We start from the raw sequence: 57,067 nt of genomic DNA on the forward strand, positions 1-57,067 counted from the left end.
GCGGGGACCGCAGCGTGCGCAGCACCGATTGGCGTTGGAGGGGGGTGGATGCGTCGGCCGCGGGCGCAGGCATGGGTGTCCTCGGAAAAGTTGGGCGGGGCGGAAAGATTGGGCGGGGCGGAAAGGCTGGGTGGCGCGGCCGGTCCCTGGCCGCCCCCACCATTTTAGGCCCCCGCGCTATGCCGCCGTGCCGGCCACCGTGCAGGCCTCCCGCTCGTGCCCGCCGGCCGCTAGTGCCGGCCGCGCCGCTTCAGATAGAGGTCGAACGCGGCCGCGAGCGGGCGGTTGAGCGGGTAGTCCCACTCGCCCAGGGTCTGCACCACGTCGCAGCCGAGCGTGGTCTTGAACAGCGTCAGCCCGGCGAGGTGGTGGCCGAGGTCGAGCGTCGCCGACAGTCCTCCGAGGTCGTACCAGTCGCAGCCGGCGGCGATCGCCTCGGTCATCTGCCGGTACTGCAGCGCGCGGGAGGCGTAGAGCTTGCGCTCCTCGGAGGAGCTGGCCCCGTAGACGTACCAGGCGACGCGGCCCCTGCGCACGTAGATCGCCGCGGCCAGGAGCCGGCCCTCGTGCCGCGCGAGGTAAAGCACGCAACTGCCCGGCTCCGCGGCGTTCAGCGCCCGGAACATCGTCTCGAAGTAGGCCGCGGGCCTGCCGGTGAAGCCGTCGCGTTCGGCGGTCTCGCGGTAGAGGGCATGCCAGGCGGCGAAGTCCGCCTCCGTGCCTTCGGTGATCTGCAGCCCCGCCCCGGCGGACTTGCGGGTCTGGCGGCGCGAGCTCTGGTCCATGTGGGCCAGCACGACGCCGGCGTCCAGCCGCCGCCCCTCCGCTCCGGCCAGCGGGAGGCGGGCCTGGAACTCGGGCTGCCCGGCGGCAAAGTCCTCCGTGGTGGCGTTCCGCTTCCATCCCAAGGCGGACAGCGCGGAGCCGACGGAGGCCGCCACCGCCCCGGTGTGTTCGGGCTCCAGTTCGGTCATGAGGCGGTGGCCGCCGGCGGAGAGAGCATGGCGGACCTCCTCGGCTGCCCAGGTCCTGAGCACCAGCGGCGGGCCCATGCGGACCAGGAACGCACCCCCGGCCAACAGGTAAGCCAGCAGGGGGTCCAGGTAGGCCGCGAGGTCGACGGTGTCCCACTCGAGCACCGGCCCCTCGGGAACGTAGGCGAGCGTCTTCTTCAGCAGCGGCGCCGGGCGGTGCAGCACCAGCGCGGATCCCCGCAGCGTGCCCCCGGCGTCGAACCAGCCCAGGGTTTCGGGCCTCCAGTCCGGCTTGACGTTAGCCCACTCCGGAAACTGCAGGAACGAGGCGTGGGGGTGCGACCGGAGGTTCCCGGCGTGTAGCGAGGCCTCGATCGGACGGACAGCGAGCTGGCTTGCTCCCACGCCTGCAACACTACGCGCCCGGGGGCTCCGGAGGCAGGGTTGGCGGAGCCCGGCGAACGGGCGAAACGGGCTACTTGGACTGGCTGCGGCGCTTCATGTAGAAGTCGAACGCGGCCGCGAACAGGCGGTGGATCGGGTAGTCCCATTCGCCGAGGGTCTGCACCACGTCGCAGCCCAGCGTGGTCTTGAACAGCGTCAGGCCGGCCAGCGGGTGGTCCTTGGAGAGGGTCGCGGAAACCCCGCCCTGGTCCAGGAACACGCAGCCCTCCGCGAGCGAGTCCTCGATCATGCGGTGCATCAGGGCCTTGGGGGCGAAGAGCTTGCGTTCGACCGCCGAGGACGCCCCGTAGACGTACCAGGCGTTGCGGCCGCTGCGAACCCGGATGGCCGCGGCCAGGTCCTGCCCCTCGTGGGAGGCGAGGTAGAGGGTGAAGGTGCCGGGGGCGTGCGCGTTCAGTGCGGCGGCCATGGTGGTGAAGTACGACGCCGGCCGGCCGGTGAAGCCGTCGCGCTCGGCGGTTTCCCGGTACAGCGCGTGGAAGCGCCCGATGTCCCCGATCCCGCCGACCTGGACCTCAAGGGGCCCCGCGGCGGCCTTGCGCGTTTCGCGGCGCGCGTTCTGGTTCATCTGCCCCAGCACCCCGTCGAGGTCCAGCGGTTTCCCGTCGTCGTTCACGAGCGGGATGCGGGCCTGGAACTCGGGCTGCCCGGCGGCGAAGTCCTCGCTGACCTCCGGCTTGGTCCATCCGAGGGCGGCCAGCCGGGTGGCGACGGATTCGGCGACCGGATCGGTGGACTTGGGATCGAGCGTGGTGACCAGCCCGGCGTCGCCGGCGGAGAGCGCCTTGCGCACGGACGCGGCGGACCAGGCCCGGCGCACCAGCGGCGCGCCCATGCGGACCAGGAACACCCGGGTGCGGCGGAAGTGGGCCAGCATCGGCGCCAGGTACTCCTGGGGATCGCGGGACTCCCAGTCAAGGACCGGGCCTTCCGGGATGTAGGCGAGCGTGCGCTTGACGACGGGGGCCGGGCGGTGCAGCACCTGCGCCGCCCCGATGAGCGTCCCGCCGTCGTACCAGCCCAGGTGCTCCGAACGCCACTCCTTCTTCACGTCGGACCAGGCCGGAAGCTGCAGGAAACTGGCCTCGGGACGGTGCACAAGGAAGGCCTCATGCTCGGCGGGGGTGATCGGTCGGACGGAAAGCTGGTTGGCTGGCACGCCTGCAAGCTTACGCGGTCGGCGCTGCCGTCCCGGGCATCCGCCGCCCTCCCTCCATACCCCCAGGGGGTACTTGACTTCATACCCCCGAGGGGTACCATGGACGGCATGGGAACCAACGGCAACACCCCCCAGAACGGCCCCGCACCCGGCCAGGACCGCGCGGCGGGCCGCGACGCCGGCACGCTGGTCGACGAGCTCCGGGACCACGCCTACACGGCGGACAAGGACGCCCTGCTGAAGCGGCTCAGCCGCATCGAGGGGCAGGTCCGCGGCATTGCGCGCATGGTGGACCAGGAGAAGTACTGCATCGACATCCTGACGCAGATCTCCGCCGTCACCGCCGCCCTGCACAAGGTCAGCCTGGGGCTGGTCGAGGACCACATCGGCCACTGCGTGGTCGGCGCCGCCCGCGAAGCCCAGGACAGCGGCGACCCCCAACTGGTCACCGAGAAGGTCCAGGAGGCAACCGCCGCCATCGGCAGGCTGTTGCGCTGACCTGCCCCAAAGGGAAGCATGGCCACCTGTGGCGATACCCGCTGGGCGGGAGCGAAGGCCATCGCCGCCCCTCAGCATTCGATCCGATACCACCCCGATCCAGGAGGACAACGTGAACACCACCACCGTCAGCATCGATGGCATGACCTGCGGCCACTGCGTGAACGCGGTCACGGAGGAAATCGAGGCCCTGGACGGTGTCCAGGGCGTCGCCGTGGAACTGGTCAAGGGCGGCATCTCCACCGCCACCGTCACCTCCACGCGCCCCATCGACGAGGCCACGATCAGCGAAGCGGTGGCCGAGGCCGGCTACACGGTGGTCGGCAACAACGCCTGACCCCCAGGATTTTGCTCACTTGCGGGCATTCCGCCACGGATTTTGCTCGCGTCCAGGCAGTGCCGTCGAAAAAGTGCGCTGCCGCACGCGCCGAAGCCGGGCATACAGCCGGCAAGACCGGGTAAGGACAGTTGAAATGGACCCCCAACAGGACACCGGCCGGCAGGCCGAACGCACCGTCGACCTGGACATCCAGGGCATGACCTGCGCCTCCTGCGTGGCGCGCGTGGAGCGCAAGCTCGGCAAGCTTGACGGCGTCACGGCACTGGTGAACCTCCCGCTGGAATCCGCCCGCGTCACCGCCCCCGCCGGCGTCACCGACCAGAGGCTGATCGACGTCGTCCAGGCCGCCGGCTACCGCGCCTCGGTCAAGGCCGACCCGCACGACGCCGGCACGCACCACGCGCACGCAACCCCGGTCGCCGCGGGTGGCCACCACGCCGGGCACGGAACCGGACACCAAGCCGGGCAAAACCCGGGGGCCCACGCCGGGGCAACGGGCACGGACGCGGCCGGCGTCGGACACGGAACCGCGGCCCATGGCCAGGAGGATGGCCAGGCGGGGCACGGCCAGGCGGCCGACCACCAGGACCACGTCGCCCATGGCGGCACGGCCGCCGAGCTCAAGCCCCGCCTGATTGTGGCGGTTCTCTTCACGGTCCCGCTGTTCATCATCTCGATGGTCCCGGCCGCGCAGTTCCCGAACTGGGGCTGGTGGGCCTTCGCGCTGGCCAGCCCGGTGGTGCTGTGGTCGGCCTGGCCGTTCCACCGCGCCGCAGCCATCAACGCCCGCCACGGCGCATCGACCATGGACACCCTGGTCTCGATCGGCGTGCTTGCCGCCTACCTCTTCTCCGCCTGGCAGCTGCTCGCCGACCCCTTCCTGACCGCGCATGCCGGCATGGGCATGGAGATGGGCACGGAAACGGGCATGGCGGAGCACCAGCTCTACTTCGAGACCGCCGGCGTGGTCACCACGTTCCTGCTGCTCGGGCGGTGGCTGGAGGCGCGCGCCAAGACGCGTGCCGGCGATGCCCTGAAGACGCTGCTCAGCCTCGGCGCCAAGGAGGCCACCGTCCTGCGGGACGGCCACGAGGTCCGCGTCCCCGCCGCGGAGCTGGTGCCCGGCGACGAGGTCGTGGTCCGTCCCGGGGAGAAGATCGCCACCGACGGGTACGTCGTGGAGGGCACCTCGGCGGTGGACACCTCGCTGATCACCGGCGAGTCCGTGCCCGTGGACGTGGGCCCGGACGACACCGTCACCGGCGCCACCATCAACACCTCCGGCCGGCTGCTGGTGCGGGCCACCCGCGTCGGCCGGGACACCACGCTGGCGCAGATGGGCCGCCTGGTCTCCGAGGCGCAGACCGGCAAGGCCCCCATCGCCCGGCTCGCCGACCGCATCTCGGCGGTCTTCGTCCCGGTGGTGCTGGGGATCGCCGTGGCCACGTTCGTGCTGTGGATGGTGTTCGACGGCGACCTGCAGGCCGCGTTCACCGCCGCGGTCACGGTGCTGATCATCGCCTGCCCGTGCGCGCTGGGCCTGGCCACGCCGATCGGCCTGCTGGTGGGCACCGGGCGCGGCGCGCAGCTGGGCATCCTGATCCGCGGCCCGCAGGTCCTGGAGGACACCCGCCGCGTGGACACCGTCCTGCTGGACAAGACCGGCACCGTCACCGCCGGACACCTGGCGGTGACCGGGGTGCGCACGCTCGGGGCACTGTCCGCGGACGAGGTGCTCGCCTACGCCGGCGCCGCCGAGTCCGGCTCGGAGCACCCGATCGCCCGGGCGATCGTCGAGGCCGCGCGGGACGCCGCGGCCAAAACCGCCCCGGCCGGATGGGCGGCACCGGGAGCGGCGGCGCTGGATACGACGGCACTGGATACGACGGCGGCCGGTCCCGCCCTGCCGGTGCGCGACTTCGCCTCCGCCCCGGGCGGCGGGGTGCGCGCGGTGGCGGGCTCCGCCGTCGTGCTGGCCGGGCGCGCGGCGTGGCTGGAGGAAAACGGCGTGGCCCTGTCCGAGACGGACGGCGCGTCCCTGCGCCAGGCGCAGGAGGAGGGGGCGACGGCCATCCTGGTCGCCGTGGACGGCCGGGTGGAGGGCATCGTCAGCCTGCGGGACACCGTCAAGGAGGGTTCCGCCGCCGCCATCGCGCACCTGCTGGACTTGGGGCTGCGCCCGGTGCTGCTCACCGGGGACAACGCCGCCGTGGCCGGCCGCGTGGCCGCCGAGGTCGGGATCGCCGCCGCTGACGTGTTCGCCGACGTCCTGCCGGAGGGCAAGGTGGACGCCGTGAAGCGGCTGCAGGCCTCCGGGGCCGTGGTGGCGATGGTCGGAGACGGCGTGAACGACGCTCCCGCGCTGGCGCAGGCGGATCTGGGCATCGCGATGGGCTCCGGCACCGACGTGGCGATCGAGGCCGCGGACATCACCGTGATGGGCAGCGACCTGCGGCAGGTCGGCCAGTCGATCGAGCTCTCCCGCAGGACGCTGGCCACGATCAAGACCAACCTGTTCTGGGCGTTCCTCTACAACACGCTCGGCATCCCGATCGCGGCGCTGGGGCTGCTGAACCCGATGCTTGCGGGTGCGGCGATGGCCGCCAGCTCGGTCCTGGTGGTGGCGAACAGCCTGCGGCTGCGGCGGTTCGGCCGGTAGGCCGCGGCCGGCAGGCAGAGCGAGGCAGGCAGCCCGCGGTGGGCGGGGCGCCCCGCCCACCGCACGGCTAGGCGAACTTCACAGGCCTCCACGGCCCCGGACGGAAAACAGGTCAGCGAAGCCGCGCTCGAGGAGCGCGGCTTCGATCCGGCGGAAATCCTCCGCGGAGGGTTCGTTGGCTTCGTCCGCAGTATCGGCCAGTTCCTGCCAGAAGGCGGGGTTCGCCAGCAGGGCCCGGATGCGGTCCGGCTCCCCGGCCAGTTCGACGCCGACCAGGCGCCCCCGCACGTCGACGTCGGCCACGACGGCGGCCCGGCCGCCGGCCGACTCCGGCTCCAATTCGCGCGAGTCGGAGACCATCCCGTGGTGCACCTGGACGTAGGCGGCTCCGGCTTCCTCATCGAATTCCACCCGAAGCCTCATGCCTCCCCGCCTTCCACTCCCGTTGGCCCCTCCGCCGGCGGCGCCGGACGCCGCAACCATCAGTTGATGCGCGTCACACTACGCGACGCCGGCGCTGCCGGCGTGAACCGCCGTCGAATCTCGCCTTAATCCGCGGCGGTGGGACCTTGCAGCCGAGTCAGGCCGCCGGTTCGGCTGGCCGAAACCTGCCGGCCGGATCAGGCGGCGGGCAGGTCGGCGGCAGGCGACTTGCCGGTACGCAGCTCGTCGGCTCGCACCAGCAGCACGCCTCCGACGATGAAGGCCCCGCCGAGCATCTGGATCGGCAGCGGCAGCTCGCCCAGGAGCAGCCACGCCCACAGCACCGCGAACAGCACCTCGGTAAGTGAGATGAAGGCGGCCACCTTGGATCCGAGCGCCCGGGCGGCAACGATGCCCGTCACGTAGGCGAAGACGGTCGCCAGCAGCACCAGGGCGCCCAGCGGTCCCCACCACGGCACGTCGGTGCCCGCCAGCTGGACGGTCCCGAAGTTGGCTTCCATGGAGAGCACGCCGGTCGCCGCGAGCAGCAGCATCAGCACTGCGCCGACCCACAGTCCGCCGGTGGCGAGCACCAGCGGCGGGAGGGTGTCGTTGGCCTTGGCCGTGACGAAGAAGTACACCACCAGCCCCACCGCGGCGCCGAGGCCCCACAGGACACCGATCGGATCCACGGCCTGGTCGCCGGTGAGGTTGAGAACGAGCACCAGGCCCGCCAGCGCGGCCAGCGCGCCGACGATCGTGTACCGGCGCGGGCGCCGGCCGGTGCGGGCCCAGAGGAGCAGGACGATCAGCACCGGGGCCAGGTACTCCAGCAACAGCGCCACGCCGACGCTCAGCCGCTGGACGGCCTGGAAGTACGCGAACTGGCAGACGGCCACCCCGAACACGCCGAACAGCAGGATCGGCTTCCAGTTCGCGGCCACCGTGCGCCACTTCCCGTGCAGCACCACCAGTGCGGGGATCAGGAGGATGACGGCGGCGCCGGCCATGCGTGCGGTGACGGCGGCCCCCGGGCTCCACCCGGCCTCGAGCAGGGGCTTGGCGAAGGCGCCCGAGGTTCCGAACACGGCGGAGGAGAACAGGGCCACCCAGAGCCCCGAAAGGGCTGCAGGCCGGGTACGCCCACGCGTGCGGGAAGGGGCCTGCGCTACGGAGGCGACCGGAGGGAGTGCAGCCGGGAGATTCTGGGCTGGTTTCGTTGGCATGGGCAGACCTTGCGGAAGCAGCGCACGTCGGCGCCTGATGGTGGTGGAAGAAGCGGCCAGACGTCCCGAAGGGGGATGTCATGACCAAAATGAAGTATGCTTATGACACTACGCCGAGCATCATCCGGCGTCAATTCAATAGAAGACAGGATCTTCATGAGTTTTGCACCTGACACCGAAGTTGCCTTGCGGAGCGTCGTCAACCTGATCAACACCGCCGAGGCAACGGACGTCGACCAGCTGCTGACGCCCTCGGACCTGGACGAATTTCTGGCCCGGGAGGAGTTCACCGGCTCCCGCACGCACACCGAGGGGGAACTGCGCGCGGTGCGCCAGCTGAGGAGCCGGCTGCGCGCCATCTGGATCTCCGGCGAGGACGACGCGGTGCGGGCGGTGAACGACATCCTGCGCGCGGCCCGCGCGCTGCCCCAGCTGGTCAAGCACGACCGCTGGGACTACCACCTGCACGCCACCACCCCCGAGGCCCCGCTGGAGGAACGCATGGCGGTGGAGGCGGCGATGGCGCTGGTGGACGTCATCCGGTCCGGGGAACTGGACCGGCTCCGCGTGTGCGCGGCCCCGGACTGCGGGGCCGTTGTGCTGGACCTGTCCCGGAACCGCTCCAAGCGCTACTGCGACACCGGAAACTGCGGCAATCGGGAGCACGTGCGCGCCTACCGCCAGCGCAGGTCCTCCGCCGGCTGACCCGCCGGAAAACGCACCGCCCGGCGGGCCGCGTCCGACCTACACTGGACTCAAGCGGGCACCCGTCCCGCCACCCGCGCGAAGGAGCCGATGTGACCACTCCAGCCGACCAGCCGCTGCCCGACGAGCCCCTTCCCGGAGCGGTCCCATCCAACAAGCCCCTTTCCGGAGAACCGCTGCCCGACGAGCCCACCGTCGGCGCCGCGTCGTACGGCACCGCACCCGAGGATGCCTTGCCGCACAACGCCTCCGACGAGTTCGATGTGGATCTGGAGCAGGCCAACGACGGCCCGCTGAAGGCGGCCACCCGCTGGGTGGTCGGGCTTTTGGATGCCGTGCTGGGCGGGGACGGATCGGATGTGATGGGGGCCACCGCCGTCGTGCGGCGCATCGACAACGACACCGAGATCCTGCGCGTGACCGGCTACAACATCGACGAGGCCGAGGGCCTGGTGGCGCTGCTGCGCAAGGACCTCGCTGAGCTGACCCGCGGGGAGTTCCTTGAGAAGTGGGGTGCCAAGGACGGCGTCGAAACCTCGCTCTAGGGGCGGGGGCCAACAGTCGCAGGTGCGGCACTAGCGCCGAACGACGGTGCGCAGCTGCTTCAGGGCGACGGAAAGCGAGGCAATGTCCGCTTCCCCGGGCTTGGCCAGCTGCGCCAGCGTCGCCATGATGCGAGCCACCTGCACGGCATGCTGCCCTTCCCAGGCCGCGATCCGTTCCACCGCATCGGCCTCGGCGTCAGCCCCGGTGGTCTGCATGACGGCAACGGTCATGTCCGCCACGGCCGAATACACATCATCGCGCAGCGCAGCCCGCGCCAGGGACTCCCAGCGGTTCCGCCGCGGCAGGGCGGTGATCAGCATCAGCAGCGGGATGACGCCCAGCCGGTCGTAGATGGCAAAGAGGACCGCCGCGATGCGTTGCATCGGTTCCCGGATCTGCTCCGTGATGACGGCCAGGTCCAGCAGCCCGAATCCCATCAAGAGCAGGGGCGTGCGCCGGGCCAGATCCGCGGGGATGCCGGCCATGTGGTCGGCCAGGCGGGCGCGCAGAAGCTCCCGGTCCGCGGCGCCCAGGTAGCTCAACAGGTCCGCCCACAGCGGGCCGATCCGGGGTTTGAACCGCTCGATGGCGTCAGCGATCGGTTGCTCCTGCCCAGCTCGGGTGACGTACCATCGGGTTCCCCGATCGAGCAGCCGCCGCATTTCCCCGGCCATGGTGCAGCGGTTATCCGCGGGACAGCTTGGCGGCAGCGCCGCCAGGTCGGCCATGGTCGAGTCAAGGTCGAAGACGTCCCGCAGCACCACGAACGCTCGGGCCACGGCCTCCGGGGGCGCCTCGGTTTCCTCCATGGCCCGGAAGGCATAGGCGATCCCGCCCATGTTGATCATGTCGTTGGCCACCACGGTGCTGATGATCTCGCGGCGGAGCGGATGGCTGTCCAACTCCGCTTCGAACCGCTCGGACAGCCGTGCCGGAAAATAGCTGCGCAGGGTCCGCTCGAACCAGGGATCATCGGCCAGACCGCTGGCGTTGAGCTGTCCGGCCAGTTCGGTCTTGGCATAGGCGCACAGAACAGCGAGCTCCGGACCGGTGAGGCCACTGCCTGCCGCCAGCCGCTCATGCAGTTCCTCGGTGCCGGGCAGTGCCTCCAGCCCGCGGTCGAGGCCTGCCGAGGACTCCAGCCTGTCCATCATCCGCTCGAAACCCGGGCTCCACTGCAAGGCCTGGTAGCGGTCGTTCATCAGCAGAACGTTCTGGTCCGCATTCGTTTTCAGGACCAACGTGGCAACCTCGTCCGCGAACGAATGCAGGAAATCCGCGCGTTCGCCGCCCTCCATCCGTCCGGTTTCAATCATGTTGTCGATGAGGATCTTGATATTGACCTCGTGGTCCGAACAGTCCACGCCTGCGGAATTGTCAATGGCATCGCTGTTCACGAGGACCCCGCCCAAGGCCGCCTCGATCCGGCCCCGCTGGGTGACGCCCAGGTTTCCGCCCTCCACCACGACCTTGGCCCTGAGTTCATTGCCATTGACCCGGACCGCGTCATTGGCCTTGTCCCCCACCTCGGTATGGGACTCGGAGGATGCCTTCACGTACGTGCCGATGCCTCCGTTGTAGAGCAGGTCCACCGGCGCCAGCAGGATGGCCCGGATCAGGTCCTGGGGCGCCAGCGCCGTCGTTCCTTCCGCAAGGCCCAGGGCGTGGCGGACCGGCCCCGTGATGGCGATGGACTTGGCCTGCCGGGAGTAGACGCCGCCGCCGCCGCTGATCGCGGAAGGTTCGTACTCGGCCCAGGAAGACCGGGGAAGGTCGAACAGGCGCCGCCGTTCGGCGTAGGAGGCTTCCGGCTCCGGTTGCGGATCCAGGAAGATGTGGCGGTGGTCGAACGCCGCGACCAGGCGGATATGCCGGGAGCGGAGCATGCCGTTGCCGAACACGTCCCCGCTCATGTCGCCGATGCCCACCACGGTGAAGTCCTCGCGGTCGATGTCGATGCCGAGTTCGCTGAAGTGCGTCCCGACCGACACCCAAGCGCCCCGGGCGGTGATGCCCATGGCCTTGTGGTCATAGCCGACCGAGCCGCCGGAGGCGAAGGCGTCGCCGAGCCAGTGACCGTACTCCCGGGCCAATTCGTTCGCGGTGTCGGAGAAGGTTGCGGTGCCCTTGTCGGCCGCCACCACCAGGTAGGCGTCGTCGCCGTCGTGGCGGACCACGTTCGGGGGCGGGACCACGGTCTTCCCGGTATCCGTGGTGATGAGGTTGTCGGTCAGGTCCAGCATGCCGCGGATAAAGGTCCGGTAGCTTTCGCGCCCCTCCTCCAGCCACGCATTGCGGTCGTACGCGGGGTGGGGCAGCCGCTTGGCAAAGAAGCCGCCCTTGGCCCCGGTGGGCACGATGACGGCGTTCTTGACCGTCTGGGCCTTGACCAGGCCGAGGATCTCCGTGCGGAAGTCTTCCCGGCGGTCCGACCAGCGCAATCCGCCGCGGGCGATGGCGCCGAAGCGCAGGTGCGCCCCCTCCACCCGCGGGGAATAGACCCAGATTTCGTAGGCGGGTCGGGGAAACGGGCACGCGGCAATGGCCGACGGGTTGAACTTGAAGCTGAGGTAGGGCCGATTCTGGAAGTAATTGGTCCGCAGCGTGGCCTCGATCAGGTTCATGAAGGTGCGCAGCAACCTGTCGGCGTCCAGGGTGGGCACCTCGTCGATGGCTGCGCCCAGTTCCTTCCGGGCGGTTTCGATGCCTTGGGTCCGTTCAATGCCGCCGAGGCCGGGATCGAAGCTGGCCTGGAACAGGTCCAGCAGCGCACGGGTGACGCGCACGTTGGCCAGCAGCACATCGGCCATGAATCCGTATGAGTTGGTGGTGCCCAGTTGCAGCAGGTATTTGGCGTAGCTGCGCAGGATGACAACGCGCTGCCACTCGATCCGCTCGGTGAGCACCAGGCCGTCGAAGCTGTCCGACTCGATATCCCCGTGCATTGCGGCGCGGAACGAATCGGCCAGCAAGCCGCTGGTTTCCGCGGGATCGACACCGGCGGGGTACTTCAGGCCCAAGTCGTAGAGGAAGAACTCCTGGCCGTCGCCGAGCCGGATCTCGAAGGGCCGCTGGTCAATGACCTCGAGCCCCAGGTTGTGGAAGAACGGCAGGATCTGGGTCAGGCTTCGGGGCTTGGCGAAATACAGCTTAATCCGCGCGTCCTCGGCCAGGATGTTGGCGGCACCCGGGCGCACCTGGACCGCTACCACCGCGTCGTCGCGTCCGCCGGCCCGCTGACGGTCGAAGGATTCGAACCGCCCCAGGTCATCGACCGCGTCGTCGACCTCGTAATCCACCCGGTATCTGGCGGGGAACGCTTCGGACCACTGCAGGGCCAGCCGGGCGGCTTCCTCGGCGGGAAACCTGTCGCGAAGGACCTGCTCGACGCCTTCGGCCCAGGAGCGAACCGTCGCGGCCAGCCGCCGCTCCAGTGCCGGCACGTCAAGGCGGGGAAGGCGGTGGCCGGAGGGAAGCCAAATGCGGAAGAACACCCGGGCCAGCGCGGATTCGCTGAGCTGGGTCGCGAACTCGATGGTGTTCGTGTGGAATGACTGGCCCAGTTCGCGCTCGATCCGCTGGCGGACGCCTGTGCTGTAGCGGTCGCGGGGCAGGAACACCAGCGCCGAGACGAACCGGCCATACGTATCGGCGCGCAGGAACAACCGGGTACGGCGCCGTTCCTGCAGATGGACGATGCCTTCGGCGATGGGGACCAGATCATCGACGTCGATCTGGAACAGTTCGTCCCGCGGATAGGACTCCAGCACGGTCTGCAGGGTCCGGGCCGAATGCGAATCCGGGGGGAACTGGCAGCGTCGGATGACCTCGTTGACCTTGTCCCGGACAATAGGCACGTCGCGCACCGGCTGGTTGTAGGCGCTGGGGGCGAACAGCCCGATGAAATGCCATTCACCGTTGACCCTGCCGTCGGTGCCGTGGCTCTTGACCGCGATCTGGTCAAGATACGCAGGCCGCAGCACGGTCGAGAGCCAATCGGCCTTGGTCAGTGTCAGGAGCCGCCGGTCATCCGGTCCGCGCAGCCCGGACGCGGACCGGGGCTGCCCCAACCCCCGGGACGGTTCCCTCAGGAGTCCGAGCCCCGTCGATTCCCGGGCGGCCAGCATGTCGTCGCCGTGCTCCGTGTCCACGCCGTATTCGCGGTAGCCCAGGAAGGTGAAGTTCCCTTTGGCCATCCAGTGCAGCAGGTCCCTGGCCTGCTGCAGGTCCGGGATGTCCGCGGTGCGGGCCAGGGTGCCAAGGGCTCTGGCGACGGCGCGTGCCTGCCGGTGCATCGCGGGCGCGTCGGAAACCGCCGACTTCACGTCGGCCAGGACCGTGCGGAGGCCGTCCAGGAGCTTCTCCTCTGCCGTCGCCTCACCCACTCTGCCGATTTCCACCGCGATCCAGGACTCTTCGCAGACGACTTCCCTGTCCGTGGGCGCAAAGCGCGGCGTGGTTCCCGCGGAGGGCGCAGGGTGGATGTCCAGGATCCGGTGGGTGGCCCGGTCCCGCAAAACCGCGAACGTGGGATGGACGACCAAGCGGATGGCGGCGTTGTGACGCGTGAGTTCGGCGGTCACGGAACTGACCAGGTAGGGCATGTTGTCCGTGGCGATGGCCACCACGCTGGCGTCGGCTTCGGTCAGGATCCCTGCCGCAGCGTGGCCCGGACGGCGGTCGGAGGCAATATCGAAGTGGTACAGCGCCCGGCGCCGCAATGTATCGGGACCGTAGCCCTGAAGGTCTTCGGCCGAAAAGTGCCGGTAATAGCCCGCGAGGAACTCTCCCGAGTCTTTCACGCTTCATCCACCATCTGGCGGTTTATGGTTCACGCCCATACCCTTGGACCCATCATGGCTGCCTCCCCCTGCGCAGTCCAGTCTCTGCTGGCCGCCCCCCTCGTGCCCACATGCAAACAGCCCGGCCGAGGCCGGGCTGTTCCTGTCTGCTGGCTGGAGTTGCCTGCCGCCGAATGGCGGCTACGCCTCGGGCTTCTTGTCCGGGTGCTTGGACGAGCGGTTGACGCCGGAGCCCTCGCTGAGCTCGGACGGGTTGTCCTTGCTGGCCATGGTCAGCACCGAAATCACCAGCAGGCAGGCCACGAAGGCGACCCCGAAGGCGGTCAGGCCGATGTCGATGCGCAGCGGACGGTCGGACCCGCCGGTGGAGGAGATGGCGGCGACGCCGCCGGCGATCAGGCCCATCACCAGGGAGAAGATCAGCGGAGCCTTGATGCTCTGCTGCCACGTGCGCTTCGGCTGGGACGGGTTGCTGCCCACGGTAATGCCTCCTGAAATGGATTGGGGTCTGACCCAGTCTACCGGCGCGCGTCCGTGCTCCGGGCATCGTAGCGGTAGCCCAGGCCAGCGATGAGCAGGAACACACCGGTGATGATGGCCCCGCCGCCGGCGATGCCGAAGAATCCGTGGGCATCCAGTCCCAGCCCCAGGCCGCCGAGCAGGCCCACGCCGGTGCCGAGGGAGACGACGCCGGTGATGGCCAGGTCGCGGGCCGGGACCAGGTCCCGGCGGGAACGGAACCAGCCGGCGAGTTCGAGCGCGCCGGCGAGAAGGAACGCCAGGCCGCCGGCGATGCCGATCGTGACCGTTTCCGGGGAGATCACCAGGGCGACCGCCGCCAGCAGCCACACCGCGGCCGGGGCCACCAGGAGCCCGCGCACGCCGTCCGGAATGACGGGGGCCTTCGCGAAGTCCCAGACTGCCTTGGCGCTGACGATCAGGAACAGGGCAAGGCAGTAGGCGACCGTCGAGGCGCTCGGGGCGGGCCAGAAGATGGACAGCGCGCCGAAGGCAAGGGCCGCGGCGGCCCGCAGGGTAACGGGCTTCCACACGGCGGTGGCGACGTCGACGGGGGTTTTCAGGGCAGGCACGCCTTCGATTCTACTGGTCCGCGGGCGTTCCTTCCGGGCGAGGCCCGGGTCTACGCTCGGAGCATGTCCTCCAATAAACCGGTGACGGGCGCCGAGCGGGACGACCTCTACCGCCGCATCCATGAGCTCCAGGCCATCATGAATGACGGCAACAGACCGGTCGCCGAGCGCAAGGCGGCGCTGAACCAGATCGAGAAGCTCAGGGTCGAAGCGGACGCCGCCGACGTCGACTACTACCAGCAGCATCCGCCGAACGCGGAGGGTTTCCACCCGCCCACGGGTGCCTGATCCGCCGTCGCGCCGGAGACTTATGCGCCCGCCACCATCCAGCGCCCGTTCCGCACGCGCCACAGCAGCGTGCCCGCCCGGGCCCCCATGAATCCAGCGCCGAACGCGATCCACAGCCACAGGAGCGCGGCGGCCGCGGGCAGCGGGACCGCCGCCACCCACCACAGCAGGGGCAGGTAGACCACCAGGGTCACGACGCCGGCCAGCGCCAGGTAGCGCGCGTCCCCGGCGCCGATGAGCACGCCGTCGAGCACGAAGACCAGCCCGCACAGCGGCTGCGCGGCCGCCAGCACCCACAGCCCCACCGCCGCCGCCCGCTGGACCTCGGCGTCCGGGGTGAACAGCGCTCCCGCGAAGGGCGCCGCCAGCGCCAGCAGCGCCCCGGTGGCCACCCCCAGGCCCAGGCCCCACCGCACCATGGTGGCGGTCAGCCGCCCGGCCCGTTCCGTGTCCCCGGCGCCCAGTTCCTTGCCGATCAGCGCCTGCGCGGCGATCGCCAGCGCGTCCAGCGCGAACGCCAGGAAGGTGAAGATCGTGAACACCAGTTGGTGGGCGGCCAGCGTCAGCGTCCCCTGCGCGGAGGCCACCCAGACGGTGGCGAGGATCGCCAGGCGTAGGCTCGCCGTGCGCAGCATCAGCCAGGACCCGACCCTGCCGGTGGCCAGCACGCCGCGGCCGTGCGGGCGCAACCGCACCCCGTGGCGGCGGACCCGGGGCACCAGCAGCCACAGGTAGACCGCGGCCATTCCCCATTGCGCGATCGAGGTGCCCAGCGCCGACCCGGCGACGGACAGTCCGGCCCCGTAGACCAGCACGAAGTTCAGGACGATGTTCGCGGCGAACCCGATTCCCGCCACCAGCAGCGGGGTGCGGGTGTCCTGCAGGCCGCGCAGCACGCCGGTGGCCGCCAGCACCAGCAGCATGGCGGGCACCCCGGGCATGGACCAGCGCAGGAAGTCGGTGGCGAAGCCGAGCACCGCGCCGGTGGCGCCCATGGAGGCGGCCAGCGCCGGGGCCGCCACCCAGCCGGCCACGGCCAGCAGGAGGCCCAGGCCCAGCGCCAGCCACACGCCGTCGCGCCCGGCGGCGAGCGCGCGGTCCATGCGCCCGGCGCCCAGTTGGCGCGCCACGGCGGGGGTGGTCGAGTAGGCGAGGAAGATCATGAGTCCGACGGCGGTGTGCAGGACGGTGGTCCCCAGGCCGGCGCCGGCGAGTTCCTCGATGCCCAGGTGCCCGATGATCGCGGTGTCGGCGATCAGGAACAGCGGCTCGGCGATCAGGGCGCCGAGCGCCGGGACGGCGAGCGCCAGGATCGCCCGTCCCAGGCGCGGCTCGGCGGGGGCGAGGGCTGTCGGCTTCTGCGGGGTGGTCACCTAAGCCAGCGTAGTTGCTGGCGGCGGCGTGGACCGTCCCCCCGCCTTGTTGCGGGGCTCCCTGCGGGTCAGGCGGTGCGCTCCCTGCGGACCAGCACGCCGAGCAGGGTGGCGGCGAGGGCGGCGGCCGCGGCGAAGGCGATGAAGTTCGAGCTGACGCCGAGTCCGGCGGCCAGCAGCAGGCCGCCGACCTGCGGCGCCATGACCGCGCCGATGCGGCCAAGGCCCAGCGCCCAGCCCAGCGCGGTCCCGCGCAGCTGCTCGGGGTAGCGGCTTGCGACGGCGGCGATGACCAGCGCCTGGGTGCCGTGGGTGCCGACGCCGGCCAGGATCAGGGCGAGGTAGACGACGGCGACCGGCGGCTGGCTGACCAGCATCAGGAGCGCCGCCGCCGCCAGGGCCGCCGCGGTTGCCGCGGTCCGCATCGTGCCGAAGCGGACCCCGGCCCAGCCGGTGACGATCGAGCCGGCCACGGCGCCCAGGTTCAGGGCCAGGGCGAAGGTCAGGGCCGATCCCAGGTTGTACCCGGACAGCTGCATCAGGTTCGGCAGCCAGGTGCCCAGCCCGTACCAGGCGAACAGGGTGGCCAGCGTGATGGCCGCAAACAGGATCGATGCGCCGCGGTAGGGAGCGCGCAGCAGTGATCCGAAGCCGGTCTTCGGGCCCCGGTCCGACCGGTCGGCGGATGCCGGGTGCTCCAGCGTCTCGGGCAGGTACTTGAACCCCAGCGGAACCAGGACCACGAGGCCGACGACGGCAAGGAGGAACATGGAGCGCCATCCGAAGGCGGGAATGGCCACGATGCCGGTCAGGGCCGCGATCGAGCCGCCGATGGGGACACCGGACATCATCAGGGTGGCCATGGCCGAGCGCCAGCGGTCCGGGATCAGTTCGGCGGTCAACGCGTTGACCGAGGGGACCAGGCCGCCGAGGCCGATGCCGGCCAGTAGCCGGAGTCCTCCGAAGACGAAGGGGTTCGGCGCGAAGGCGCACAGGACCGTCAGGACGGAGAACGCGATGGAGCAGGCCAGGATGGTCCGGCGCCGCCCCAGCAGGTCGGCCAGCCGGCCTGCCAGCAGGGCTCCGATGAGCATTCCGAGGAAGGCCGCGGAACCGATCGTTCCGGCGGTGGCCTTCGTCAGCCCCCAGCCCGGTTCGGCGAGGAGGGACGACTGCACGGTGCCGTAGACGATCAGGTCGTAGCCGTCAAAGACGATGAGGAGCCAGCACACGAGCACGGCCATGAGGGAGGACCGTTTCAGGGGGGCCGGGCCGGTTTCCAAGGGGGAGGCTTGGGTGTGCGCATCGCCGATGACGCGCTCTGGGGTGGTACGCATGCTGAAAACTGTGAGGGAGGGCACGTGGGGGCGGCCACGAGATTCTGGCACCCAGAATCCGTAAGGCCCCCCGGCGCCACTCCCCCTATGCTGCCGGGCACGGGGAGCAGGCCCAGGGGGTTGCCCACCGTTCCCGCGGCCATTATGCGCCTTTCTTGACACGCCATGTGACGTGGACCATTCTGGGAAATCGATATACCGAGCTACTCCCACCATTTGAGAGTTGACATGGGCCAGAAGCTGCGTATCGCCGTCGTTGGGGCGGGGCTGATCGGACGTCAGCACGCCCAGCGCGTCAGGGACCATCCCCAGATGGAGTTGGCCTACGTGGTGGACCCGTTCCTGCAGCCCGCCGATGCCGCGTTCGGTCCAGGCACGATCGTGACCGCGGATCTGGACAAGGCCCTGGGCGAGGTCGACGGAGCGATCTTCGCCACCCCCAACGCCCTGCATTGCGAGGGAGCCCTGGCAGCGGTCGACGCCGGGGTTCCGGCCCTCGTGGAGAAGCCGATCGCCGACACGCTGCAGGCGGCCGAGCGGATGGTTGCCGTCGCCGAGGCCGCCGACGTTCCGCTGCTGATCGGCCACCACCGCCGTTATTCCCCGCTGTTGGATGCCGCCGCAAAGGCGGTGGCCTCCGGAGCCCTCGGGAACCCCGTGGCGGTCATGGGCTCGGCCCTTTTCCACAAACCCGACGACTACTTCGAAGCCGCGCCCTGGCGGCGCGAAGCCGGGGGCGGGCCGATCCTGATCAATCTCATCCACGATGTCGACGACCTGCGGGCCCTTTGCGGAGAGATCGTCCGGGTGCAGGCCACCTCCAGCAATGCCACCCGCGGCTTCGCCGTGGAGGACACCGCCGCGATCACCCTCACGTTCGCCAACGGCGCCCTGGGCACCTTCATCATTTCCGACGCCGCAGCCTCCGGCCGATCCTGGGAACAGACCAGTCGGGAGAACCCCAGTTACGACACCGCGCCGGATGAGGACTGCTACCACATAGCCGGAACCCGCGGATCGATCTCCGTGCCGACCATGCGCCTGCGGACCTATGAGGGAAAAGCCTCGTGGTGGGAACCCTTCACCGCCACCGTCCTGCCGATCCGGCGCCAGGACCCGCTGGACCTGCAACTTGACCATTTCGCCGCCGTCGTCCGCCGCGAAGCCGAGCCGAAGGTCACGGCGCGGGACGGCCTGCAGTCCCTCCGCGTTGTCCAAGCCGTGATCGAAGCAGCCCGCACCGGGCAGCCCGTCAACGTCCCCCTCGGCCTCCCGGCCGACCCCGCCCCTTCCTGAAGCCCACCCCAGACCAACAACACCGCCACGGCCGTGGCATCACCACGGAGCACTCACCAAAGGAGCCCGTCATGTCACACAATTCCCCGCCAGCCGGCACGGCCCCAACACACGGCAAAACGCCCCGCAAGGCTGCCTTGGCCAGCTGGATCGGGTCGGCCCTGGAGTACTACGACTTCGCCGTCTACGGCACCGCCGCCGCACTGGTGCTCAACCACCTCTTCTTCCCCGACACGACCTCCCCGGGAGTGGCCATCCTCCTGTCGATGGGCACCGTGGGGGTGGCCTACGTCGTCCGTCCCCTCGGCGCGCTGGTCATGGGCCCCCTCGGCGACCGGTTCGGACGCAAGTTCGTGCTGATGCTCACCCTGTTCATGATGGGCGGGGCCACCTTCGCCGTAGGCTGCCTGCCCACCTATGAGCAGGTAGGCCTGCTCGCGCCGACCCTGCTCGTCGTGTGCCGCATGATCCAAGGCCTGTCCGCCTCCGGCGAGCAAGCCAGCGCCATCTCCGTCTCCCTTGAGCACGCCGACGAGCCCCGCCGCGCCTTCACTACGAGCTGGACTCTTCAAGGCACCCAGTTCGGCACCCTGCTGGCCACCGCCGTGTTCATCCCGCTGACCCAGCTGCTCACCGAGGAGCAGCTTTTCTCCTGGGGTTGGCGCATACCTTTCTGGCTTTCGGCCTTCGTGGTCGTCGTCGCCTGGATCATCCGCCGCAAGCTGGAGGAACCCCCGGCCTTCGAGCAGGCCCGCGCCGAGCTGCCCAGCGAAAAGCCGGCCACACCGCTCGCCCTGATGATGAAGTACCACAAGACGGCGGTCATCCGCATCGCCGCGGCGGCGATGATCAACACCGTCAACGTCGTCTTCCTGGTCTGGTCCCTGTCCTTCGCCACCTCGGTGGTCGGCCTCGAGCGCACCACCATGTTGCTGGTCTCCGTCTCGGCCAACGCCCTGGCCCTGCTCATGATCCCCGTGGCCGCCATCGTGGCGGACAAGATCGGACGCAAGCCGGTCTTCATCGTCGGGGTGATCGGGCCGGCCGTGATGATGTACCCCTACCTCCAGGCAGTGGCCGCCGGGAACTGGCCGCTGATCTTCGTCTTCGGCCTCATCCTCTCGGGGTTCTTCTACTCGATGGCCAACGGCATCTGGCCCTCCTTCTACGCCGAGATGTTCCCCACCCGCGTTCGGGTCACCGGCCTGGCCATGGGCACCCAGATCGGCTTCGCGATCTCCGGCGGGCTCACCCCCGTGGTCGCCTCGGCCTTGGCCGGACCCGAGGGCACCAATTGGCTGGCCGTGGCAATGTTCGTCAGCTTTGCCTGCCTCGTCTCCGTTGCAGCGGCCCTGACCGCCAAGGAAACCAAGGCCTTGACCCTGGCCGAGATCGACGCGCTGCACACCGACCGTACCGAAGCCTTGGAACTGGAAAAACTCAACCGGCCCTCCACTCCCCGCTAGGCTCCGCGGGCTGCTACGCCTCGGCGTGCCGCAGCAGCCCGGCCGCCAGCGCCGCCGCCAGCAGCATCAGCACCGCGACGAACGCCACCGCCCCGGGCCATCCGAAGGGCACGAAGGCCAGGCCCACGGCCCACCCGAACAGGCTCGATCCCCCGTAGTACGCCAGGTTGTACAGCGAGGCGGCCTGCGCGCGCCCACCGATGCCCAGCTGCGGGATCCACCCGCTGGCCACCGCGTGCGCCCCGAAGAAGCCGGCCGTGAAGAGCAGCATGCCGGCCACGATCGCCGGCAGCCACGGCACCAGCGTCACCACCAGGCCACAGGCCATGACGCCGATGGAGCCCAGCAGCACCGGCAGCCGGCCCCGCCGCACCACCAGCGTGCCGGACCTGCGCGAGGACCACGTCCCGGACAGGTAGACGACGAACACCAGCGAGGACAGCGACGCGGGGATCAGGAACGGCGGCGCCTCCAGCCGGAACCCGAGGTAGTTGAACACGGCCACGAACCCGCCCATCAGCAGGAACCCCTGCGCGTACAGCGCCAGGAGCGGGGCGCTGCGCAGGTTGGCCTTGAGCTTGCGCCACAGCGACTGCGCGCCGGGCGCCGAGCGGGGTACGGGGTCGAAGCCGCGCGGCTTGGGCGCTGAGACGATGAAGACGACGGCGGCGCAGGCCGCCATCAGGCTCACCACCAGCGTGCCGATGCGCCAGCCGACGAACTCGCTCAGCGGCCCGGCGACCAGGCGCCCCGCGAGCCCGCCGAGGGAGGTTCCGGAGATGTAGGTGCCGGCGGCGACCGCCGCGTACATCGCGGAGACCTCCTCGCTAAGGTAGGCCAGGGCCACGGCCGGAATGCCGCCCAGCGCCATCCCCTCGACGAAGCGGATGGCCAGCAGCGCCTCGTAGCCGGGCGCCGCGGGAACCAGCAGGCCCAGCACGACGGCGGCAATCACCGCGATCACCATCGTCCGCAGCCGGCCGATGCGGTCCGCCACGGCCGACCACGGGATCACGGCGGTGGCCAGGCCCAATGTCGCCGCGGAGACGGCCAGCGCGGCCTGGGCGGACGTGACGTCCAGGTCGCGGGCAAGTTCGGGCAGGACGCCCTGGACCGAGTAGAGCTGGGAGAAGGTCGCCACGCCCGCGGCGAAAAGCGCCAGGATGATCCTCCGGTACCCGGGGCTGCCGTGGGGATGCCCGCCCCAGGGGTGCTCGCCCGCGGCGTTCGCTTGTCTGGCATCCGTCATGGCTGGATCAGCGGCAGGACCGTGTAGCTGATGATGAGGGCGATGGCGTTGTTGAACGCGTGGAGGACGTACGAGTAGGCCAGCGACTTGCCGCTGAGCACGTATGCGACGCTGATGACCGCCCCGAGGCTGATGTAGGGCACCGCCGCCACCGGGTCGAAGCTTCCGGAACCAACGAAGTGGATGCCGGCGAACAGGGCCACCGAGAGCAGCACGCACACCCAGGTGTTGACCTTGCGGCTGAGCTTGCCGATCAGTAGGTGGCGGAAGACGTATTCCTCCACGAACGGACCCATAACGACGGCGACCACGAACATCGTGGGAAACGGGATGGAGGTGGTCAGGTTCTCGATGGTCAGCTGGTTCTGGCTCTTGACCGCCTGGCCCAGCACCATCAGGGTGACGGCGCTGATCAGGAGGGCGGTGATCCATGCCCCCGGGATCATGAAGCCCTTGGCCCACGGGTGGTAGAGGAAGGTGCGGAAGGAGTGCCAGAGCACGGGAAAGGCCATGGCCATGGCCCCGGCGAACAGGATGGCGTAGCCGATCAGGTTCACCGCGAAGGTGGCCGCGTCCGGGGTGCTGAACATCTCGTGGAAGCCGGGGATCTGGTACAGCAGCGCGGCAAAACCGAAGATGAAGAGCAGCACGTAGAGCACCAGCATGATTGCGTCCCCGAGGCGGAACGGGCCGGCATCGAACACCGGCTGTCGGCGCTTCTCGGGGCGGGTAATCCTGGGACCGTACTGGCCCGATGGCGGCAGCTGCATGAACCCCAGTGTATGAGGCGAGGGGCCCCGTCCGAGCGCCAGCGAGGGCGGGGAGGCTCAGGAACGGTATGAGGCGAGGGGCCCCGTCCGAGCGCCAGCGAGGGCGGGGAGGCTCAGGAACGGTATGAGGCGAGGGGCCCCGTCCGAGCGCCAGCGAGGGCGGGGAGGCTCAGGAACGGTATGAGGCGAGGGGCCTGTCAGAGGACCGTCAGCCCGGCCTCGGCGGCCAGGATGGGGGCCAGGTCCTGCAACTGGAACCCGTCGATGGTGGCTCCGCGCAGCCCGGACACCCCGGTGAGCCGGCGCATCTGAGCCCCTCGCAGGTCGGTGTCCTTCAGCTTGGCACCGTTGAGCACCAGCGAGTCGATCCGGCAGTCCTCGAACGCCACGCGTTCCAGGGAGGCGCCGCCGAGGTCCAGTTCGTCGATGATGACGTCGCGGAACAGGACGTCGCCCAGCTTGGCCGCGCGCAGGTTCACGTAGCCGAGCTTGCCGCCGTCGAACGCCACCGAACGCAGCGAGGCTCCGTGCAGCTCCGCGGACCCGATCCGGGAGCGCACGATCCGCGTGTTGCGCCACCCGGAGTTGGCCGCCTCAAGGACCGGGACGTTCAGGTCCTCGAGGCGGCACTCCCCGAAGCTGGCACGCAGCAGCGGGGCCCCGTGGAGCGCCACGCGGCGGAAGAGGCAGTCCCGGAACACCGTGTCCTCCAGGTCCAGCCCCTCGGCGTCGTCCGAGTCGTACAGCAGGTGTTCCGCGAGCCCGTCCGCGCCGAGCGCGGACAGGTCGCCGGCACCGGAGTACGACGGCGGGACGTCGGCGGGCAGGCGCGGGGGCTTGGGTGCGTGGTTGGGCATGCCCTCCAGCCTAGGGGTGTTCCGTCAGCTCCGCTGGCCCCCTGCCGGTTCCCCCGCCGGTTCGCCAGCGCCTTCCTCGCCTGCGCCTGGCTCGGTTTCTCCATGCGCGGGTCCGGCGAACTGGGACATGTAGAGCCGGTAATAGGCCCCGCCGGCCGCGAGCAGCTGCGCGTGGTTGCCCTGCTCGACGATCCGGCCGGACTCCATCACCAGGATCGTGTCAGCGTCGCGGATGGTGGAGAGCCGGTGGGCGATGACGAAGCTGGTCCGGTCGGTGCGCAGGGCCGCCATGGCGTGCTGGACCAGCACCTCGGTGCGGGTGTCCACGGAGGAGGTCGCCTCGTCCAGGATCAGCAGGGAGGGGTTGGCGATGAACGCCCGGGCGATGGTGATCAACTGCTTCTCGCCGGCGGAGACGTTCGTGGCGTCCTCGTCGATGACCGTCTGGTAGCCCTCCGGCAGGGCGCGCACGAACCGGTCCACGTAGGTGGCCTTGGCCGCGGCGAGGACCTCCTCGTCGGTGGCGTCGAGCCGCCCGTAGCGGATGTTCTCCATGATGGTGCCGTTGAACAGCCAGGCGTCCTGCAGCACCATGCCCACCTTGGAGCGCAGCTCCGCCCGGGACAGCTCGGTGATGTCGACCCCGTCGAGGGCGATCGACCCGCCGTCCAGCTCGTAGAACCGCATCACCAGGTTCACCAGCGTCGTCTTGCCGGCGCCGGTGGGGCCCACGATCGCCACGGTGTGGCCGGGGTGCGCGTCGAAGGAGAGGTCCTCGATGAGCGGCTTGGCCGCGTCGTAGGAGAACGTGACGTCGCGGAACTCCACGTGCCCGTCGGTGCGCTCGGGCAGGTGGCGGGTGGCGGTCTCCGCGTCCTGCTCCTCGGCGTCCAGCAGCTCGAAGGTCCGCTCGGCGGACGCGACGCCGGACTGGAGCATGTTGGCCATGCCGGCCATCTGCCCCAGCGGCTGCGTGAACTCCCGCGAGTACTGGATGAAGGCGGTGGCGTCGCCCAGGGACATCTGCCCCGAGGCCACGCGCAGGCCGCCGACCACGGCGATGCCCACGTAGGAGAGGTAGGAGACGAACTGCATGACCGGGAAGATCATGCCGGAGACGAACTGCGCGCCGAACGAAGACTTGTACAGCGACTCGTTGCGCTCCTCGAAGCGCTCCAGGCTCTCCGCCTCACGGCCGAACACCTTGACCAGTTCGTGGCCGGAGAAGGATTCCTCGATCTGCCCGTTCAGGGAACCCGTGGACTTCCACTGCTCCTTGAACAGCCCCTGCGCTCGGGCGCCGATCACGCCGGCGGCAACGCCGGAAAGCGGCAGCGCGATCAGCGCGATCAGGGCCATCTGCCAGGACACGATGAACATCATGATGACGATGCCCACCACCTGCAGCACCGACTGGACCAGCTGGGCAAACGCCTGTTGCAAAGCGTTCTGGATGTTGTCCACGTCGTTGGTGACGCGGGAGAGCAGGTCGCCGCGCTGCCGGGTGTCGAAGTAGTTCAGCGGCAGCCGGTTGAGCTTGTCCTCGACGTCCTTGCGCAGCGTGTAGACCACGCGCATGACCAGGCGGTTGAGCACGTAGCCCTGCGCCCACATGAACAGGGAGGCCACGAAGTACATGGCCAGCACGATCATGATGATCCTGCCGAGCGCGACGAAGTCGATCCCGGCCCCGGGCACCAGCTGCATGCCGGAGATCATGTCGGCCAGGTCGTTCTGGCCCTGGGCGCGCAGCCCCTCGACCACCTGCTCCTGGCTCATGCCGGCGGGCATGTCCTTGCCGACCACGCCGGAGAAGATGATGTCCATGCCCTGGCCGAGCACCTTCGGGGCGATGACCGTGAGCACCACGCTGATCGTCACGAAGAACAGCACGACGGCGATGCCCGCCTTTTCCGGCGCCAGCAGACCCAGGAGGCGCTTGGCCGAGGGCCAGAAGTTCTTGGCCTTCCGGACGGACTGCTGGCCTCCCCAGCCGTCGTCGATGGACATGTCGCCGAGTTCTTCCTCTGGCGCGGCGACGGTGTCCGCCGGGCGTTCTTTCTTCCGTGCCATCTAGGCCACCTCCTCCACGCTGATCTGGGACTCGACGATCTCGCGGTAGGTGTCCGACGTTTCCAAGAGCTCCTCATGGGTGCCGCGGGCGACAATCTCGCCGTGGTCGAGGACGAGGATCTGGTCCGCGTCCGTGATGGTGGAGACGCGCTGGGCGACGATGATCACCGCGGCGTCCTTGGTGGGCTGCTTCAGGGCCGCACGCAGCCTGGCGTCCGTGGTGACGTCCAGCGCGGAGAACGAGTCGTCGAAGAGATAGACGCTCGGCTTCGCGGCCAGGGCACGGGCGATGCAGAGGCGCTGGCGCTGGCCGCCGGAGACGTTGGTGCCGCCCTGCGAGATCGTGGAGTCCAACTGCTCGGGCTTTTCGCGCACGAAGCCCGCCGCCTGGGCGGTCTCGAGCGCGTCCCACAGGTCCTGGTCGCTGGCCTTGGGTGCCCCGAAGCGCAGGTTCGTGGCCACGGTTCCGGAGAACAGGTACGGCCGCTGCGGGACGGTGGCCACCCGCGCCGCGATCTGGGCGCGGGTCAGCTCGGTGACCGGAACCCCGTCGATGAGGACCTGGCCGGAGGCGGCATCGTAGAGGCGCGGGATGAGGTTGAGCAGCGTGGTCTTGCCGGCACCCGTGGAGCCGATGATCGCCGTCGTCCTGCCCGGCTCGGCGGTGAAGCTGAGCCCGCTGAGCACCGGCGCCTCGGCGCCCGGGTACCCGAACGTGACGTCGCGGAATTCGACGACGCCGCGGCGCGGGGCCTCGGCCCGGACCTCGGCGGGGTCGCGCAGCGACGGCTCGGTGCCCAGCACCTCGGAGATGCGCCCGGCGCAGACCGCCGCGCGCGGGATCATCATCGCCATGAACGTTCCCATCATGACGGCCATGAGGATCTGCAGCAGGTACTGCAGGAACGCGGTCAGCGCGCCGATCTCCATTTCCCCGGCGTCGACGCGGTGGCCGCCGAACCAGAGCACGGAGGCCGTGGCCAAGTGCAGGATCATGCCGATCAGCGGGAACATCAGCACAAACAGGTTGCCGACCTTGACGCCCACCTCGGTCAGCCGCTCGTTGGCGCCGCGGAAGCGCTCGGTCTCGAACGGTTCGCGGACGAACGCGCGCACCACGCGGATGCCGATGATCTGTTCGCGCAGCACGCCGTTGATGCCGTCGATCCGGGTCTGCATGAGTTGGAACAGGGGCATCAGGAAGCGGATCAGCACGCCGACGATGGCCACCAGCAGCGGCACGGAGACCCACACCAGCCAAGACAGGCCGGCGTCTTCACGCAGGGCCATGATGATGCCGCCGATGCACATGATGGGGGCCGCGACCATGAAGTTCAGGCCCATCAGCACCAGCATCTGGACCTGCTGGACGTCGTTGGTGCCGCGGGTGATCAGCGTGGGTGCGCCGAAGCGGTTGACCTCCTGGGCCGAGAAGGAGGAGACCTTTCGGAAGACGGAGCTTCGCAGGTCGCGGCCGACGGCCATGGCGGTCTTCGCACCGAAGTAGACGGCGGCGATGGCCGTGAGCACCTGGACGAACGCGACGCCGAGCATCACGGCGCCGGTGTTCCAGATGAAGCCGGTGTCCCCCGTTGCCACGCCCTTGTCGATGATTTGGGCGTTGAGGCTGGGCAGGTAGAGGGTGGCGATGGTCGTGGCGAGCTGGAAGCCCAGCACGGCCGCGATCCAGCCTGAGTAGGGTTTTGAGTATTGGAGGATCAAACGGAAAAGCATGCGAGTCCTTTGCGTTGCCGAGAGCAAGGGCCACTCTACCTGCGCGCACCGACGCTTTGGTGAACCCGCTGCCAACCGCCCGGGCCTTTGACCTGACCGAATCGGCGTCGCGGATCCGTGACCCGGCGCCTCCCGCTACTGCCTGAACGCGGCGTCGAAGGCGGCCTGCGGGGGTGTGAAGTCGAAGCGTTTCAGGAAGGCCAGGGCCTCCGGGGCTCCCTGCAGACGGTCCATGCCCGCATCCTCCCATTCGATGCTGACCGGGCCGTCGTAGCCGATGGCGTTCAGCGCCCGGAAGCTGTCCTCCCACGGCACGTCCCCGCGCCCGGTGGAGACGAAGTCCCAGCCGCGGCGCGGGTCTCCCCAAGGCAGGTGCGAGGAGAGGATGCCGTTGCGGCCCCCGCCCATGCGCATCTTGGTGTCCTTGCAGTCCACGTGGTAGATCCGGTCGGCGAAGTCGGCGATGAAGGCCACGGGGTCGAGGCCCTGCCACATGAAGTGGCTCGGATCCCAGTTCAGTCCGAAGGCCTTCCGGTGCCCGATGGCCTCCAGGGCTCGCGCCGTGGACCAGTAGTCGTAGGCGATTTCGGAGGGGTGGACCTCGTGGGCGAAGCGGACGCCACATTCGTCGAAGACGTCCAGGATGGGGTTCCAGCGGTCGGCGAAGGCCTGGTATCCGGCGTCGATCACCGCGGACGGCACCGGGGGGAACATGGCCACGTACTGCCAGATGGAGGATCCCGTGAAACCGACCACGGTCTTCACGCCCAAACGCCGGGCCAGGCGGGCGGTGAGCTTCATTTCCTCTGCAGCGCGGGCCCGCACTCCTTCCGGATCGCCGTCGCCCCAGACCCGCTCGCCGACGATGTCCCGGTGGCGGAAATCGATGGGATCATCGCAGACGGCCTGGCCCTTGAGGTGGTTTGAGATTGCCCAGACCTTCAGGCCGTTGCGTGCCAGGATGTCCAGCCGGTTCTCGATGTAGGCGTCGTCGTCCCACCGCCAGGCGTCCAGATGGTCCCCGGACACGGCGATCTCAAGCCCGTCGAAGCCCCAGCCGGCCGCGAGCTCGGCGACCTTTTCGAAGGGCAGGTCGGCCCACTGGCCGGTGAAGAGCGTGAAGTTCCGTGCCATGGTCAACTCCTTGGCGTCATGGTGGGCAAGGAAAGATCCACGGTTGCACCGGAACGGGCGGCGCTGCGCTCGACGGCGTCGAGCACCTTCTGGACCTCCAGTCCGTCCTCGAAGGACGGTTCCGGAGACGCCCCGCTGCCAAGGCTGCGCAGGAAATCCGCGGCTTGGCTGGTGAAGGTGTGGTCCCATCCCAGAATGTGGCCGGGAGGCCACCATGAACCGGCATAGGGGTGGGCGGGGTCGGTGACCAGGATCCGGGCCGGGCCCTGCAGCTCCGGCGGGGCCGCGGTGTCGTAATGGTGCAGTTCGTTCAGGTTCTCCAGGTCGAAACGCAGGTGCCCGCCGGAACCGTAGATCTCGATCTGCAGGGCGTTCTTCCGGCCGGACGCCATGCGGGAGACCTCCAGGCTGGCCACGGCCCCGGAATCGAGCCGCAGCGTGGCCCAAGCGGCGTCGTCCACGGTGACCGCCTCGGTTCCCGCAGGGCCGGGACGCTCCGTGACGAAGGTGTGGACGGTGGCCGAGACGGACTGCACCTCGGCGCCCAGCAGGAACCGGATCTGGTCCACCGCGTGCGAGGCCAGGTCGCCGAGCGCCCCGGAACCTGCGGATTCCCGGCGCAGCCGCCAGGTCATCGGCGCCTGTTCGTCCGCCAGCCAATCCTGCAGGTAGGCGAGCTTGAGTTGGCGGATGGTACCGAGTTTGCCCGCAGCGATCATGCTGCGGGCCTGTGCCAGCGCCGGCACGCGCCGGTAGTTGAAGCCGATCATGGACTGGATGCCGCGCTCCCGCGCCCGTACGGCGGCCCCAGCCATCCGCTCCGCCTCCCCCACCGTGTTGGCCAGCGGCTTTTCCACGATGACGTGCTTGCCCGCCTCCAGCGCGGTGATGGCCAGTTCGGCGTGCAAGTGTCCCGGAGTGCAGATGTCCACGATCTGGATGTCATCGCGCTCCAGCACGCTGCGCCAATCGGTGGAGCTCTCGCTCCACCCGTACCGCCCGGCGGCCTCCGCCACCCGTTCGCGGTCACTGCCCACCAATAGCCGCTGCGCCACAGCGGGCGTGTCGTAGAAGGCATTCACATTCCGCCAGGCGTTCGAGTGCGCCTTGCCCATGAACGAATAGCCCAGGACCGCAACGCCCAGTGCGGGGGAATGGCCGGGGACAGAGGCTGTCATGATGTTGTTCTCCTTGTTCAGACCCGGGCCGACAGGCTGCGCAGGAAGGCCAGGCCGTCTGCGGCCAGGGCGTCCTGCGTGGGTGCCAGCGGCCGCCAGATCGAGGCGGCGGTGGCGATGGCCGCGTTGTCCGCGGTGAAGCTCTCGATGTTCAGCGGGCCTTGGTAGCCGACGTCGTCCAGGGCGCGCATGAGTTCCGGCCAGTCCGTCTGGTCCCCGCCAGGCGCGCCGCGGTCATTGCCGCAGACCTGCAGGTGGACCAGGTGCTGGCCGGCCAGCCGGATGGCGCCGGCGCTGGAACGTTGCTCGATGTTGAGGTGGTAGCTGTCCAGGGCGAGCCCCACACCGTGTCCCAGCAGCGGGCCGAGCGCCTCGAGGGCCTGTTCGACGGTATTGACCAGCGAGGTTTCGTACCGATTGAGCGGTTCGATGCCGAGGACGACGCCGGCTTCCGCGGCCTGGGCGGCCAGCGGCGCCAGATTCGCACGCAGCTGGCGGTACGCCTCCGCGCGCTCGTCAGCGTCCATCCGCCAGAGCCGCCCCGTGCGGGAGTAGAACGGTCCGCAGACCGCCGGGGCACCGACGTCGTGTGCCAGGGTGATGCAGGCACCCAAGTAGTCCTGGGTGGCCTGCACCGTTGCCGCGTCCGTCCGTACCAGGTCGCGTCCCGGCGCCATCGCCCCGACGATGAAGGGCCTTAGCCCGGTGGCCGCGAGGGCCTGCCGGACGGTGCCGGCCGTGAAGTCCCCGGCGTTTTCGAGCGGCAGCTCGACGGCATCGAACCCCATGGCGGCGATCCTTGCCAGCAGGGGAGGCAGGTTGGCGTCGGTGAGGGGGGACGCCCAGACCCAGGTGTTGACCCCGATGGGCCGGTTCCTTGGGACGTTCACTGACCTGTCTCCTCTGCTGGGGTGGATGGCGGCTGGCTTGGGTCTGGCCGATCAGGGGATCTGGCGCTGCTGCCAGACCTCGGGATAGCCCTCCAGGTCCTCGCCGCCGAACTTGGCGTAGTGCCCGTCCGGCATGCCCTCGTTCGTGGCCAGCCAATCGTCGAGCTCGCCGGCGGTGATGGGAGTCTGCGGCAGCACCCATTCGGCCGGGACTTCCTCGCCCTTGAAGATCTTCTCCAGGGCCAGCAGCGGAGTGCGCCACTGGAAGTTGGAGTACACCGGGGCGAGTGCGTCGATGCCGGTCTCCTTCCACTTGCGCAGGAAGCTCAGCTCGTCCTCGCCGGTCATCACGGGCAGGTCCTTGCCGGCGTCCTCGAAAGCCTCGATGGCCGCCACGGCGCCGTCGCCGGCGTCCATCCAGACGCCTTGGACATCGCCCTTGGCGAGCTCATCGGAGATGATCTTCTTGATTTCGGTCGGGTCCGCCCCGGTGAAGTAGTCGGTGGCCTCGATGCCCTTTTCCTGGAAGATCTTCTCCGCGGCCGCCCAGCGCTGTTCCAGCACGTCCACGCCGGGCAGGATGCGCAGGGCCACCACCTTGTCCCCGGCGGCCAGCTTGCCGCTGAGGAACTCGGCGGTGTCGATGCCCCAGGCGAAGCCACCGATCGGATGGATGAAGGTAGTGGCGCAGTCCGTCTCGACGCCGCGGTCGAAGACCACCACCGGCTTGCCGGTCTCGCAGGCCCGCTCCACCGCAGGAGTCAGCGCCGCGGTGGAATTGGGCGAGATGACGAAGGCGTCGCAGTTGCCTTCGGCGATGAAGTAGTCGATGTCCGCGATCTGCGTGTTGTCGTTGTCCTTGGCGTCGCGGGTCTCCATCTCGGAGATCACCCCGGTCTTCTGCAGGGCCTTGAGCTGCTGGTTCATGGTGATCCAGCCGGTCTGCCGCCACGGGTTGGAGATCGAGGCATTGGCGAAGCAGACCTTCTTGGCTCCATCGGAGGCGAACTTGGAGGTGTCGGTCGTTTCTCCCGCGATGTACTGCAGGTACGGCTTCTCCGGGTCCCCCTCAAAGGTCGCCGAACGCTGGGCCGATTGTTCGTTAAAGAGGGCCTGGTCGAACCATTCCTGGCCGGGTTCGGTCGTCGCCGGCGAGGTTGCGCCGGTGGTTTCGGTGACCGCCGGATCGGTGGTGCAGGCAGTCAGCGCAAGCAACGACGAAGCCGCCGCGATCGCCACCGTGGTGCGGATACTCTTGTGCATCAGTGTCGGTTTCCTCCCTGTTCGGTGCCCTGGACGGGCGGTAATGCCGTTGAAATCCGGTGTTGCTCGGCCTGCGCGCCGATGGCCGCGCCTTTGCGCCGGCGCTGCCAGGAGCGGGCGGCCGCCGCCACGGCGACGATGATGATGAGGCCCTGGACGGTGTCGCGCCAGGTGGACTGGATGCCCATGAAGTTGAGCAGGGCGAAGAGGGACTCGAGCGCGAAGGCGCCCGCCGCGGCGGAGAGCACCCAGCCGCGGCCGCCGCCCAGCACCACCCCGCCGAGCACGACGGCGGTGATCGCCGTGAACTCGTAGCCCCGCCCGACGGAGGGGTGCACGCCGGCGTAGCCGACCAGCAGGATGCCGGCGAGGGTGGCGGCCAAGGAGGAGATTATGAACGCCCGGGTCCGCACCCACCAGACCGGTGCGCCGGCGAGGGCGGCAGCGGTGGGATTGTCGCCGGCGGCGATCAGTGTCCGCCCGTAGGGACGGCGCATCAGCCAGAAGGCGAACCCGGCGACGGCGGCGAGGATGATCACCGGATACGGGATGATCTCCAGCACCGGCACGTCCTGGATGCCGCCACGGCCGATCTGCCGGAAGCTGTCCGCGGGATTTCCGGTGGCGGCCCCGCCGGTCCAGAACAGCACCAGGCCCAGCAGCGCCAGCATCATGCCCAAGGTCACGATGAAGCTCGGCACCTGCAGCAAGGTGGTGACCAGTCCGTTGACCAGGCCGATCAGCACCCCCAGCACGATCATCAGCAGCAGCACGGGGATGACCTTGGCATCGTCCTGGCCGATCAGGTTTCCGGCGACGATGACCTGGGTGGTCACCACCGACCCCATGGAGAGGTCGAATTCGCCGGAGACGATCACGAAATACTGGCCGATGGCGGCAATGGCGATCGGCGCCGTGCGCCCGATGAACCGGATCAGGGAGCCGGGTTCCCCGAAGGAGGGGTTGACCGCGATGATGGCCACCAGCAGGACCGCCAGCAGCACGAAGACGGCGCCGCCCGGTGTGCGCAGGCCGCGCAGGAAGCGCTCGCGCCAGCTGGACCGGTTCCGCTGCAGCACGGCGTTGCGTGCCCCGGGGCTCAGTGTCTGGCTCATGCCGGCACCTCATCGGCCTCGCGCCTGGTCGCGTCCGTAGGCCCGAAGCGCGGCGGGCGGGCAACAATCCTGCGGCGGGCGTAGATGGCCACCGCCACCACGATCACGACGCCTCGGACCACGTCCTTCAGGAACGGGTTGATCTGCAGGACGGACATGATGTTGTCCAGCATGGCGAAGATCAACACGCCGCCGAGGGTGCCGGTGATGGTGCCCTTGCCGCCGGACAGCAGGGTGCCGCCCAGCACGACGGCGGCGATGGAGAGCAGGTCGTAGCCTCCCTGGGTGCCGATCGTCGGGCTGCCGACGCCGAGCCGGCTGGCCAGCAGGAGCCCGGCCATTCCGGCCAGCACCGAACAGATGACATGGGCGGTGATGACCGGGGTCGGGGTGTGGATGCCCGACATCCGGGCCACGTTCCGGTCGCCGCCGACGGCGTAGATGTGGTGGCCCACGCGGGTCCGGTGCAGCAGCAGCATGGCCAAGCCTGCGCAGCCGAGCATGATGAGCGTGGAGACGGGCACCGGCCCGAGGCCGGTGGCACCGATCAGCCGGAACGGAGTCGGCGTCTGGCCGAAGCTGCCCTTGTAGTTGGTCGCCAGATAGCCGCTGATGATCAGTCCCATGCCGAGGGTGGCGATGAAGCCGTGGACGTTGAGTCCGGAGACGATCAGTCCGTTGATCAGGCCGATGGCCGCGGCCACTCCGAGTGCCAGGAGGACGCCCGCGAGCACGTTCTCGCTCCGGTTGGCCATCACGCCGGCGCCAATGAGGCTGGCCAGGCTGGTGACATAGGGGACGGAGAGGTCCAGGCTGCCGACCAGGATGACCAGCGTCTGCCCGATCGCTATGAAACCCAGGACCGAGGTGCCGGTCAGGATGCTGGAAATGTTCCCGGGACTGAAGAAGTTCCGTCCGGTGGCGGCCACCAGGATGGCCCCGACGATAGCGGTCAGCAGGGCCACCAGGTAAACGATCTGGGTGGAGGACAGGCGGTTGAAGACACCGGCGCCTGTGCGGGTCGTTTGTTTCATGGCTGTTCTTCCCCTCTGGCGCCCGTGGCCAGTTTCAGGACTTCCTCTTCGGTGGCGCCGGCCGGAAGCTCACCGGCCAGGCGGCCGTCGTGCAGGACGAGGATGCGGTCGGACATGCCGATGACCTCGGGAAGCTCGCTGGAAACCATGAGCACCGCTTTGCCTTCCGCCGCGAACTGGCGCATCAGCTGGTAGACGGCGATTTTTGCCCCGACATCAATGCCCCGCGTGGGCTCGTCGAGCAGAACGAGCTGCGGGCTGATGGCCAGCCACTTGGCCAGCACCACCTTCTGCTGGTTGCCGCCTGAGAGATACTGGACCTCTTGGTCCAGGTCCCGGGCCACTACTTCCAGGGAGGAGAACACGCCAGGCACGTTCCGCCTGGCCGAAGGCGTGTTCCCGGGCATGACGGCACGGACCACGCTGAGCGCGTTGTCCAGGATGGACTGGTTCAGGCTCAGCCCCTCGGCCTTGCGGTCCTCGGTGATCATGGCAATCCGGGAGCGGATGGCCTGCCGCGGCGAACGGGGCAGGAACTCCCGACCGTTGACCCGCATCCTGCCGCGGGTGAACGGCGCGGCGCCGAAGACGGCCTGGAGCAGTTCGGAGCGGCCCGAGCCCTGCAGCCCGGCCACGCCCACTATTTCGCCGGGGCGCAGACTCAGCGTAATGGCGTCCAGCTGGCCGTTCCCGGCACCGGCGAGTTCCAGCAGCGGGGCCCGGTCCCGGGCATCGGGGCCCGACGGGAGCTTGTCCGGGAAATAGGCGGAGATGGGCCTGCCGACCATCAGGCGGACCAGCGAAGCATCGTCCAGGTCGGCTGCCGGCCGGGTGGCGACGACCTTTCCGTCCTTGAGCACGGTGATGTTGTCGCACAAGTCGAAAATCTCACGCAGCCGGTGGGAGACATACAGGATGGCGGTGCCACGCTGCTTCAGGCGCGCAATGATCTGGTACAGCAGTTCGACCTCGGGGCCGGCAAGGGCGGCGGTCGGCTCGTCCATGGAGATGACCCGGGCATTGAAGCTGACGGCCTTGGCGATCTCCACGATCTGCTGCTCCGCCACTGACAGGGCCCTGACCTGGGTGGTGGGCCGGATGCTCGCTATTCCCAGGGAGTCGAGCAACTGCGCGGCCTGACTGTTCATCAGCGCCCGGCTGACCAGCGGTCCCTTGCGAGGTTCCCGTCCCAGGAAGATGTTCTCGGCGACCGTGCGATCCGGCAACAGGTTGAACTCCTGGAACACCGTGGACAGGCCGGCCTCGTGCGCCTGGGTCGGATGCCCGAAGTCCACCGGCTCCCCGCCCAGGAGGATCTCGCCGGAATCCCGCTGGTGCACGCCTGCCAGCAGCTTCATCAGCGTGGACTTTCCCGCGCCGTTCTCGCCCACCAGCCCGTGCACTTCGCCAGGCATCAGGGTCAGGGCCGCGTCCTGCAGCACGGTGATTCCAAAGAAGCTCTTCGACAGCCCCCGAACTTCGAGCACCGGGCCGGAGGCCACGCGGGGATCCGGCACCGGCGCGGCATCCGGACCCGAATGATTGCTGACAATCCCACTCACGAGGCCCACCGTGACACACGTCACTTACTTTTGTCGATGGTCCGGCAAAAGATAATTCGTGATCGGTTCTTAGTCGAGCTAGAGGCGAACACAAGCACCGCATGTTTTACTGAAAAGGTGTCGAAATCCGAGGCCGTCCGGCAGCCGCACGCCGCACCGCTTCCCGCTCCCGGAGCGAGCGAAGTGTTCCAGCTGCTGCGGGACGGCCAGCCCCGCACCCGAGCCGAGCTTGCGCAGCTGACCGGGCTGGCGCGCTCCACCGTCGCCTCGCGGGTGGAGACGCTGATGAAGCTGGGACTCATCGCCCCGTTCGGCGGCGCGGCCTCGACCGGGGGCAGGCCGCCGTCGTTGCTCGCGCTCAATCCCGGGGCGCGCGTGGTGGCCGGCGCCGACGTGGGAGCCACGCACATTCTGGTGACACTGACCGACCTCTCCGGGGCAGTGCTGGCGGAGCAGCGCGAGGCCCTGAAGGTCGCCGAAGGACCGGACCGGGTGCTGGGCTGGCTGGCCGGGGCCGTGGCAAAGCTGCTGCACCAGGCAGGGCGGACGGGCGCCGACTTGGGCGCCATCGGCATCGGGCTGCCCGGCCCGGTGGAGCACGATTCGGGCCGCCCGATGAACCCTCCCATCATGCCGGGCTGGGACCGCTTCGATGTGCCAGGACAACTGCAACGGCAGTTCAACGTCCCGGTCCTGGTGGACAACGACGTGAACATCATGGCGCTGGGCGAGCAGGTCACCGGCTGGTCCGGAACCTTGGACCTGATGTTCATCAAGGTGGCCACCGGCATCGGCGCCGGGATCATTTCCGGCGGACAGCTCCAGCGCGGCGCGCAGGGAACGGCCGGGGATCTGGGCCACGTGCGGGTGCCGCGCGGCGGGGACGTGATGTGCCACTGCGGCAACTACGGATGCCTTGAGGCCCTGGCCTCGGGCCCCGCCCTCGCCGCCGCGCTGGAGGAGAAGGGCCGGGAGGCGTCCACCAGCCAGGACGTGATCGACCTGGTCCGGACCGGGGACCCGGAAGCGATCCAGGTGGTCCGCCAGGCCGGACGGGACATCGGGGACGTGCTCGCGGCATGCGTCAACCTGATCAACCCGTCGGTGATCATCATCGGCGGCAGCCTGGCCCAAGCCGGGGAATACCTGCTGGCGGGGATCCGCGAGGTGGTCTACAAGCGCTCCCTGCCGCTGGCCACCGAGCATCTGCGGATTGCGCCCTCGACAGCCGGCGGCCGCGCCGGCGTGATCGGGGCCGCTGCGATGGCCATCGGCCACGTGCTCTCGCCCGAAGCCATCGAGGCCGCGGGGGCAACCCTCCGCTGAGCGTGTGCCCCAACCCGCGCGACTGTCGCCCGCCTTGTCCCGGCGGCCCTCGAACCGCCTACGGCCGCCCCGGCGTCGTCCTGCCTTGGCGTGGCCCTCGCCGGAGGGGCACGTCAAGGCGGGAAGTCCGCTAGCCGAGCGTCCAGGACCGCTTGGAGAGCCCGAACCAGAAGCCTTCGATCGCGGTCTTCGCGTCGATGCCGCCGGAGGCGGAGGCCGCACCCAGGGCCACGTACAGCGGCGCCCAGTGCTCGGAGCGGGGGTGTGCCTCGCGGGCGCCCGGGGCCTTGTGGATGAAGTCCAGGATCGCGTCGACGTCGCCGGCGGCCATGGCCTCCTCCGCCCAGTGGTCAAATTCGCTGGAGACCGCCGGCGGCGTCGCGTCCGGGCCGGCCGCCGGGTTGAACCAGCGCAGGTTGTGGGTGGTGAAGCCGGAGCCGACGATCAGCGTGCCGCGGTCGCGCAGCGGCGCCAGCGTGCGGCCGAGCTGGAACAGGCCCTGCGGGTCCAGGGTCGGCATGGACATCTGCACCACCGGGACATCGGCCGCCGGGAACATCTCCTTCAGCGGCACGTAGGCGCCGTGGTCCAGCCCGCGTTCCTCGTCGCGTTCCACGTGGTGGCCGTGGGTGCCGACCAGCTTCTCCACCTCGGCGGCAAGCTCCGTGGCCTGCGGGGCGTCGTAGCGGACGTCGTAGTACTTCTGCGGGAAGCCCCAGAAGTCGTAGACGAGTTCGGTGGGCCGCTGCGTGGCGCTGAGCGTGACGGGGGCGTTTTCCCAGTGCGCGGACACCATGAGGATGTCCTTGGGCTTGTCGAAGGTGCCGGACCAGTCCGCGAGTTCGCGGGTCCAGCGGGCGTCGTCGGCCAAGGGCGGGGCACCGTGGCTGAGGAAGAGGACCGGGGGGCGATCGAGGGTCTGCGTCATGGGAACCATGCTACGCCCATTTGATTCAAGCTTCAAGTAAAGGGTGTGGTCCTACCCGGCCGCGAGGAACCGCTCCAGCTTGCCCAGCGCCGACTCCCAAGCGGCACGCGCGGAGGGCACCACCTCCGCGGGCAGCGGACCCTGGTTCAGCGTCAGGCGGGTGCCGCCGGCGGTCTCGGCCAGCTCGATGGACAGCTCAATGACCAGGCCCAGGGTCATGTCATGGGGCCCGTCGTGGTTGACCAGCGCCTCCGGCGCGCGCACGACGCTGAAGACGGCATCCACGGGCACCGCCTGGCCCGGATGCTCCGGCGAGTGCATCTCCAGCTTCTGCCGGCCGCCAACGCGCAGGTCGATCTCCACGCTGCCGGGGACAACGGACCATCCGGCGGGCCCGTACCAGCCCGCCACCCGGGCAGGATCGGTGAAGGCCTCCCAGAGGGCTTCGCGGGGAGCGGCGAATTCACGGTCGATCACAAGGGTCTGCATGTCCATGCCCCCATTTTCCCGCACTCCCGGCGCCCGGCACGCCGCCCGGGCCGCGAAGGCTCCGCACCCAGGGAAGGCACGGAGCCTTCGCGGCCGGGGTGGCTCCGGCCCGGCGAGCCGGATGGCCTTAGGCGAGCGCGCCGGCCCGGCGGCCGAACACCACGCCGGCGGCGAGGCCTGATCCGCCCGGATAGTTGCCGGAGAACAGGCCGCCCAGCATCTCCCCGCAAACGAACAACCCGGGGATCCACCGGCCTTCCCCGTCCAGCACGCGCCCGTGGGTGTCCGCCTTGAGGCCCCCGAAGGTGAAGGTAATGCCGCAGGTGACGCCGTAGGCGTAGAACGGGGCGGTGACCAGCGGCGTGGCCCAGTTGCTCTTGACCGGGAAGGTGTCCGCGCGGCGGGCGTCCTTGACGTTGGGGTCGAACGGGATCGAGGTGTCGATCGAGGAGTTGTAGTCGTTGACCGTCTTGGCCAGCCGCTCCGGATCCAGTCCGATCCCCTCCGCCAACTCCTCGATGGTGCCGGCCGTCCGCACCGAGACGCCGGGCATGTCGTACTCCTCGGTCCGCAGCATCGGCCGCAGCGTGGCGTCGAAGACCTGGTAGGCGATGGAGTCGGGCTGCTGCAGGATGACCTTGCCGAACTTGGCGTAGGTGTAGTTGCGGAAGTCCTCGCCCTCGTCGAGGAACCGTTCACCCCGGTTGTTGACGATGATGCCCAAGGGGTAGCTCTGCCGGGTGAGCCGGTTGGTCAGCTCGCGGTTGGACTCGTTGTTGGGCGTGAACGCGTCCCACTGCACGGAGTGGCAGGACCCCCAGTCCCCGCCCTTGGCGGCACCGGCCTCGAGGCCGGCGGCGATCATGTCGCCGTTGTTGTGGGCGGTGCCGCGGATCTTGGCGTTCTGCCAGCCCTCGCCCAGGTGCTCGCGGCGCCAGTCGGGGTTGGACTCGAAGCCGCCCGCGCCAAGGACCACGGATTCGGCGCGCACCTCCCGCACGGCCCCGTCGGCCTGCCGCACCTTGACCCCGCGCACGGCGCCGTCCTCGACGATCAGCCCGAAGACGTCCTGGCCGTAGCGCACCTCGGTCCCGAGCTGCCCGGCCACCCGCACGTGGTCCTCCATCAGGCCCTCGCCGCCGCCGACGTTGCCCACGTGCAGCCCGCCCCAGAACAGGTAGGTGCCGTCCTCGCGCTCATAGGCCTGGCGCTCGTACATCAGGCGGTACTTCAGGCCCAACGATTTCAGCCACCGCAGTCCCGGCGCGGCCTCCTCGACGAGCACCTTGGCCAGTTCGCGGTCGCCGCGCCCCTCGGTCACCTTCTCAAGGTCGGCGGCGTACTCCTCGGCCGGGTAGGGCGGGACCTCGGAGACCGCGTGGCGCTCGTCGAACTCGACCAGGTCGCGCAGGTCCTCCAGCCCGCCGTGCGCTATGCGGGTAGCACCTGCGGTGTAGTAGCTGTTCCCGCCGAACTCCTCGCGCGGGGCCTTCTCCAGGACCAGGACCCTGCGTCCCCGGACGGCTGCGGCATGGGCCGCGGTGAAGGCGGCATTGCCGCCCCCAACGACGACGACGTCGAAGTCCGCCCCGGCACTGCCGGCGGCTGTCTCTCGAAGCATTAGTTCCACCTTCTGCTATAAACCTGCACTCTGCCGAATGCCTGCACCCTGCTGTATACCGATGCATACGGTTGAATTCAAGACGAGGAGAGCCATCGGGGAAAGCGGAACGTTCAATGCGGCGGAACGGGCCCCGGACCCCGCCCGCGGGCAGCAAAACGGCCGGCAGGGGCAGGCGAAGCGCTGCCCCTGCCGGCCTTCGGCGGTCAGAGCCGGCCCAGCTCCTCGGTGTACAGGTTCAGCTTGATGTCCCGCGCCGCCTTGAAATGGGCGTAACCCACCTCGTAGGCCTTCTCGCCGGCGCGCAATTCGATCGCCTGGACCAGTTGGTCATGTTCCGCGCAGGCGGCTTCCCAGCGCCCCGGCTGCGAAAGCGTGGTCGCGGGAAAACGGGCCAGATGCAGATCGAGGCGTTCCAGCAGGTCACGCAGGGGTTCATTGTGGGCGGCCTGCCAAACGGCCCGGTGGAAGGCCCGATTCGCCCGGACCATCTCGGCCGGAGACGCGGCATCGGCGTTCCTGCACTGTTGCGCAGCGGCCCGGAGCAGCCGCACATCGTGATCCGTCCGCCGGTCCGCGGCAACCCGTCCCGCGGTCGCCTCAAGCAGGATGCGGGCCTCGTAGATGTCCAGGATCTCCTCCGGGGACCGCTCGCGGACCACCAGCCCACGCTCGTTCCACGACACCAGTCCGTCCTGCTCCAGGCGCCGGAGCGCTTCGCGGACGGGGGTACGGCTCACCCCGCACCACTTCGCAAGGGAGGATTCGACCAACCCCTGCCCGGGCGCCAATTCCCCGGACACAATGGCTTCCTTGATCTTCTCGTAGGGGCTGACGCGCGTACCCGCCGTTTCCCCTCGTTCCGCAGCCATCGGGCCGCCCCCTTTCGCCGTGGTCCGTACACCTCAGTCCGTACACATCAGCATACCGATGCGTCGCTGCCCGGCCCCGGCATCCGCCGGGCTCCAGATGCACTGCCACGGGCCGAACCGCCGGGCGGGGCGAAACCGCTCCCCGCCGGGGCCTCGCTCCGAATGGAAGGATGGGGGCCATGACCGTCCTCAAATCGATCCTGCTCTTCGGCGTGGCCGCCCTCTTCGAGATCGGCGGAGCCTGGCTGGTGTGGCAGGGCATCCGCGAGCAGCGCGGCTGGGTGTGGGTCGGGGCCGGGGCGATCGCGCTGGGCATCTACGGGATGGTGGCCACCCTGCAGCCGGACGCGAACTTCGGGCGGATCCTCGCCGCCTACGGGGGCGTCTTCGTGGCCGGTTCGCTGGCCTGGGCGATGCTGGTGGACGGGTTCCGGCCGGACCGCTGGGACGTGGCCGGCGCGCTGGTGTGCCTGGCCGGCGTCGGACTGATCATGTACGCCCCGCGGGGCAGCTGACTCCCCGCGCCCAGGGCGGAAGAACCGCTCCACCTGGAACGGCACGTGTTGGAAGCTCGCACGCCGGAACGGCACACATGGCGCAGAATGGGAACCACACGGCCCTCCGGCGACCGGAAAACGGCAGGCGGGCACACCGCCAGACAGACAGGACAGACATGGGTTCCACAGACGCCTTCTACCTCGACAAGTCAGATCCCGCCCCGTGGAAGGCACTGAACGCTTTCTCCCTGAAGGTGAGCGCCGCACTGAAGGCGGCCGGACTCAGCCGCCGCATCGCCGAACTGGTGAACCTGCGCATCTCCCAGATCAACGGCTGCGCCTTCTGCCTGGACATGCACACCAAGCAGGCCCTGGAGGCCGGCGAAACCATCCAGCGTTTGGGCGTGCTGCCGGCCTGGCGCGAGACGGACCTGTTCACCGACGAGGAGATGGCCGCGCTGGCGATCGCCGAGACCGTCACCCTCCTTCCCCACGAGGAGGAGCGCCTGGCCGAACTCGCCGGCGTCCGCAACATCCTGACAGATGCCCAGTACTCGGCCCTGACGTGGGCGGCCATCTCCATCAACGCCTTCAACCGGGTCTCCATCATCAGCCGCCACGCCATCACCCCGGACCCGGAGCCCGAACAGGCTTAGGCTGGTACACATGAGCAACACCGAGGCAGTTCCCGCCGAAGTCCTGTGCGAGACCGGCACGGACCGCGAGGGCATCGAACTCCTGGAACCGCGCGACGTCCCGCTCGGCGGCGTGCGCGCCATGACCGTGCGCCGCACGCTGCCGCAGAAGCGGCGCAGCCTGATCGGCGCCTGGTGCTTCCTGGACCACTACGGCCCGGACAACGTGGAAGCCACCGGCGGCATGCGCGTGGCCCGACACCCCCACACCGGCCTGCAGACCGCCAGCTGGCTGTTCACCGGCGAGATCGAACACCGGGACTCCGCCGGCTTCCACGCGCTGGTCCGCCCGGGCGAGCTGAATCTGATGACCGCCGGGCGCGGCATCAGCCACTCGGAGTTCTCCACCCCGGACACCACCGTCCTGCACGGCGCCCAGCTGTGGATCGCACTGCCGGACGCGACCCGCTCCGTGGAGCCGGGCTTCGAGCACTACCGCCCGGAGCCCGTGGCCGGGGAAGGCTGGGAGCTGCGCGTGTTCCTGGGCGAGCTCGCCGGCAGTTCCTCCCCGGTGAAGACCCACACCGCGCTGGTCGGCGCCGAAATCCTGCTCGAGCCCGGCACGCGGCTGGGGCTGGAGCTGGACCCCGCCTTCGAACACGGCATCCTGCTGGACACCGGAGACCTGGGGCTCGACGGCCGCGAGGTCGCCACAGACCACCTGGCGTACCTGCCCACGGGGCGTACCGGCGTCGTGCTGGAGGCCGGCGAGCGTGCGGTCCGCGCGCTGCTGATCGGCGGCGAACCGCTGGGCGAGCAGATCGTGATGTGGTGGAACTTCGTGGGCCGCAGCCACGAGGAGGTCGTGGCCTACCGCGCGGCCTGGCAGGCGGAGATCGGCGTCGGGGCGCCGGTTCCCGGGGCGGCCGAGGCGTACGACGACGGCGCCCCCGTCCCGCGCTTCGGCACCTTCCCGCCGGGGGAACCGGCGCCGTGGCCGGCCCCCGCGCTTCCGACCGTGCGCATGAGGCCCCGGGGCTAGGCGCCCGGGCGCCCCAACCCAGCAACCCGCCGCGCAGCAACACACCGAACAGCAACCTTCCGAGACGTCACCCAGGAGCCGCAATGACCGAAACCGCCACCATCGTTGCCCACCACCACCCGGAGCGGCACCGCTACGAGCTCCTCGACGGGGACGCCGTCATCGGCAAGACGCTCTACATGCCCTTCGAGGACGCGGCCGGACCGCTGCGGATCTTCTACCACACCAAGGTCAACGACGCCTACGCCGGGCAGGGGCTGGCCTCGAAGCTGGCCCGGGCGGCGCTGGACGGGACGCGGGAGGCCGGGGCGCGCATCGTGCCGGTCTGCCCGTACATCAAGGCGTACCTGGGCAAGCACCCGGAGTACTCGGACATCGTGGTGACCCCGCGGCCCGAGCACCTGGCCCTCTTGCCGTAGCGGCTACGAAGAAGGGCCCCTGACAGGCGGCGCGGCGTCGGCGAGGCTCTGCATCTTGCAGGCCGGTGCCGGATAGGATCGCGGCAAGCAGGCACCGGCGCCTGCGCAGATCCCGCGAGAGGCCAAGGTACCCGATGATCCATTCCGCCGTGATCGAGGGCGTTCCCGTCCGTTGGGCCGATCAGCCCGGCCGTTTCAGTGCATCGCTGGTCTTCCGGGCCGGCGTGCGGGACGAGACCTTCGCAACGGCGGGGATCACGCACCTGGTGGAGCACCTCGCGTTCTCCGGGATCCCGGTGCCTGACCACGCGCACAACGGCGAGGTCAAGCTGGGCATCACGGAGTTCATGTTCGAGGGCACGCCCGAGGAGGTGGCCGAGTCCCTGGCAGCCATCTGCGGATCGCTGTCGGCCCTGGCCGAGGGACGGGTGGACGAGCAACAGTTGGCCCGGGAACGCGCCGTGCTCGAGGCCGAGGGCGTCACGAGTCCGGTGCCGCCGGAAATGGCCGAGGCGCTGTCGAACCACTACGGCCTGATCGGGCCCGGGCTGGCCGCGGTGGACGAGAAGTACCTGGACCGTCTGACCGCCGCGGACGTGGCGAAGTATGCGGCCGGATACTTCACGCGGGGCAACGCCGTCCTGGTGTGCTCCGCGGCCCCACCGGAGGGCCTGCGCCTGCCACTGCCCGAGGGGCCACGACGGCCCCTGCTCGACGCCGACCGCGTCGGTGCGTCCACGCCGGCCGAGTACGTCAGCGGCGGGACGAAGGTGGTGCTCTCCTTCAGGATTCCCGGCGACCACAACGACGCTGCCGCCGCCACGCCGCTGGTGCAGCAGGCATTGGAACGGCGCATCCACGAGGGACTGCGCCGCCGAGACGGGTTGGTCTACGGCGCGGACTGCTACGGCGTGACGGTCGATGACCGCAGCGCACTCTTGGTCGCCACCATCGACGTGGCCCCGCGCAACGCGGCCGAGTCGGCCCGCCGCGTCGTAGACGAGTTGCGAAATCTGCGGGATACCGGGCTCACCCCTGAGGAAGTGCGCCGCTCTACCGCCCGGCTCGCCTCCGACCGGGCCGAGCCCGAGTCGGCACAGGGCGATGCGTACCAGGCCGCGGTGGCCGAACTCTGCGGGCAACGCCCTTGGCTGCTGGCCGACTTCGCCGCCGCGCTGGAGACCTACACCCCCGCGCTCACCACCGCCCTGCTGGCTGACTTGGACACCACGCTGCTCGTCGGGCTCCCCGAGGAAGCCATCCCCGACGACGTGAACGCGGCCACCGGCGTCGTCTTCCCGCCCCGCCGCACCCAGGAACGGGCCGAGGTCCAAGGGAAGGTGTACAAGCGCGGGCTGCTGGCCCGGTTCGCCGGCGCCCCGGCCGACGCACGCCTGGTGGTCGGCCAGGCCGGCGTCGAACTGACGCTGCTCGGCGAGACCACGGCCATGCCGTGGGAGGCGATCGTGGGTCTGGAGCGCGAGCCATTCGATGCCGGCGTCGAGGGGATCACGCTCTACACCCGGGATGCGTTCCAGTTCGCCTTCCTCTCCGCCTGGTTCCGCCGCGGCGAAGAAGCGGTCACCCGGATCCGGGCCGCGGTGCCGGAGCGGCTCCAGTTCCTGACGGCCCCGGACGGGAACTCCAACTAGGCCGCGGGAATTTTTCCCACCTCCGCGGCCGTCACGGCGGCGTGTCCGGGCAACACGCCGCGTTTTCCGGCAGGTCCGGCCCGGAAAGTGGGAAATTTCGCGGCGGCTACCAGCCGGTGGAGAGCACGTGGTCAAGCGCCTCGACCACGAAGTCGGCGCTCTCCATCGTCAGGCACAGCGGCGGCTTCACCTTCAGCACGTTCCGCCGCTCGGAGGTGGGCTGGACGATCACCCCGAGCGTGAGCAGGCGCTCGCAGATCGCCGCGGCCTCGGCCGCCGCCGGCTCCAGCGTCTGGCGGTCCCGCACCAGTTCCACGCCCAGGTACAGGCCTGTCCCGTGCACGTGGGCAACCAACTGGTGCCGCTCCCCCAGCGCCTCCAGCCGGGCCTTGAGGTGGGCGCCGACCATGCGGGCATTCCGCTCCAGCCCCTCGGCCTCCATCGCGTCCAGCACCGCCAGCCCCACCCGGCAGCTGACCGGGGAGCCGCCCGCGGAGGAGAAGAACATGCCCTCGTGGCCCAGCGCCTCGGCGATCGCGCGGGTGGTGATGACCCCCCCGATCGGGTAGCCGTTGCCCATGGGCTTGGCGATGGCGATGATGTCCGGGACCACCCCCTGGGCGGTGAAGGACCAGAACTCCCCCGTCCGGCCGAAGCCCACCTGCACCTCGTCGGCGATGCAGAGCCCGCCGTGCGCGCGCACCGCGGCGTAGGCCTCCGCCAGGTAGCCGGTCGGTGGCAGGACTCCCCCGGCGTTGCCCAGGATGGGTTCGCAGATGAACCCGGCCACCGGCCGGCCCTCGGCGTCCAGGCGCGCCAGGTCGGCGGCCAGATCCTCGGCGTAGCCGACGCCGGCGCCCAGGCCCCGGTGGGTGCCGCGCAGCGGGTTGGGGACGTCGGCAACGTGCACCCAGTCCGGGCGGGAGGCAAGCGCCCGGGGGTTGTCGTAGGCGCTGGTGGTCACCGCATCGGCGCCGATGGACCAGCCGTGATAGGCCTCGCGCAGCGCCACGACGGTCCGCCGCCCGGTCGCCGCCCACGCCAGCCGCAGGGCCAGGTCCACGGCCTCGGTACCGCTGTTGACCAGCATCACCGTATCCAGGCCCTCCGGCGCGAGCGCCACCAGCCGCTCGCCGTATTCGGCGAGGCTGCGGTACAGGAACCGGGAGTTGGTGTTCAGCAGGCGCAGCTGTTCGGTGGCGGCCGCCGCGACGGCCGGATGCCCGTGGCCCACGCCCGTGACGTTGTTGACCAGGTCCACGTAGCTGCGCCCGCCGATGTCCACCAGATGGTGCCGCCAGCCGCGTTCGATCTGCGGGGGGCGGTGGTAGTAGCGCTCCTGCGCCGAGGAAAAGGTCCGGTTGCGGCGCAGCTGCTCCTCCTCCGGGTCCGCGGCGAGGGGCGAGGGTTCCAGCCCGAACAGCGAGGCGGGGTCGCGCAGCAGCCGCCGCCACGCGGGCGCGAGGTCCGGGGAGGTGAACTTGGGGACCTCCTCCGGCGCGTCGGGGGCGACCAGCCGCACCGACAGCGGCGGGGTGAGGCCCGGGTACGACGCCGGCGCCTCGCCGAACGCATCCCCCGCGGCGAGGGCGCGGGCCGGCGCGGTGGCCGGAACCTCCGCCTCCGGGTCGGCGGCGAGGCCGCCGACGATCAGGCGCAGTCCGTCGGCACGGCGCAGTTCGACCTCGCCGATCCCGGTTTGGGTGAGCTGGGCCGGCCAGGGGGCGGCCAGCGGGAGGGCGCGGTTCAGGTACAGCTGCAGGCCCAGCGGCACGGTCTCCGCGGCGGTGCGCGCATCGGTACGGGTGCGGGTCAGCCGGGGCACCCCGTAGGGCAGGACCACCGCGTCGTGGGTGCGCAGCGCCGCCACCCCCAGCGTGTCCTCGGCGTCGCGTCCCAGCCACTTTCCGGCGTCGAGCAGCGGGCTTTCCACACCCAGGTCCAGCACGTATGCCTCGGGGAGCATCAACAGTTCGCCGACGTTCTCCAGCGCCGCGGCCGGGAAGCCCACCGCGTCCAGCACCGCCGCCACGCCCACCTCGAGCGGGAGCGACGTGGCCGCCTCGAAGATCGACCATTCCCCGTCCATGCGTTCGGCGGCATATTCATTGTCCGCCTCCAGCGCCACCTGCTGCCAGCCGCTGGCCACCAGGACCGCCGCACGCTGGACGATCAGCGGCCACAGGGCCGCCGCCTCGGCCCGGGACAGCGCGAAGCGCTCGTGGAACGCGCGCACGGCCTCTAGCACCGTCAGCGGATCGTCCGGGTTGTGGTGGAGCAGCGAGGAGCAGGTGACCGCCAGCTCGGCAACGCGCCAGCCGATGGCCAGGTCGCCGAAGTCGATCACCCCGGCCGCCCGCGGACGCCCGTCCGGGCCGAGGGCGGCAATGATGTTGTCGTCGGTCAGGTCTCCGTGGATCGGCTGCAGGGGCAGGAACGGGCGCAGCGGCGCCAGCAGGGCCTCGGCCCGATCGGCGACCTCCCACACCCGCAGCGCCTTGTCCTCGTCACCGACGGCGGGCAGCAGGTCCTCCACGACCGCCAGCGCCCGCCGCATGTCCCATTGGAGCTGGCGGTCCAGGCCGGGGTGCTCGAAGCCGGCCAGGGCGCCGCTGACCTCTCCGGCCAAGGCCCCGATCCCGGCGAGCGCCTCCGGGGAAAGGTAGCCGGAGTCGATGAGGTATCCGCCGGCCAGGTGCTCGAACAGGCGGACCCCGTATTCGGTGCCGGCGTCGTCGGAGACCCGCTGGATCCGGTAGCCGTCCAGGCCAGGCAGCACGCGCGCCACGGGCACCCCGGCCTCGGCGAGGCGTTCGATCGCCAGGTTCTGCGCCTCGATCTCCACGACGCTGAAGGCCTGGTTGTCCACCTTCAGGACCGCCAGCCGGGCGTCGGCGGACATGAGCAGGAAGTTGCGGTCCTGGTTGCTGCCCAGTTCGGTGGCCGTGGCCACGACCCCATAGAGAGCCGAGGCGATCCGGGCGGCCTGCGCCGCGTCCACCGCCGGCCTCCGCAGCCCACCGGCCGGGGTGCCGGGTTCCGGAGTCGGGACGTCGTTCATGGTTCCTCCCGGGATCGTGCGCTCAGTGGCGGCCGCTGCACCGGTCAGCCAGTCCCCATTATTCGGGCCGGACCGGAGGTTGGCGAGGGCCGATCCCGGCAGGCCCTCGCCAGTGGCGGGCGGGGCCGATACCCTGCAGTCGGGGGGCCATGCCGCCTCCGCAGCGTCTCGAGCGAGTGAACCGCACGAGACTTTGAACCGCACCGAGGGAATGAACCTCAGCGAAGGAGCAAACATGGCCGTCCCCGCCGGAGGACCGTACCTGGAACCCGCCGTCCTGGAGATCGAGTGGACCCCGACCGCCGTCGTAAAGGCCGCCGGCGTGGCATGGGACGCGTTGCCCGGGCTGTTCGACCGCGGCTACCAGGCCGTCTCGGCGGCCCTCCAAGACGAGGGCAAGCCTCCGGTCGGTCCCGCGTTCGCCCTGTACCCCCGCCAGCCCGGCGCCACGGTGGATCTGGAGCTGGGCTTTCCGCTGATCCGGCCGCTGCAGGGTGGACTGCCCTCGATCGAGCAGGACAACCCCCGCACGGACCTGGACGTGGTGCCCTCGGAACTCCCCGGGGGCCGCGTGGCGGTGTTCTCCCACCTTGGCCCCTACGACGCGTTGGGCGACGCCTGGCAGCGCCTCACCGCGTGGGCCGAGGGGCAGGGGCACACGCTGCGGCTTCCCTTCTGGGAGGTCTATGTCACCGAGCCGACCCCGGAGATGGACCCCGCCACGCTGCGCACGGACCTGTACCTGCCCCTCCGGTGAGCACGCGGGCCCGCGTCCCTGGCCGGCCGCTCGCCGGGTCTTGCTTCCGGGGCCCGGGCTTCCAGCCGCGCCTCTTTCTACCCGTGCAGGTCCCGGTACGCGGCCGCGGCCGCGGGGTGCAGCGGCACGTCGGCGGTGTTGATCAGCGTCTCCTGGCTGAGGAACTGCACGCCCAGGCTGGAGCGCGGAATGAGTTCCTGGGCGTGGCCCACCAGCAGTTCAACCGTTCGCCGCACCGTGGGCCCGTCCGCGTCGTACCGGCACAGCAGCAGGTTCGCCACTCCCACCGTCCAGACGGCCGGAGCGTCCCTGTAGGCCTCATCCGGGATCAGGACCCGGTCGTAGTAGGCCCCGTAGCGGTTGCGCATGGCCGGGAGCACGGCGGAGAGGTCAAGGAACCCCAGCCCCGCTTCCTGGTTGGCGGCGGCGATGGCGGCCGTGGGGACGCCGCCGGACCAGAACAGCGCATCCACCGATCCCTCCCGCAGGGCGGCGAGTCCATCGTTGAGCCCCAGGTTCACCTCCCGGATGGCCCGGGCGCCGCCGAACCCCGTCGAGAGGCCCGAAGCGGCAATGATGCGGTGGGCCGTCAGCGACGTTCCCGCCCTGGCCTCGCCAATGGCCACCGTCTTGCCGCCCAGGTCCGCAAGGGCCCCGATGCCGCTGTCCCTGCGCACGATGCAGTGCACGTAGTTTTCGTACACCTTTCCGACGGCGGCAATCGTCCCGGGCGCGGTCGGCGGCACTTGACGGGCGCCTGGTGCCTGCAGCGTACCTGTCGTCTGCGGGTTGGCCCGCTGCGCCGCGGCGTCGGCCAGGGCGATGGCGAACGTGGCCTCGCCGGATTCAACGAGCTCCATGTTCTCGAGACTGCCTCCGGTGGTCAGCGGAACGGCGTTGGCGGCCACGCCGTTCCTTTGCAGCAGGCCCGCCAGCAGGGTGGCGAATTCCAGGTAGAACCCGCCGGTTTCGCCGCCAGCCACCGTGATCCTGTCCGGGCGTTCCTTTGGGGCGCAGCCGGTGGCCGCGGGCAGCAGGAGGCCGGCCAGTCCCACGGAGAGCCCGGCCCGGAGCGCGGTCCGCCGCGGCAGCAGGCCATCGCCGTTTCGAGGTTCAGCCATCCCTGCGCTCCCCCTCGGCCGTGGGGCGGGGGAACACCAGGCGGGCCACCAGCCCGTGGGGCGCGCGTTCCTCCAGCAGCAGGCGGCCGCCGTTCGCTCCCGCGAGCCGCTCCACGATCGTCATGCCCAGGCCGGTGCCCCGGATCTGCCGATGGCGCGGGGACCGCCAGAACCGGGTGGTGGACGCGGCCCGCTCCTCCGCCGAAAGCCCGGGGCCGTCGTCGGACACCTCGATCTCCACCGACCCCGGCCCGGTCCGCAGGTCCACCGAAATGTGGGCCCCGGGGGCGTACTTGACGGCGTTCGTGAGCAGCTCCCCCACCATTTGCGAGAGTTCGCCGGCGTTGCAGGCAAGCTGCACCGGAGGTTCCGGCGCCGCTCCCAGCACCAGGGAGGATCCGGCCAGCCGCGCGGCGGGTTCTGCCCGTTCGGCTTCCTCCTGCAGGACGGGGAACGGGTCGATCAGGGCCGGCCCGGGCCCCGATCCGGCGGCGTCCCAGGCAGCACCCTCGAACCCCCGGTGCTCGGCCGACGCCAACTTAAGCACCCCCTCCAGGATCTCCTCCACCCGGTCCATCTCCACGGCGACGCCGTCCGCCGCGTTCCGCTGCCGCTCCGTCTGCAGTTCCAGGCGCAGCAGGTCGAACCTCAGCCTCAGGGCTCCCACCGGATTGCGCAGCTCGTGGGAGGTGTCGGCGATCAGCCTGCGCTGGGATTCGAGGCTCTCGCTCACCGTGTGCGCCATCGCGCTGAAGGAGCGGCTCAGTGCCCTCAGTTCCGGTGGGCCGGCCTCGGGAAGCGCGGTGGCCGTTCCCGTTGCCCCCAATTGCGACACCGCGGAGTCCAGGCGGAGCACGGGGCGCAGCACCCACCGGGTCACACCGGCCGCGCCGAGCAGCAGCACCGCCCAGACCGCGGCCGCCCCCAGCCCGACGAGGAGCCACCGCTCCCGCAGCTTCTGCCGGGCCGCGTCCAGCTTGACCTCAAGCACGGCCTCTCCCAGCACCTGGCTGGAGGTCCCGAAGGACCGGGCGATCACGTCCGGGCCGGTTCCGAACGGCCGCAGCGGCGGCAGCACGGTGTCGTTGAGGTTCAGGCCCGCCTTGGACACGGCGTCCTGCACGTCCTGGCGGTCCTGGCCCAGCCCTCCGGAGTGCAGGGTGCCCTGCGGCAGGCGAACCAGGACCCCTTCCCCATAGAGCGCGGAGTACCTGTCCATTTCGCGCTGCAGCTGGGTGGGGTCATCGTCCAGCGCCGCGTCGTAGGCCAGCTGGGCGAACCGGTTGAGGGCGGCCACCCGGTTGATCTGGACCGTCTGGGTGAGTTCCCGGCTGGCCGAGGACAGGATCACGCTGGAGACAACCAGCACCAGGACCACCGTGAGCAGGCTGAGGACGCCCAGGACCCGCAGCCTCATGCCGGATCCGCCTCGACCCGGTAGCCCACCCCGCGGACGTTGATGATGAAGCCCGGAAGCTGGAGCTTGGACCGCAGCCCCGTCAGATGGACATCAAGCGAACGGGACGAGGCCAGGAAGGCATCGCCCCACAGGGCGTCCAGGATCTGTTCCCGGGTGACCACAGATCCCGCGTTCCGGGCCAGGAGCGCCAACAGGTCGAATTCGGTCGCCGTCAGCGGCAGCGTCCGGGGACCGACGGCGGCCACGCGGCGGTCCAGATCGATCTCCAGGTCCCCGAGCACGATGTTCCGGGCCCTGCCCGTCCCGCTCCGGCCCGTCCGCCGGGTGACGGCCTCGATCCGGGCGAGCAGCTCCACGAGCTTGACCGGCTTGAGCAGGTAGTCGTCGGCCCCGGACCGCAGCCCCAGGACCACGCTGCGCTCGTCGTTGCGGGCAGTCAGGATCAGGATGGGGCACTCGGTCACCTGGCGAAGCTTCCGCAGCAGTTCCAGGCCGTCCATGTCCGGAAGCCCGAGGTCCAGCAGGATCACCTCGAAATTGCGGTGGACCAGCAGGGCATCCGCCCCGCGGGAAACCGTGGTGGCCTTGTGGCCGGCCGAGACCACGGCGGCGGACAGGGCGGACGCCATGGAGCCGTCGTCTTCGACGATGAGCACTTCCATGGCCTGGTCCCTTTGCCGCTGTTCTTTTGTCGCTGAGCGGGTCCCGCGCGGCATTCAGCGGGCCGCGACCCGTTTGGAGACTACCCCTTCCGGCGGTTTTTCGCTGTCCGGCGAGGCTCGGACCGAACGGTCGGTGAAAACCTAAGGAAGTGTTAGGAAATGGCCTCCCACGTTGGATGTGCCTGACATCACCCATAGCTTTGAGGGTGTCCTCCTTACTGGAGGCCGGTCCCCGTCGAGATTGCGCCGCAGGCCAGCACGCCGCGGCAAGTGTTCCGGGGACACCACAAACAGCAGGAAATGGCTGCCAAGGACGGCGCCGACCAGGAAGGTTCCTAGATGAGCACGCAACAAACCGTGCCCCTGAATGAGGCGGCCCAGACCCGCAAAGCCGTGAGCAACATCCTCAAGGGCTCCGCGGGCAACCTCGTTGAGTGGTACGACCTCTACGTCTACACCGTCTTCGCCGCCTACTTCCAGTCCCACTTCTTCACCTCCGAAGACCCGCTCCAGGCGGGCCTGGAAGCCATGGCCGTCTTCTCGACGTCGTTCCTGATGCGCCCCATCGGCAGCTGGTTCTTCGGCCGCTACGCCGACCGCAAGGGCCGCAAGGCGGCCCTGACGCTGAGCGTCACGCTCATGTCGGTGGGTTCCTTCGCGATCGCCCTGCTGCCCACCACGCAGCAGGTCGGAGTGTGGGCCCTCGTCGCCCTCATCGCCATCCGCCTGCTCCAGGGCTTCTCGGTCGGCGGCGAGTACGGGACCAGCGCCACGTACATGTCCGAGGCCGCCACGGCCCGCCGCCGCGGCTTCTTCTCCAGCTTCCAGTACGTCACGCTGATCGGCGGCCAGATGCTGGCCCTGCTGGTCCTGGTCATCCTCCAGCAACTCCTCGACAAGGACGCCCTGACGGAGTGGGGCTGGCGCATCCCATTCGCCCTCGGCGGCGTGGCCGCCCTGGTGGTCCTGTGGCTGCGCCGGTCCATGGAGGAAACCGTCTCCGCCGACCAGATCCGCGCCGCCCACGTGGCGGTTCCCGGCGAGGCCCAGCCCGGCACCCTGAAGCTGCTCTTCACCCGGCACTGGAAGTCCCTGCTGATCTGCATCGGGGTCACCATGGGCGGCACCGTGGCGTTCTACACGTACACCAACTTCATCCTGAAGTTCATGAATGACACCTCCGGCATCCCCAAGACGGACACCTCGCTCATCAACTTCTGGGCGCTGTTCATCTTTATGCTCCTGCAGCCGGTGTACGGCCTCATCTCCGACAAGGTCGGCCGCAAGCCGCTGCTGATCTGGTTCGGCATCACGGGCGTGCTGTTCACCTGGCCGCTGCTGTCCATGCTGGCCGGCACCCAGAACCCCGTCACGGCCTTCCTGCTGATGATGGGCGGACTGCTGGCCGTCGGCGGCTACACCTCCATCAACGCCCTGGTGAAGGCCGAACTGTTCCCCGCCTCCATCCGCGCCCTCGGCGTTGGCCTGGGCTACGCCATCGCCAACTCCCTGTTCGGCGGAACCGTGCCCCTGATCGGTGCGGCGCTGCAGAAGGCCGGACGCGAGGACCTGTTCTTCACCTACGTCACCGTTGCCATCGGCATCTCGCTGCTGGTCTACATCTTCGCCCTCAAGAACAAGAAGTCCACCCACCTGGATAAGGAACAGGGCAGCGCCTTCGGCGAAGCGGCCGGACCTGCCGCCGGCGGCGACCGCGAGGCGGACCTCTCCAAGGTCTAGCCTTCTGAACAGGGTTTAGCGCTTCGTTTAGCGCTTCTGAAGCGGCCGCCGGCACCGGACCCCCGTCCGGCGCCGGCGGCCGCTTCCGGTGGCGCCTCCCTGCATCCGAGGCCCGGCGTCCTCGCCGTCCTCCCGGCAGGGAACGGAAGCGGTCAGGAGAGCCGGTGGTCCCCCTCGGGGAGCCCGATCAGGATGCCCGGGGCGTTGGCGATGGCGTGCGGCAGCATCGTCGTTTCCTGCTGGACGGCGAGGGCCCCCCAGGAGACGGCCCGCCGCAGCGCCTCGTAGCGCTGCCCCTGCCCGCGACCATCGCGGCCGGAGACGCTGAGGTAGCCTGCCAGCGCCGCGTCCCCGGCACCCGTCGTATTGACCACCTGCGCGTGGGGACCGCACGCCCACAGTGCCCCTTGGCCACCGACCTCGAGGATGCCGTCGGGCCCCAGACTGACCAGAACCGTCTCGACTCCCCGCGCCCTCACCAGAGCGGCCGCCTCCACCGCGTCGCGCAGGGAAAGCACGGGAATCCCGGCCATGAGGGCCAGCTCGGCGGCATTGGGCTTGACCAAATCGGGCTGGCCTGCGTCAGTCCACCCCGACCAGGCTTCGTCGACGGGTGCGTCCAAACAGACTGAGACTCCGAGCGACCGCATCGTGCGAAAGAGGGGCCGTAGGTCAACTGCGACCCCGGTGCTCCTGTCAATGGGCAGTGCGCCGCCGAGCACAAACCAGTCTGCGCCGATCCTCCGGACCTCCCCGATGGCCGCTTGGCATAGCCGGTCCCACTGGCCGGGGTCCAGGGGAGCCGGCAGCGCATTGATGTTCGTCGTCAATCCCGATTCGTCGACCAGGATCACATTGGTGCGGATCGGACGCCCCACTTCGACCCCGCACGCCACCTGCATGATTCCGTCGTCGCATCCGATCGCGGCGATTCCTTCCGGACCCACCGGAAGAACCGCCGAAACCGCATTGCCGGCCAAGTGGAGGGCCCGGGCGACGTTCACCCCGTTGCCGGCCAAGTACGTGGCCACGCCCTTGGCCCGGTTGACCTGCCCCGCCTGGACTCGATCAAGGAAATACACCTTGTCGATCGAGGGCGCGGGCGTCAGGGTCACGACCCGGGGAGATGCCGCGGCACGATGGGCAGTGCCACCTGCGCGGACCGGCGCCCGGACCTGTGCCAGCTCACAGCCCCTTTCCGCCGACAGCTTGACGCTCATGACCACTCCTTCGCCTCGTTGATGTGCACCTTTCCGGAAGGGAGGCGTCCCGCCATCCCCGTGGCGGCCAGAAGCGGGTCCGTTCCGGCGGCTTGCGGGCGGTGCGCCAGCGCGGCACCGACCGTGCCGCAGAGTTCGTTCCAGGAGGCGGTGAACTTCTCGATGCCCTCCCTCTCGAGGAGCGTGGTGGCGTCGTCACAGGACACGCCGGCCGCGGCGACCGCTTCCAGGATCCGGGCCGACTCCGCGTAACTGCCCGCGATGGTGTTCCCGCGCACGATCCCATGGTCGAAGGTGGCTTCCAGGGTCTTCGCCGGCATGGTGTTGACGGTTCCCGGCGCGGCGAGTTCAACGACGTACAGGGTGTCGGGAACCGAGGGGTCCTTCACGCCGGTGGACGCCCACAGCAGGCGCTGCTTGTTCGCACCCGCGTCGAGGACGTGCCTCGCGCGGTCGGTGCCGAACGCTTCCTCATACACCTGGTGGGCCAGCCGGGCGTTCGCAAGTCCCGCCTTGGTCCGCAGGGCGAGGGCCCCCTCGGTGCCGATTTCCGCAAGCCTCCTGTCGATCTCCGTGTCCAGGCGCGAGACGAAGAACGAGGCGACCGAGTGGATCCTGGCCAGGTCCAGGCCCGCGGCCTTGGCCTTTTCCAGGCCGGCGAGATAGGCGTTGATGACCTCCCGGTAGCGCTCGAGCGAGAAGATCAGCGTGACATTGACAGAGATTCCGGCCGCGATGGTCTCCGTGATGGCTTCCAGGCCTTTGGCGGTTGCCGGGATCTTGACCAGCACGTTCTCGCGGTTCACCTTCGCGTACAGCGCTTTGGCCTGCTCGATGGTCGCCTGGGTGTCATGGGCGACGCCGGGGTCCACCTCGATGGAGACGCGGCCGTCGAATCCGTTGGACCCGTCATGGATCGGCCGGAAGATGTCGCACGCGGCGGCGACGTCGGCGGCGGTGATCTCGAGGACGGCCTCCGGGACCTTCGCGCCCGCGTCCGCCAGCGCCCCGATCTGCTCGCTGTAGGACTCCCCCTGCGCCAGGGCGGCGGCGAAGATCGTCGGATTCGTGGTGACACCGACGACGTTCCTCTTTTCGATCAGCTTCCGCAGGCTGCCGGACACGATGTGCTCGCGGGTGAGGTCGTCGAGCCAGATGCTGACGCCTGCGTCGGAGAGCTCCTGGGTGGGCTTGGTCGCCGTCATGTGTCTTGTCTCTTTTCAGTCAGGATGAGCAGGAGTTTGCGCCTGCAGGGCCCGCCCCCGAAGCCGGCAGTGCCGCTTCGGGGGCGGCCGGCATCAGAGCGGGTAGGAGCCGGGCTCCCGCCGCATGGTGATCCAGCGGGTCTCGGTGAAGGCGTCGACGCTCGCTTGGGCGCCGCCGTGGCGGGAACCCGTGCCGGAGGCGCCGATGCCGCCGAACGGGGTGTTCGCCTCGTCGTTCACCGTCTGGTCGTTGATGTGCACGATGCCCGTCGGGATGAGGCGTGCCATCTCCAGCGCCGCCATCACGTCGGCCGTCACGATGCCCAGGGAGAGCCCGAAGTCGGTGGCCGCGGCCAGTTCGATCGCTTCCTCGTCCGTCGAGAACGGAACCACCGACGCGACCGGGCCGAACACCTCGTCGCAGTACGCGGCGGCCTCCCGGGGAGGGTCCGCCAGAACCGTCGGCCGGTAGAACAGTCCCTCGTACGTGCCGCCCGCACGCAGCACGGCGCCCTGAGCGACGGCGTCCTGCACCAGCGTGTGGACGCGGTCGCGCTGCACCTCGTCGATCAGCGGCCCCAAGTGCACGGGACCGGTGGCGGGATCGCCCACGTGCATCGACTCGGCCTTGGCCGCGAGCTTGGAGACGTACTCCTCGAACAGGGACTCATGCACCAGGTGGCGCCCCACCGTCATGCAGATCTGTCCCTGGTGCAGGAACGATCCCCACGTGGCGAGGTTGACGGCCTTGTCCACATCGGCGTCGTGGCGCACGACGAAGGCCGAGTTGCCCCCGAGCTCAAGGTGGGCCCGGGTGAGGTGCCGGCCCGCCAGTTCGCCGACGATGCGGCCGGCGCGCGTGGATCCGGTGAAGGCGACGACGCGGACGCGCG

At 69.8% G+C, this 57,067-nt stretch carries 49 protein-coding genes (2 of these 49 cut by a window edge); 16 read left to right on the forward strand and 33 right to left on the reverse strand.

What is annotated here, in order from left to right:
• From ABD912_RS11500 to ABD912_RS11510, 3 genes are all read right to left on the reverse strand, one after another.
• On the reverse strand, positions 1-73 hold the beginning of the coding sequence (locus ABD912_RS11500; protein ID WP_345150910.1) for a SulP family inorganic anion transporter. It extends 1,442 nt beyond the left edge of the window; only the first 73 of its 1,515 coding nucleotides appear in the window; its start codon is at positions 71-73; its stop codon lies beyond the left edge, outside the window.
• A gap of 157 nt (positions 74-230) precedes the next feature.
• A complete protein-coding gene (locus ABD912_RS11505) occupies positions 231-1,379 on the reverse strand; it encodes a lipid II:glycine glycyltransferase FemX (RefSeq protein WP_345150912.1) in 1,149 nt (382 codons plus the stop codon).
• A 70-nt stretch (positions 1,380-1,449) separates the two neighbouring features.
• Positions 1,450-2,598, reverse strand: a complete 1,149-nt coding sequence (locus ABD912_RS11510) for a lipid II:glycine glycyltransferase FemX (RefSeq protein ID WP_345150913.1) — start codon at positions 2,596-2,598, stop codon at positions 1,450-1,452.
• 108 nt (positions 2,599-2,706) lie between these two features.
• On the opposite strand from ABD912_RS11510, the gene ABD912_RS11515 reads away from it, so the two are divergent.
• From ABD912_RS11515 to ABD912_RS11525, 3 genes are all read left to right on the forward strand, one after another.
• Positions 2,707-3,096, forward strand: a complete 390-nt coding sequence (locus ABD912_RS11515; protein ID WP_345150915.1) for a metal-sensitive transcriptional regulator — start codon at positions 2,707-2,709, stop codon at positions 3,094-3,096.
• 112 nt (positions 3,097-3,208) lie between these two features.
• Positions 3,209-3,433, forward strand: a complete 225-nt coding sequence (locus ABD912_RS11520; RefSeq protein ID WP_345150917.1) for a heavy-metal-associated domain-containing protein — start codon at positions 3,209-3,211, stop codon at positions 3,431-3,433.
• Positions 3,434-3,569: 136 nt separating this feature from the next.
• Positions 3,570-6,095 carry a heavy metal translocating P-type ATPase gene (locus tag ABD912_RS11525; RefSeq protein ID WP_345150919.1) on the forward strand — a complete coding sequence of 842 codons (2,526 nt, stop codon included), beginning with the start codon at positions 3,570-3,572 and terminating at the stop codon, positions 6,093-6,095.
• A 78-nt stretch (positions 6,096-6,173) separates the two neighbouring features.
• On the opposite strand, the gene ABD912_RS11530 is transcribed toward ABD912_RS11525, so the two are convergent.
• Together ABD912_RS11530 and ABD912_RS11535 are read right to left on the reverse strand one after the other, a co-directional pair.
• Complete coding sequence (locus ABD912_RS11530) at positions 6,174-6,518, reverse strand: DUF2283 domain-containing protein (protein WP_345150921.1); 345 nt, start codon at positions 6,516-6,518, stop codon at positions 6,174-6,176.
• A 197-nt stretch (positions 6,519-6,715) separates the two neighbouring features.
• On the reverse strand, positions 6,716-7,744 hold the full coding sequence (locus ABD912_RS11535; RefSeq protein WP_345150923.1) for an EamA family transporter: 1,029 nt from the start codon (positions 7,742-7,744) through the stop codon (positions 6,716-6,718).
• 156 nt (positions 7,745-7,900) lie between these two features.
• On the opposite strand from ABD912_RS11535, the gene ABD912_RS11540 reads away from it, so the two are divergent.
• Complete coding sequence (locus ABD912_RS11540) at positions 7,901-8,449, forward strand: CGNR zinc finger domain-containing protein (RefSeq protein WP_345150925.1); 549 nt, start codon at positions 7,901-7,903, stop codon at positions 8,447-8,449.
• 92 nt (positions 8,450-8,541) lie between these two features.
• Positions 8,542-8,994: a hypothetical protein gene (locus ABD912_RS11545; RefSeq protein ID WP_345150927.1), complete on the forward strand. Its 453-nt coding sequence runs from the start codon at positions 8,542-8,544 to the stop codon at positions 8,992-8,994.
• Between the two features lie 30 nt (positions 8,995-9,024).
• Here ABD912_RS11545 and ABD912_RS11550 read toward each other — a convergent pair whose 3' ends face one another.
• The 3 genes from ABD912_RS11550 to ABD912_RS11560 form a co-directional block, all read right to left on the reverse strand.
• Positions 9,025-13,797, reverse strand: a complete 4,773-nt coding sequence (locus ABD912_RS11550) for an NAD-glutamate dehydrogenase (RefSeq protein WP_345150929.1) — start codon at positions 13,795-13,797, stop codon at positions 9,025-9,027.
• Positions 13,798-13,977: 180 nt separating this feature from the next.
• Positions 13,978-14,277: a hypothetical protein gene (locus tag ABD912_RS11555; RefSeq protein ID WP_345150930.1), complete on the reverse strand. Its 300-nt coding sequence runs from the start codon at positions 14,275-14,277 to the stop codon at positions 13,978-13,980.
• A gap of 38 nt (positions 14,278-14,315) precedes the next feature.
• On the reverse strand, positions 14,316-14,888 hold the full coding sequence (locus tag ABD912_RS11560; RefSeq protein ID WP_345150931.1) for a DUF308 domain-containing protein: 573 nt from the start codon (positions 14,886-14,888) through the stop codon (positions 14,316-14,318).
• Between the two features lie 63 nt (positions 14,889-14,951).
• On the opposite strand from ABD912_RS11560, the gene ABD912_RS11565 reads away from it, so the two are divergent.
• Positions 14,952-15,176 (forward strand): hypothetical protein, encoded by a 225-nt coding sequence (locus ABD912_RS11565; protein WP_345150933.1) that lies wholly within the window; start codon positions 14,952-14,954, stop codon positions 15,174-15,176.
• Positions 15,177-15,196: 20 nt separating this feature from the next.
• On the opposite strand, the gene ABD912_RS11570 is transcribed toward ABD912_RS11565, so the two are convergent.
• Both ABD912_RS11570 and ABD912_RS11575 read right to left on the reverse strand, forming a co-directional pair.
• Positions 15,197-16,549 (reverse strand): MATE family efflux transporter, encoded by a 1,353-nt coding sequence (locus tag ABD912_RS11570; protein ID WP_345150935.1) that lies wholly within the window; start codon positions 16,547-16,549, stop codon positions 15,197-15,199.
• 68 nt (positions 16,550-16,617) lie between these two features.
• Positions 16,618-17,886 carry an MFS transporter gene (locus ABD912_RS11575; RefSeq protein WP_425548054.1) on the reverse strand — a complete coding sequence of 423 codons (1,269 nt, stop codon included), beginning with the start codon at positions 17,884-17,886 and terminating at the stop codon, positions 16,618-16,620.
• A 228-nt stretch (positions 17,887-18,114) separates the two neighbouring features.
• Between ABD912_RS11575 and ABD912_RS11580 the strand changes: the two genes are divergently transcribed.
• Both ABD912_RS11580 and ABD912_RS11585 read left to right on the forward strand, forming a co-directional pair.
• The gene (locus ABD912_RS11580) at positions 18,115-19,182 is read left to right on the forward strand and encodes a Gfo/Idh/MocA family protein (RefSeq protein WP_345150937.1); all 1,068 of its coding nucleotides are present in this window, start codon (positions 18,115-18,117) and stop codon (positions 19,180-19,182) included.
• 71 nt (positions 19,183-19,253) lie between these two features.
• Complete coding sequence (locus ABD912_RS11585) at positions 19,254-20,648, forward strand: MFS transporter (protein ID WP_345150939.1); 1,395 nt, start codon at positions 19,254-19,256, stop codon at positions 20,646-20,648.
• 13 nt (positions 20,649-20,661) lie between these two features.
• Here the strand turns inward: ABD912_RS11585 and ABD912_RS11590 are convergent, their stop codons facing one another.
• The 12 genes from ABD912_RS11590 to ABD912_RS11645 form a co-directional block, all read right to left on the reverse strand.
• Entirely contained in the window at positions 20,662-21,897 is a 1,236-nt protein-coding gene (locus ABD912_RS11590; protein ID WP_345150940.1) for an MFS transporter, read from the reverse strand.
• Positions 21,894-22,667 carry a CPBP family intramembrane glutamic endopeptidase gene (locus tag ABD912_RS11595; RefSeq protein ID WP_345150941.1) on the reverse strand — a complete coding sequence of 258 codons (774 nt, stop codon included), beginning with the start codon at positions 22,665-22,667 and terminating at the stop codon, positions 21,894-21,896. Before ABD912_RS11595 ends, ABD912_RS11590 begins: the two co-directional genes overlap by 4 nt.
• A 197-nt stretch (positions 22,668-22,864) precedes the next feature.
• The gene (locus ABD912_RS11600) at positions 22,865-23,524 is read right to left on the reverse strand and encodes a pentapeptide repeat-containing protein (protein ID WP_345150942.1); all 660 of its coding nucleotides are present in this window, start codon (positions 23,522-23,524) and stop codon (positions 22,865-22,867) included.
• Positions 23,525-23,548: 24 nt separating this feature from the next.
• Entirely contained in the window at positions 23,549-25,534 is a 1,986-nt protein-coding gene (locus tag ABD912_RS11605; RefSeq protein ID WP_345151015.1) for an ABC transporter ATP-binding protein, read from the reverse strand.
• A gap of 63 nt (positions 25,535-25,597) precedes the next feature.
• Positions 25,598-27,331 carry an ABC transporter ATP-binding protein gene (locus ABD912_RS11610; protein WP_345150943.1) on the reverse strand — a complete coding sequence of 578 codons (1,734 nt, stop codon included), beginning with the start codon at positions 27,329-27,331 and terminating at the stop codon, positions 25,598-25,600.
• A 135-nt stretch (positions 27,332-27,466) separates the two neighbouring features.
• The gene (locus tag ABD912_RS11615; RefSeq protein ID WP_345150944.1) at positions 27,467-28,465 is read right to left on the reverse strand and encodes a sugar phosphate isomerase/epimerase family protein; all 999 of its coding nucleotides are present in this window, start codon (positions 28,463-28,465) and stop codon (positions 27,467-27,469) included.
• Between the two features lie 2 nt (positions 28,466-28,467).
• Positions 28,468-29,643: a Gfo/Idh/MocA family protein gene (locus ABD912_RS11620; RefSeq protein WP_345150945.1), complete on the reverse strand. Its 1,176-nt coding sequence runs from the start codon at positions 29,641-29,643 to the stop codon at positions 28,468-28,470.
• A gap of 17 nt (positions 29,644-29,660) precedes the next feature.
• Positions 29,661-30,533, reverse strand: coding sequence for a sugar phosphate isomerase/epimerase family protein (locus ABD912_RS11625; RefSeq protein ID WP_345150947.1), 873 nt, complete (start codon positions 30,531-30,533; stop codon positions 29,661-29,663).
• Between the two features lie 51 nt (positions 30,534-30,584).
• Positions 30,585-31,796 (reverse strand): substrate-binding domain-containing protein, encoded by a 1,212-nt coding sequence (locus ABD912_RS11630; RefSeq protein ID WP_345150948.1) that lies wholly within the window; start codon positions 31,794-31,796, stop codon positions 30,585-30,587.
• A complete protein-coding gene (locus ABD912_RS11635; protein WP_345150949.1) occupies positions 31,796-32,911 on the reverse strand; it encodes an ABC transporter permease in 1,116 nt (371 codons plus the stop codon). Before ABD912_RS11635 ends, ABD912_RS11630 begins: the two co-directional genes overlap by 1 nt.
• Complete coding sequence (locus tag ABD912_RS11640) at positions 32,908-33,945, reverse strand: ABC transporter permease (protein ID WP_345150950.1); 1,038 nt, start codon at positions 33,943-33,945, stop codon at positions 32,908-32,910. The genes ABD912_RS11635 and ABD912_RS11640 overlap by 4 nt, the downstream gene beginning before the upstream one ends.
• Entirely contained in the window at positions 33,942-35,393 is a 1,452-nt protein-coding gene (locus ABD912_RS11645) for a sugar ABC transporter ATP-binding protein (protein WP_425548057.1), read from the reverse strand. The genes ABD912_RS11640 and ABD912_RS11645 overlap by 4 nt, the downstream gene beginning before the upstream one ends.
• 231 nt (positions 35,394-35,624) lie before the next feature.
• Here ABD912_RS11645 and ABD912_RS11650 point away from each other — a divergent pair, with 231 nt between their 5' ends.
• Positions 35,625-36,833: an ROK family transcriptional regulator gene (locus tag ABD912_RS11650; protein WP_345150953.1), complete on the forward strand. Its 1,209-nt coding sequence runs from the start codon at positions 35,625-35,627 to the stop codon at positions 36,831-36,833.
• A 130-nt stretch (positions 36,834-36,963) separates the two neighbouring features.
• On the opposite strand, the gene ABD912_RS11655 is transcribed toward ABD912_RS11650, so the two are convergent.
• From ABD912_RS11655 to ABD912_RS11670, 4 genes are all read right to left on the reverse strand, one after another.
• Complete coding sequence (locus tag ABD912_RS11655) at positions 36,964-37,761, reverse strand: dioxygenase family protein (RefSeq protein WP_345150955.1); 798 nt, start codon at positions 37,759-37,761, stop codon at positions 36,964-36,966.
• Between the two features lie 51 nt (positions 37,762-37,812).
• The gene (locus ABD912_RS11660; protein ID WP_345150957.1) at positions 37,813-38,256 is read right to left on the reverse strand and encodes an SRPBCC family protein; all 444 of its coding nucleotides are present in this window, start codon (positions 38,254-38,256) and stop codon (positions 37,813-37,815) included.
• A gap of 121 nt (positions 38,257-38,377) precedes the next feature.
• Positions 38,378-39,871 carry an FAD-dependent tricarballylate dehydrogenase TcuA gene (gene tcuA / locus ABD912_RS11665; protein ID WP_345150958.1) on the reverse strand — a complete coding sequence of 498 codons (1,494 nt, stop codon included), beginning with the start codon at positions 39,869-39,871 and terminating at the stop codon, positions 38,378-38,380.
• A gap of 206 nt (positions 39,872-40,077) precedes the next feature.
• Positions 40,078-40,743 carry a GntR family transcriptional regulator gene (locus ABD912_RS11670; RefSeq protein WP_345150959.1) on the reverse strand — a complete coding sequence of 222 codons (666 nt, stop codon included), beginning with the start codon at positions 40,741-40,743 and terminating at the stop codon, positions 40,078-40,080.
• A gap of 179 nt (positions 40,744-40,922) precedes the next feature.
• On the opposite strand from ABD912_RS11670, the gene ABD912_RS11675 reads away from it, so the two are divergent.
• From ABD912_RS11675 to ABD912_RS11695, 5 genes are all read left to right on the forward strand, one after another.
• Positions 40,923-41,258, forward strand: a complete 336-nt coding sequence (locus tag ABD912_RS11675; protein ID WP_345150960.1) for a YnfA family protein — start codon at positions 40,923-40,925, stop codon at positions 41,256-41,258.
• 158 nt (positions 41,259-41,416) lie between these two features.
• Positions 41,417-41,896, forward strand: coding sequence for a carboxymuconolactone decarboxylase family protein (locus ABD912_RS11680; protein WP_345150962.1), 480 nt, complete (start codon positions 41,417-41,419; stop codon positions 41,894-41,896).
• Between the two features lie 10 nt (positions 41,897-41,906).
• Positions 41,907-42,917 carry a pirin family protein gene (locus ABD912_RS11685; RefSeq protein WP_345150964.1) on the forward strand — a complete coding sequence of 337 codons (1,011 nt, stop codon included), beginning with the start codon at positions 41,907-41,909 and terminating at the stop codon, positions 42,915-42,917.
• 83 nt (positions 42,918-43,000) lie between these two features.
• Positions 43,001-43,336: a GNAT family N-acetyltransferase gene (locus ABD912_RS11690; protein WP_345150965.1), complete on the forward strand. Its 336-nt coding sequence runs from the start codon at positions 43,001-43,003 to the stop codon at positions 43,334-43,336.
• Positions 43,337-43,470: 134 nt separating this feature from the next.
• On the forward strand, positions 43,471-44,988 hold the full coding sequence (locus ABD912_RS11695) for a M16 family metallopeptidase (protein WP_345150967.1): 1,518 nt from the start codon (positions 43,471-43,473) through the stop codon (positions 44,986-44,988).
• Positions 44,989-45,094: 106 nt separating this feature from the next.
• Here ABD912_RS11695 and ABD912_RS11700 read toward each other — a convergent pair whose 3' ends face one another.
• Positions 45,095-48,049 carry an aminotransferase gene (locus ABD912_RS11700; RefSeq protein WP_345150969.1) on the reverse strand — a complete coding sequence of 985 codons (2,955 nt, stop codon included), beginning with the start codon at positions 48,047-48,049 and terminating at the stop codon, positions 45,095-45,097.
• Positions 48,050-48,284: 235 nt separating this feature from the next.
• Between ABD912_RS11700 and ABD912_RS11705 the strand changes: the two genes are divergently transcribed.
• Entirely contained in the window at positions 48,285-48,806 is a 522-nt protein-coding gene (locus ABD912_RS11705; protein WP_345150970.1) for a GyrI-like domain-containing protein, read from the forward strand.
• 77 nt (positions 48,807-48,883) lie between these two features.
• Here the strand turns inward: ABD912_RS11705 and ABD912_RS11710 are convergent, their stop codons facing one another.
• Genes ABD912_RS11710 through ABD912_RS11720 form a run of 3 tightly spaced genes read right to left on the reverse strand, consistent with a single transcriptional unit; the run spans position 48,884 to position 52,009 of the window.
• Complete coding sequence (locus tag ABD912_RS11710; protein WP_345150972.1) at positions 48,884-49,927, reverse strand: TAXI family TRAP transporter solute-binding subunit; 1,044 nt, start codon at positions 49,925-49,927, stop codon at positions 48,884-48,886.
• Positions 49,920-51,344 (reverse strand): sensor histidine kinase, encoded by a 1,425-nt coding sequence (locus ABD912_RS11715; protein ID WP_345150973.1) that lies wholly within the window; start codon positions 51,342-51,344, stop codon positions 49,920-49,922. The genes ABD912_RS11710 and ABD912_RS11715 overlap by 8 nt, the downstream gene beginning before the upstream one ends.
• Entirely contained in the window at positions 51,341-52,009 is a 669-nt protein-coding gene (locus ABD912_RS11720; protein WP_345150974.1) for a response regulator transcription factor, read from the reverse strand. The genes ABD912_RS11715 and ABD912_RS11720 overlap by 4 nt, the downstream gene beginning before the upstream one ends.
• Positions 52,010-52,348: 339 nt before the next feature.
• On the opposite strand from ABD912_RS11720, the gene ABD912_RS11725 reads away from it, so the two are divergent.
• Positions 52,349-53,749, forward strand: coding sequence for an MFS transporter (locus ABD912_RS11725; RefSeq protein ID WP_345150975.1), 1,401 nt, complete (start codon positions 52,349-52,351; stop codon positions 53,747-53,749).
• A gap of 152 nt (positions 53,750-53,901) precedes the next feature.
• Here ABD912_RS11725 and ABD912_RS11730 read toward each other — a convergent pair whose 3' ends face one another.
• The 3 genes from ABD912_RS11730 to ABD912_RS11740 all read right to left on the reverse strand — a co-directional run.
• Entirely contained in the window at positions 53,902-54,969 is a 1,068-nt protein-coding gene (locus ABD912_RS11730; RefSeq protein ID WP_345150976.1) for a 1-phosphofructokinase family hexose kinase, read from the reverse strand.
• Positions 54,966-56,174, reverse strand: coding sequence for a transaldolase (gene tal / locus ABD912_RS11735; protein WP_345150977.1), 1,209 nt, complete (start codon positions 56,172-56,174; stop codon positions 54,966-54,968). Before tal ends, ABD912_RS11730 begins: the two co-directional genes overlap by 4 nt.
• A 93-nt stretch (positions 56,175-56,267) precedes the next feature.
• Positions 56,268-57,067, reverse strand: the 3' portion of a protein-coding gene (locus ABD912_RS11740; RefSeq protein WP_345150978.1) for a benzaldehyde dehydrogenase. 688 nt of this gene lie beyond the right edge of the window; 800 of the gene's 1,488 nt are visible here — the last part of the coding sequence; the start codon falls outside the window, past its right edge; it ends in the stop codon at positions 56,268-56,270.

The sequence above is a fragment of the Arthrobacter ginkgonis genome, from assembly GCF_039540195.1.
Taxonomy (GTDB): Bacteria; Actinomycetota; Actinomycetes; order Actinomycetales; family Micrococcaceae; genus Zafaria; species Zafaria ginkgonis.

Coding starts and splice junctions, on each gene's coding strand:
- ABD912_RS11515 (WP_345150915.1), top strand. CDS start 2,707: ATGGGAACCAACGGCAACACCCCCCAGAACGGCCCCGCACCCGGCCAG.
- ABD912_RS11525 (WP_345150919.1), top strand. CDS start 3,570: ATGGACCCCCAACAGGACACCGGCCGGCAGGCCGAACGCACCGTCGAC.
- ABD912_RS11530 (WP_345150921.1), bottom strand. CDS start 6,518: ATGAGGCTTCGGGTGGAATTCGATGAGGAAGCCGGAGCCGCCTACGTC.
- ABD912_RS11535 (WP_345150923.1), bottom strand. CDS start 7,744: ATGCCAACGAAACCAGCCCAGAATCTCCCGGCTGCACTCCCTCCGGTC.
- ABD912_RS11540 (WP_345150925.1), top strand. CDS start 7,901: ATGAGTTTTGCACCTGACACCGAAGTTGCCTTGCGGAGCGTCGTCAAC.
- ABD912_RS11565 (WP_345150933.1), top strand. CDS start 14,952: ATGTCCTCCAATAAACCGGTGACGGGCGCCGAGCGGGACGACCTCTAC.
- ABD912_RS11575 (WP_425548054.1), bottom strand. CDS start 17,886: ATGCGTACCACCCCAGAGCGCGTCATCGGCGATGCGCACACCCAAGCC.
- ABD912_RS11580 (WP_345150937.1), top strand. CDS start 18,115: ATGGGCCAGAAGCTGCGTATCGCCGTCGTTGGGGCGGGGCTGATCGGA.
- ABD912_RS11585 (WP_345150939.1), top strand. CDS start 19,254: ATGTCACACAATTCCCCGCCAGCCGGCACGGCCCCAACACACGGCAAA.
- ABD912_RS11590 (WP_345150940.1), bottom strand. CDS start 21,897: ATGACGGATGCCAGACAAGCGAACGCCGCGGGCGAGCACCCCTGGGGC.
- ABD912_RS11595 (WP_345150941.1), bottom strand. CDS start 22,667: ATGCAGCTGCCGCCATCGGGCCAGTACGGTCCCAGGATTACCCGCCCC.
- ABD912_RS11600 (WP_345150942.1), bottom strand. CDS start 23,524: ATGCCCAACCACGCACCCAAGCCCCCGCGCCTGCCCGCCGACGTCCCG.
- ABD912_RS11605 (WP_345151015.1), bottom strand. CDS start 25,534: ATGTCCATCGACGACGGCTGGGGAGGCCAGCAGTCCGTCCGGAAGGCC.
- ABD912_RS11610 (WP_345150943.1), bottom strand. CDS start 27,331: ATGCTTTTCCGTTTGATCCTCCAATACTCAAAACCCTACTCAGGCTGG.
- ABD912_RS11615 (WP_345150944.1), bottom strand. CDS start 28,465: ATGGCACGGAACTTCACGCTCTTCACCGGCCAGTGGGCCGACCTGCCC.
- ABD912_RS11620 (WP_345150945.1), bottom strand. CDS start 29,643: ATGACAGCCTCTGTCCCCGGCCATTCCCCCGCACTGGGCGTTGCGGTC.
- ABD912_RS11630 (WP_345150948.1), bottom strand. CDS start 31,796: ATGCACAAGAGTATCCGCACCACGGTGGCGATCGCGGCGGCTTCGTCG.
- ABD912_RS11635 (WP_345150949.1), bottom strand. CDS start 32,911: ATGAGCCAGACACTGAGCCCCGGGGCACGCAACGCCGTGCTGCAGCGG.
- ABD912_RS11640 (WP_345150950.1), bottom strand. CDS start 33,945: ATGAAACAAACGACCCGCACAGGCGCCGGTGTCTTCAACCGCCTGTCC.
- ABD912_RS11655 (WP_345150955.1), bottom strand. CDS start 37,761: ATGACGCAGACCCTCGATCGCCCCCCGGTCCTCTTCCTCAGCCACGGT.
- ABD912_RS11660 (WP_345150957.1), bottom strand. CDS start 38,256: ATGGACATGCAGACCCTTGTGATCGACCGTGAATTCGCCGCTCCCCGC.
- tcuA (WP_345150958.1), bottom strand. CDS start 39,871: ATGCTTCGAGAGACAGCCGCCGGCAGTGCCGGGGCGGACTTCGACGTC.
- ABD912_RS11670 (WP_345150959.1), bottom strand. CDS start 40,743: ATGGCTGCGGAACGAGGGGAAACGGCGGGTACGCGCGTCAGCCCCTAC.
- ABD912_RS11675 (WP_345150960.1), top strand. CDS start 40,923: ATGACCGTCCTCAAATCGATCCTGCTCTTCGGCGTGGCCGCCCTCTTC.
- ABD912_RS11680 (WP_345150962.1), top strand. CDS start 41,417: ATGGGTTCCACAGACGCCTTCTACCTCGACAAGTCAGATCCCGCCCCG.
- ABD912_RS11685 (WP_345150964.1), top strand. CDS start 41,907: ATGAGCAACACCGAGGCAGTTCCCGCCGAAGTCCTGTGCGAGACCGGC.
- ABD912_RS11690 (WP_345150965.1), top strand. CDS start 43,001: ATGACCGAAACCGCCACCATCGTTGCCCACCACCACCCGGAGCGGCAC.
- ABD912_RS11695 (WP_345150967.1), top strand. CDS start 43,471: ATGATCCATTCCGCCGTGATCGAGGGCGTTCCCGTCCGTTGGGCCGAT.
- ABD912_RS11700 (WP_345150969.1), bottom strand. CDS start 48,049: ATGAACGACGTCCCGACTCCGGAACCCGGCACCCCGGCCGGTGGGCTG.
- ABD912_RS11705 (WP_345150970.1), top strand. CDS start 48,285: ATGGCCGTCCCCGCCGGAGGACCGTACCTGGAACCCGCCGTCCTGGAG.
- ABD912_RS11710 (WP_345150972.1), bottom strand. CDS start 49,927: ATGGCTGAACCTCGAAACGGCGATGGCCTGCTGCCGCGGCGGACCGCG.
- ABD912_RS11715 (WP_345150973.1), bottom strand. CDS start 51,344: ATGAGGCTGCGGGTCCTGGGCGTCCTCAGCCTGCTCACGGTGGTCCTG.
- ABD912_RS11720 (WP_345150974.1), bottom strand. CDS start 52,009: ATGGAAGTGCTCATCGTCGAAGACGACGGCTCCATGGCGTCCGCCCTG.
- ABD912_RS11725 (WP_345150975.1), top strand. CDS start 52,349: ATGAGCACGCAACAAACCGTGCCCCTGAATGAGGCGGCCCAGACCCGC.
- ABD912_RS11730 (WP_345150976.1), bottom strand. CDS start 54,969: ATGAGCGTCAAGCTGTCGGCGGAAAGGGGCTGTGAGCTGGCACAGGTC.
- tal (WP_345150977.1), bottom strand. CDS start 56,174: ATGACGGCGACCAAGCCCACCCAGGAGCTCTCCGACGCAGGCGTCAGC.